The sequence below is a fragment of the Cellvibrio chitinivorans genome (assembly GCF_035117775.1).
Classification (GTDB): domain Bacteria; phylum Pseudomonadota; class Gammaproteobacteria; order Pseudomonadales; family Cellvibrionaceae; genus Cellvibrio; species Cellvibrio chitinivorans.
Map to the genome: position 1 here is coordinate 57,672 of NZ_JAYKKN010000008.1, position 57,671 is coordinate 115,342.

Genomic DNA, 57,671 nt, shown 5'->3' on the forward strand with positions numbered 1-57,671 from the left:
CTGAAACATTGTGATCCCACGCCATGCGCCCAAATGCGTACCAGCTCGACTGTACGAAAGGGTGCCCAGTCCAGTTGCGATCAGTGCCTGGGTTAATCACCGCCGCCATGCCTGTATGCTTGCTGCTATTTTCTTTATCTACACCAAATACTTTGCCTTCGAGAATATTGCCAATCGTTGAACCCTCGCCTTTTGCATAGGTTTCTGTGCGCAGCGATTCTTCAAATAGTGACCCTTGATAAGCAAGGTGCGTAGCGAAGCCAAAATATTCTTGCGTGACTTGAAACTCCATCATCATGTGAGTTTTTTCCATCGCGGAAAAAAGTGATGAATAGGGTTCGCGCGGTTGAAAATCGATGGGGCCGTTTTTCACTTGCAGAATTACGTTATCGGCAAATTTTCCATCGAGCGGTTTGAATTCATCGTAAGAGCCGCGAAAGCGATCACCAATATCCGGGTGATATACAAATGCGCGCCAGAACACTACGCCACCAAAGGGTTTTAATGCAGCGGCAAGCATGTTGGCGCCATCAGCATGATTGCGACCATAATCTTGCGGCCCGGGCTGACCTTCAGAATTTGCCTTTACTAAATAGCCACCAAAATCGGGAATATATTCGTACACTTTTTTGGTGCGCTCTTGCCACCATTTTGCAACGCGAGGATCGAGTGGGTCGGCAATATCCAAATCGCCAAAAGCGCGCGGCGAATTGTAGTTAATCGACAAATACACTTTGATGCCGTAAGGGCGAAATACATCAGCCAGCGCAGCAATTTTTTGCAGAAATTGATCGCTCAACAAACGCGGATCGGCATTTACATTGTTAATCACTGTGCCGTTAATACCGAGTGAGGCATTGATGCGCGCATAGTCGGTATAGCGTGGAGATTTATAATCCGGCAGCGTGCCCCAATCCCACAGCGATAAGCCTGCATAGCCGCGTTCTACCACGCGATTAACATTATCCCAATGATTCACTACGCGGTGCTGCAATTTAGGTGCACTACTAATAGCAATGTTAGCGATGGATTGCTGTGTTTGAATTAAACGTAAAAGATGAAAACTGCCGTAGAGCACACCCACATCGGAATTAGCGGCAATCACCGTCACATCGCGTTTATTAATACGCGTCTGTTCAATTAAATAACCTTCATTACCTACTGACGCCAAGCGTTGCGACAAATTCAATGAGGCAATTAAGGGCGAGTTGGCGGGCGTTCCAATCACTAATGACTGAGCTTGCAGTTTCCCTGTTGCACTTGCAATCGGCTTGGCTAACAAGCCACTCAAGCCGCGCTGCAGCTCATCTGTGGCTGCCACTATCGTAGATGAGCGCCCTTCAGCTACCAGATAGCGAATTTGCTTTTGATATACCTTGCGTGTAGCGGAGTCACTCACCGGTTGGTAGCGCAGCCACATTTCGTAGCCATCTTCAGCCAGCACACTTGCTGTACCTGTACACAACCAGATTGTTGCAAAAATGAATAATTTGGAGAAAAAAGATCTATGCACACTCAACCCCACGTGGATTATTATTAATTTGCTCTCGCCTTATAGTCATTGCAAATATATCACTGGTATACAAGAATACACATTCAATAAATGTAAAGGCTGGCAGACGCAGATTATTCCCATAACAAACAATAACACTCATTTCGGTCAGGTGAATAATGATAAGAATCCTCAAACTATGCCTGCTTATGGCATTCAGTAGCTACGCCTTTGGCGCAGACAAAGCCATACGTGTAAACGATTTCAGCGATCCTAATGCAGCCTATGCCATCAAGATGCTGAAATTGGCCATCGCCCATAGCGACACGCCAGATTACACATTGGAAATTAAACACGAAGATCTCACTCAAGCGCGCGTTAACGAAGAAGTGCGCACTGGTGGTTTGCTGGATTTGTGCTGGGCCTCGTCCGATGCGCAAATTGAATCCCAACTGCGCCCTATTCGCATACCGCTGTTCAAGGGGCTGCTGGGGTATCGCATTTTTATCATCAACAAAAATAATCAACATAAGTTCGACAAGATCAAATCACTCACCGAATTAAAACAATTAACTCTCGGCCAAGGGCGCACTTGGGCTGATGGCCGCATTTTAGAGGCCAATAGTTTTAACGTAATCAAAACCAATAAATATCCCGGTTTGTTTTACATGGTAGAAGGAGAGCGTTTTGATGCCTTTCCGCGCGGCGTACACGAACCATTTTCAGAATTGGAAGCGCGCCCAACATTAAATTTAGCGGTCGAGAAAAACTTAATGGTTTATTACCGCATGCCGTTTTATCTATTTGTATCACCGGGCAATGAAGCACTCGCACAAACCTTGGAAAGTGGATTTGAACGCGCCATCGCCACCGGTGAATTTGACAGAGTGTTTTATGGCGATAAAGCGATTCAGGATGTAATGCAAAAAGCCAACATGAAAAATCGACTTTTATTCAAGTTGGATAACCCATTGCTTTCAAAAGAAACACCAGTGGATCGCTCCGAGCTTTGGTTTGACCCTCAATCCATTCCCGATACAGATGCCACTACAGAAACAATTAATAACAACGCCGATCAACAATAATCAAGTATCCAACCATCAACAGCGAGACTATCAATATGAACAAATTAAACTCGTTAACGCTTTCGCGCCGACAATTATTAGCCGCGACTGGCGCTGGTGCAGCACTTATTGCCAGCGCCAAAATGCAGGCAGCCGAAAAAGCAATGGCAGCTACAGGCTTAAAAGAAGCCTATAAAAATGATTTTCTGATCGGTGCAGCACTTAATGTCAATATCATCGCGCAGCAAGAGCCCAAGTTAACAACGCTTATTGCCAGGGAATTTAATTCCATCACCGCAGAAAACTGTCAAAAATGGGGCGAAATTCGCAATGAAGATGGCAGCTGGAAATGGAGTGATAGCGATGCGTTTGTTAATTACGGTATAAAAAACAAGATGCACATTGTCGGTCATACACTTGGCTGGCACAGCCAAATTCCCGATAGCGTATTTAAAAATAAAGATGGTAGTTACATTTCCAAAGAAGCGCTGGCAAAAAAACAGCAAGAGCACATCACTACCTTAGTTGAGCGCTACAAAGGAAAAATTGCCGCATGGGATGTTGTCAATGAAGCAATGGGCGATGATTACAAAATGCGCCCAAGTCACTGGTACAACATTATGGGCGATGACTTTTTAGTGAACGCCTTTAATCTCGCTCACGAAGTCGATCCCAAAGCACATTTGATGTACAACGACTACAACAACGAGCGCCCGGAAAAACGTGCTGCCACTATTGACATGCTCAAACGTTTACAAAAACTCGGCGCGCCTATTCACGGACTGGGAATGCAAGCGCATGTTGGTTTGGATTCTGACATGCAAAACTTTGAAGACAGCATTCTCGCCTACTCTAAATTAGGCTTACGCATTCATCTCACCGAATTGGATATAGATGTGTTGCCATCGGTATGGAATTTACCCGTAGCAGAAATCTCTACCCGCTTTGAATATAAGCCGGAGCGCGATCCCTACATCAATGGATTACCAAAAGAAATTGAAGAAAAACTCGCCAAAGCCTATGAAACTCTGTTTAAAATTTTAATTAAACACAAAGATAAAGTAGATCGTGTTACCTTCTGGGGAGTTAGTGATGACGCAAGCTGGCTAAATGGTTTCCCGATTCCAGGGCGCACCAATTACCCACTGCTGTTTGATCGCCAACAACAACCGAAATCTGCATACTTCCGGCTGTTAGACCTTAAAAAATAGCTCATCTCCACTTTGGATTGTTGTAACCCTGTTTGTGCGGTAGGCTTGCACCCAAAATACAATCAGGGTTACCAAAGTCCAAATGCAAAAAACACCACCATCAAAACATCTCCCTCCCGTATTTCGCTGGTCATTTTTAGGGCCAAAATTTTGGCCAACATGGCTTCTATTAGTCGCGTTACGTGTGGTTGCGTATCTTCCGATGAGCGTAAATTTCTTTTTGGGGCGCTGTTTGGGTTGGCTCTTTTGGCACTTGGCTCCCAGCCGCGCCCGTATTGCCGATACCAATATTCGCCTCTGCTACCCAGAACTAAATGACGCGGAGCGCAATAAATTAGTCCGCAGTATTATTCAATCCTGTGGCATAAGCTTTTTAGAGAGTGCAGTGGGCTTATGGGGGCCAGAAAAATATCTGCGTCGCGCACATCGCATTAATGGATTGGAGCATCTGCGCGCAGCACAACAAGCAGGGCAAGGTGTATTACTGGTTGTTTGCCATATGACCACGATTGATATCTGCGCTCGTATGATGGCCATACATCAAAAAATTGACATTCTTTATCGCCAGGATCCGAACCCTTTACTCGCTTATATGCTGGTAAAAGCACGCGAAAGTTTTAATGGTGAATCGATAATCACCGTCGAAACTCGCAAGCTGGTGCGTAATCTGCGTGCCGGTCATATAGTGTGGTACGCACCAGATCAGGATTACGGGATTAGGCACAGTATATTTGCGCCTTTTTTTGGCGTTCCCGCCGCAACTGTACCCGGCACCGCACGCTTTGCGGCTCTAGGTAATGCCCAGGTGATTTTCTTTTCGCATTATCGCGAAGCTGACGGTAGTTACTCACTCGAACTTAGCCCACCGTTGGATAATTTCCCTACTGGTGATGACATTGCGGATAGCACACGAGTGAATCAGAAACTTGAGGAAATGATCCGTAGACAACCGGATCAGTATTTGTGGGTGCATAGGCGCTTTAAAACTCGCCCGGAAGGTGAGCCAAACCTATATAAAAAGAAATAACTGCACGCACATGAAGTGCATGCAGTTATTTTTGTTATTACCAATTCATTTTCTGTTTGATAAACGCCGTCAATTTTTCTGCATTAGCTTTATGCTGCGCAATACGCGGGTGGCCGCCATAACCGGTAAACTCAAAGAAAATGGTATCCAGTTTTTGGTCTCCATTTTCTTTGCGCATGCGTTCTACCGCAGCAGTGATATAGCCAGGCCATTTCGGATTCGCTGTTGCATCCATACTGCCTAATGCACAGATAATCTGTGCTTTTGGATATTTAGCGCGAATACTGCGCACAAAATCGATATAGGCTTGCACACGCACAGCATCATCGGGAATGGGTTGCAAACGCTTTTCGCGGTCGATCAACCAGCTATCGTTTTGGAATAAATTGATTACAACAACATCGGGCGTCCACTGAGTAAAATCCCATTTGGAATCGTTGTCGCCTACCGCACTTAACTGATCATAAAATTGCGGCATGATAAATGGGAACCAGCTAATCATAATGCCGATGCCGCTTTGCGAAATCGTATGTAACTCAGCATTTAGATTGCGCGCTGTTATTGCGCCATAGGCCCAGTAATTATTTTTTTCACTGAGCAGATGATCCGCACCGTTATCCGCACCTTCATTGCCCATCCCGGTAGAAATTGAATCGCCATAAATCTCCATGCGGCGTTTTGGGCGCACAGGTGGTGCAAGCAATTTGGCATTTGCATCCAATACCAAGCCTTTAAATGCGGTAGCACCCTCTTCACCTTCAGTGCGCTTGTAAATTTCCAGACTGTGATCACCAGCCTTAAGTGCTGTACTGATCACATAGGTCTGCTCGCCTTGTTTTGCTTCCAGTACATAAGGGTGCTGGGTTTCGCCATCAATAATGATGTTAAAGAAATTTTTCCCTAACTGATCATCGAGTTTAACTGCAAGTGATGTGCCGGTGAAATTAGCCTTGATACTCGAGCCAGTCCAGGACAGCTGCGGGGATTTTTTATCGCTAAAATCGATACGACCAGTGTAGAGATAGGCAGGATTGTCTGCCGCAATAGTTTGTACAGGCTCTGCCAGAACCATGTTTGAAAAACATAAACTGCCGATAAGTAGTGAGTGAATAATTTTCATTGTTGTTCTCTTATAAAATAAATATGGCCGATATTAACGACGGCCACCCAATAACGAACCAAGAATGCCGCGCACAATTTGCCGCCCCAGATTACTGCCAATCGCACGCGCCGCGCTCTTGGCGAATGCATCAACCGCAGAATCCCGTTTGGCACTAGATCGGGACGCTTGTTGTTGCGCACGCGCTTGTTCTTTCTGTTGTTGCTCTTGCACTTTTTGCTGTTGTTTAAAAATACGCTCCTGCTCTATACGCAATAGTTCCTGTACTTTTTGCTGTTCTTCATTCTGTGCTTGCTGTGCAACTCGCGCTTTTAAAATCTCATAGGCGGATTCACGATCAATCGCTTGGTTATAAACGGTGTTGTAAGGCGAGCGAGACATTACCTCGATTCGCTCCTCATCGGTCAACGGGCCAATACGCGATGCAGGCGGAGCAACCATCACACGCTCTACCGGTGTGGGAGAGCCTTTTTCATCAAGCACTGACACTAATGCTTCGCCAATTCCCAGCTCAGTAATTGCAGCCTCGGTTGAAAACGCAGGATTGGGCCGAAAGGTCTGAGCCGCAATTTTTACTGCCTGTTGATCCTTAGGTGTGAACGCACGCAACGCATGTTGTACACGATTGCCTAGCTGCCCAAGAACAGAATCGGGAATATCGGCAGGGCTTTGGGATACAAAATAAATACCGACACCTTTAGAGCGAATCAAGCGTACAACCTGCTCAATTTTATCGATCAATAATTTGGGCGCATCGTTAAATAACAGATGCGCTTCATCAAAAAAGAAAACCATTTTTGGCTTGTCCGCATCGCCCTGTTCAGGCAGGTTTTCAAACAGTTCCGATATCAACCAGAGCAAAAAAATGCCATAGAGTTTGGGCTGATTCACTAGCGTAGTAGCATCAAGAATATTAATAACACCCGTACCTTCAAGGGTTGATTGCATCAGGTGATTCAAATCCAGTGCTGGCTCCCCAAAAAACTCATCCGCACCTTCTTGTTCCAACATCATCAACCGACGCTGAATTGCTGCGATACTCGCCTCACTAATACCGCCGTATTCATCAGCCAATGTTTTACGCTCGTCTTTCATCCAATTGAGCATGGCTTGCAGATCTTTTAAATCCAGAATTAACATGCCTTGGTCATCGGCAATTTTAAAAGCAGCATAGAGCACGCCGGTTTGGGTTTCATTCAGATCAAAAAAATTGGCGAGCAGCAAAGGGCCAAAATCCGAAATTGTTGCGCGAACAGGATGGCCTTTTTTTGCGTACAGATCCCAAAATACACAAGGAAACAGGCGCTGCTGATAATCGGCAATTTTCATCAGCTGTACACGCTCATCGATTTTGGCATGAGGCTTACCCGCTTTAGCCAAACCAGATAAATCGCCTTTTATATCGGCCATAAATACCGGCACACCCGCTTTGGCAAAACCTTCGGCCAGTACTTGCAAGCTCACCGTTTTGCCCGTACCGGTTGCACCGGCGATCAATCCATGACGATTCGCCATGCGCAAATTCAAATGCACCGACTGGGTGCCGTTACTGCCGATAAGAAATTGGTTGGTCATAAAAACTCCTGAAAGATTTTTTGTTATTGTTGTTGGAATTCAGCGAAGACTTCCAACTCAACCTGATCGCCAATAGCAGGCACCAGATAATCAACACCAAAAGCTGAACGACTAATCACGCTAGTCGCTGAAAAACCTAAAGTATAGAAGCCGGTGAGCATATTGTTAGCTGCACCATTGAAGACTACTTTTAAATCAATTGGCGCAGTAACGCCATGCAGCGTTAACTCACCCGTAAATACTGCAGAATCTTTATCGATTTGATTAACGCTAATCGTTTTGAAAAACGCTTGTGGATACTTTTCTGAATCCAACCAACTACTGCCGCGCAATGTTTCTTCCAAATCGGCGTTGTTAGCGTCAATACTTGCAACATCGACTACAGCAGATAATTTTGCTGCCGCGATATTTTCCGGATCAAACTCCAATCTTGCATCGACTTTATTAAAACGACCGACAAAGGTCGACAACCCCATATGGTTAATCTTAAACAAAACACTAACGTGAGATTGATCCAGCTTATACGACCCTTTTTCCAACTCCACTATGCCAGTCTTCACCTTCGGCTTAATTAAACTGCCACAACTCATCAATAACAGGCAGGCAAAAAATACGGCGGTAACTTTAGCAATAGACTTTTGCATGCAGGTTCACTCCTTTATCCCTCTCTAGATTAAAGGGTAGGTTATTTCACTTTATGCTTCGCATAAAATTGACGTAATTGATGCTTTGGGGTTTTTGTGAGTGTATGCATAAATCCAAATGACAAATCATCCAGTTGATGTTGCTCGCGCAACTCGTCAAGCAAGCTTAACCACAAATATGCGGTGACTTCAGCATCCGCCAATGCACGGTGATAAATTCCATCACTAGGTAAATTTTTATATTGCGCCAAAGTTGCAAGCTGATGATTGGGAGCCGCTTGGAAAATTCGACGCGCAGCAAGCAGGCTACAGGCGATACCAGTTGAAAAATGCTTTTTAATGCGGCGAAATTCTGCACGCAAAAATCGTTCATCGAAACTAGCGTTGTGCGCAACCAAATTACGCCCTGCGATAAAATCGTAAAAGTCATTCATTACTTCAGCATTCGCGCGCGACTCTTTTACCATCGCATTGGTTATACCGGTAAGATTTTCAATAAATAGCGGAATGCGAATACCGGGGTTCATCAACTGCTGAAAGCGATCAGTAATCTTTCCATTTTCGATTAGCACTGCACCAATCTCTATCGACCTATCACCCATATCAGGTGAAAGCCCGGTGGTTTCAAAATCGAATACAACCAATTGATCTGCCGGTAACAGATGAAAATCAGAACTCATAATACACAAGACCAAAATCGCGAATCATAAAATGAAAAACAAAAAAGGGATGCACTGCAAAGAGCGCATCCCTTTTTTGAGCTGCAAAAAATCAGCAGCGACATCCATTAATCTGGAAGCGTAATATTCAACTCCAACACCGAGCAGTTGTCGGAGTTATCGAGATTTACCGTCACTTGATCAGATTCAATATGAATATATTTGCGAATGACAGCAATAATTTCCTGTTGCATTTGCGGCAGAAAATCCGGCTGATTCAAATTGCGTTTGGTACGCTCGTGCGCAACGATAATTTGCAAACGCTCCTTGGCAACCGATGCCGACGAGGGCGCGCGCTTCTTGCGCAGGTAGTCAAAAATACTCACGGCTTACACCCCCAGCAAACGCTTAAGGAAACTTTTCTTTTCCGCTTCAAGGAAACGGTGTGGAATTTCTTTGCCGAGCAAACGATCAACGGCATCGTTATAGGCTTGGCCAGCTTGCGTTGCCTCATCCAGAATAACCGGAGTACCCTGGTTAGACGCTTTTAATACTGCTTCTGATTCAGGAATGACACCCAATAATGGAATGGCCAGAATTTCTTCTACGTCATTTACGCTAAGCATTTCACCCGATTCAACACGCACAGGGTTGTAGCGAGTCAATAACAAATGCTCTTTGATTGGCTCCAGATTTTGTTCTGCACGGCGTGATTTGCTTTGCAAGATACCCAAAATACGATCCGAGTCGCGCACCGAAGAAACTTCCGGGTTGGTAACGACTACAGCGATATCGGCAAAATACAATGCCATCAATGCGCCCTGCTCAATACCTGCAGGAGAGTCGCAAACAATGAATTCGAAATCTTTTGACAGCTCATTGATAACCGCTTCAACACCTTCGCGGGTTAAGGCATCTTTATCGCGCGTTTGCGATGCGGGCAACACGTACAACCCCTCAGTGCGTTTGTCTTTAATCAACGCCTGATTCAAGGTGGACTCACCTTTCACCACGTTTACAAAATCGTAAACCACGCGGCGCTCACAGCCCATAATCAAATCGAGATTACGCAGACCTACGTCAAAATCGATTACCACTGTTTTATGGCCGCGCATCGCCAAACCAGTACTGATTGCTGCGCTGGAAGTGGTTTTACCCACTCCGCCCTTACCTGATGTCACTACGATAATCTTAGCCAAGGTAGGCTCCTGTAAATATTCAATGTCTAAAAATCAATGAGTAAAAAATTCAAACTTTATTGCGATGAATTTTTCACAGTGTTAATTGCTAACCAATGCTTCAACGATAACTTTTTCACCGCTAAGAGATACTTGCACCGGCTTTTTAAATAATTCTTTGGAGAGCGAGTCCTGCAAAACAAAATTGCCTGCAATTGAGACCAGCTCTGCTTCCATTTGTTGGCAAAAAATACGCGCACTTTCGTCACCTTTTACACCGGCCAAGGCTCTACCGCGCAGGGTGCCATAAATATGCACATGACCATCAGCGAGTACTTCTGCTCCCTCGCTCACTTGCGCCAGTACAATTAAATCTGCACCTTCGGCGTAAATCTGCTGACCGGAACGCACCGGGCGAGTGATCACTTTGCTCTGCCGCTGAACCAGTCGCTCTTCGATTACGGTTTCGACCACCGTCTCGACTACCCGTTCGATAACCGTCTCCACCTCTTTGGGTGCAGCCTCTTGCTTGGGGATTTTAAGTGCGCGTTCACTGGGCTTGGGCAGTACCGCCAAACCGGTCTTATTAACCGCCGCTAACAATACCTCAGGTACGCCGCTAAAACCTAGTGGTTGTAAATCCAGTTCGCGGCAAATAGCCAACAGATCGGCAGGTTTTTTCAGAGATTCAGGATTTTCCAGACGATCCAGATTGATCAAAACTGGTGAGTTATTGAAGAATTGCGGAGCCTGAATAATCTTCTCTTTCAGTTCAGCTAACAAACTCGTCGGTTCGTAGCGCACAATCGCCAGTACCACCACGGTTACGGCACTGCCTTTTAGCTGGAAATTTACATCGATCATGCGCGGCTCTCTGCTTGCTTGGATCATTACAAAGTGCGCCATTATCGGGGCGCTGCCTTATTAGTCAAGCGAGACGCAGTGCGCAGTTCAGCTCGGGTTAAGCGCTGGGCTCCTATAAAGGAATCATCAGTATCAAACCGCCCTCATCTCTTCATGGAGTCAAGGGCAACCATCGGGTAAACCACGGCCACCCAAGCGAGAACTATCATGACCAGCCAGCTTCTGCATCACTCCGGCAAGTTCGCGTTAATGATCAGCTTATTAGTGCCACTAACCTTGGCGGCAACAGCCCCTATCGCCGTTGCCCAGACCAGCTATAGCACCTCGGCTACCCAAGCCAGTTTTACTGAGGCTCAGCTGGACTCACTGCTTGCGCCCATCGCGCTCTACCCGGATACAGTCTTATCCCACGTACTAATTGCCTCTACTTATCCACTGGAAGTGGTCGAAGCTGACCGCTGGGCGCGCAATAACAGTCGCCTGAAAGGTGATGATGCGGTTAATGCGGCAGACAATCAGGATTGGGATCCCAGCGTCAAAGCATTGGTGGCCTTTCCCGACATTCTGCAGCGCATGAGTGATGATCTGGATTGGACCCAGCAACTGGGCGATGCGTTTCTCGCCAGCGAAGAGCGGGTGATGGATAGTGTGCAAAAGCTGCGCAACCGCGCCTATGACTCAGGCAATCTCGATAATGTCGAGCATGTGCGGGTCGTGCGCGAAGAAAAAACCATTGTGATTGAGCCGTCCGTCGAGCGCGTTGTCTACGTACCTGCCTACGATACCCGCGTGGTCTACGGCAATTGGTGGTGGGCTGACTATCCTCCCGTTTACTGGGCTTACCCAAGCAGCTATGTCTTTATCTCCGGTTTTTACTGGGGGCCACGTGTGTATATCGGCCCGCGCTTTTACTTCAGCGGATGCCACTGGGCGCAACGCCGCGTGGTGGTAGTTGATCGCTACCATAATCACGGCCATCGTTTTTATGACAGCCGCAGCGTAGTACGCCATAACGATGCCAAACACTGGCACCATAACCCTGTGCACAGACGCGGTGTGGCCTATTACGACAATCGCACCCGCGAGCGCTTCAACAGCCCGCGCGAAAGTTATCGAGACGCCCATCAATATCGCGCCAGCCTGCGGGACAACAATGCTCGCCCTGATCAGTACGCGGGTAATAGACCGAACACTAGCCGCATCGCCCCCAACAATGCCCGCGATCAACGCCAAGGGCGCGATGACCCAGCTCTGCAACGCCTGGAGCGCCGTCAAGCTGGGCAAATCACTAACAATAGCGCTAATGTCAGTAATGACAGAGCGCGCCCGCAGCCGCGCGCGGACGAATTGCGCGAGCGGATGAATAGCCGCTATGGCCGTGAACAGGGCAATCTGCAAAGCCGTGCGCAGACCAACAATCCGAATCGCCCCAATAACGATATGCGCCAGACCGAGCGCAGCAATCGTGTTGAGCGCACCGAAACACAGCGCCCGCAAAATTCGAATCGCACTGAAACTCGCGCCACAGAGACTCGGTCCATCGAGCGTTCCAATATGCCACGTACTGAGCAAGTACAGAGAGCTCGCCCAGAATCTAACAACTATCAGAGCGGTTCGCGCATCCAGCAAGCGCAGCAGCAAAGTCGCACTGAACGCCCGACCATACAACGACTTGAGCGTCAGGCGCCTGTGGCGCGCGCGCAACCTACGGATCGCCCGCAAACCATGCAGCGTCCTCAAACCATGCAAAGACCACAAACGACAGAGCGATATAGCAGGGCGGACTCCGGTCGCCAGAGCGATAACCGCACCGAAATCCGTGGTGGCCGCGAGCGCTAATCCTGACTTATAAAATCGATTGTTCTACTTGCCTGCCTCAAATCCATAACGGAACGGAGGCAGGCACTGCCCCCAAGCAAGCAATACCCCCTCCGCCAGCCTGTCCATTAAAGACTCAAACTTTTATACTACTGCAACATTTTTAGACCAGACTCCTCCACTCACGATCATCAAATCCAGAGTTAACCCTTGTTTATTCAGATGTTGTTTATGCAGAAATTCGCACCACTCACCCGATTAACCGCCTCTTTACTGCTTGTTATGAGCCTTTTTGCCTGTACCAGCACCAGTAATAAAGTTGCGCAGCAAAAGCAGGCTTGGCCCAGCAACATGCCATCACGCGCATACTTCCTCAAAATCTATGAGGCGGATAAGGTAAACAAAGAAATTCAAACCCAAGAGGAATACCTCACCTGGATTGTGCGCTTCTATAACGGCTGGGAACTGTATCGTCGCGGCTGGACGAAAATGACTGATGAGCTGATCGCACAGGTGGAAGACCCAAGTCAGGTCAAAGAGATTCGCTACAAAATTGATCGCATCGGCCGCTTGGTATCGGGTGAGTGGGCAAAAAAATCGGATACCCGCACGATTTATTTACGCCATGTGTCTGTCTGGGGTAATGCGCTACTGGAATCGCTCGATCGCCACGAAGCCTTGCCGCTGATCAACCGTGTTAATCAGGATGTGGATGATTTACTCGCACACAAAATTAGTGCTGATGTAATCACTGCCGAGCGTTATTTCCCTGCTGATGAAAATGATCCGTTTTTGTAATTGAATTCTAACGGCCAATAAAAATCCCGGTGTTCTATTCACAAAACACCGGGATTTTTTTATGACGCCAACACCTTAAGGGCGATCTCAGAACCGGGCAGCCCATCCATTGCGATTAAAAAAATCATTCCTAAAAACATTGCCACCACGACTAAATACCAAAGCACTGAAAACCAGATGCCGTAAGGTTTGAGCGGGGTTATATCCTCTGCCAACCCCACACGCCAACCAGCAACAATATCAATCACGCCCAACACAATAAAAAAAGTGATGAAATACAAACCCAGCTTCCAGGCACCGACAAAACACAGCGCCGAAATCAGTAACAACGCCACTAACGCCAAATAGTTGCGACCGGAAAACACCAGCGATTTCACTACCCGCCCACCGTCCAGTGGATATACCGGAATCAAATTAAATAGATTCAACAGCGCACTGGTAGATGCAACCAAACCCGCAAAATGACTATCGGTAATGAGATACACAATATAAAAGGCAACCGTCATGATCAGACCATAGACTGGCCCCATCATGGAGATATACACATCCTGCCAGCGGGTTTTTGGCATATCACCCACCGCCAGACCACCAACAAAAGGAATTAGATACATGCCTTTGGTGGGCAATCCGCATTTTTTCATTGCACGCAAATGGCCATATTCATGGAACACCAGAACACCGATTAACGCGAGTGCGAATTCCAGCGTGAACATCACGCTATAAACCGCGACCGATGCCGCCAAGAGCGCTACTTTTACTACCTGCACTGCTTTTAATAATTTGAATGCAACCAACGCAAGCGAAATCCATGAATTGGATTTTGGCGCGGCAGGCGCTGCTGCAATCGTGCTTGCTTGTGCATTTTCCTGATCCGCAGCCAGAGTCAAAGGTGCTGCACCTTGCAAGACTTGAGCATCATTCAACCAGAATTGGTATTGCACCTGTGCACCCGCCACATCCAATTGATAGGCGATTTTTGCTTCACCCGCTCCTTCCAGCGAAAACACCTGCTCATTGAGCGAACCGGGATTCGCGCCCTGCGCAACCACTATTCCATCGACCACCAAAATTTCTTCGCCTGTTGATGGATTTAATTCAACACTCAATTGCCGATCGGCATAAGCAAACGAAAACAACACCATAGTTTTGTGCATAACAACAACTCTAAAAAATCAAAATACGGGATTTACTGGCCTGCAACTACGCTTGCGCATAAACTATGCAACATTCACCTCTAACAGCATTCGCGCAGCACAAATCACAGGTTTCCCCATGTTACAAATCGGCAAACAAAATCGCTTAACGATTGTTAAACACACCGACTTCGGCATTTTTCTCGATGGTGGCAAGTTTGGCAACATCTTATTACCCAAACGTTATGTCACCGACGAGATGAAAATCGGCGGAATTCTCGATGTATTTATTTATCTGGATTCCGACGACTGCATTATCGCCACCACACTCACCCCCAAAGCCATGGTCGGTGAATGTGCATTTCTCGAAGTAAAAGAAGTCAACAACGTAGGTGCATTTCTCGATTGGGGCCTACCAAAAGATTTATTGGTTCCCTACGGCGAACAACTCAAACCTATGGAAGCCGGCCGCTCTTACGTCGTCTGCATTTATTTGGATGAATACACCGGCCGCATTACTGCCTCATCGCGTTTAAGTCGCCACTTGGAAGAACGCGCCAGCGGTTTACGCGCGCAGCAAGCGGTGGATTTATTGATTTGCGGCCGCAGTGATATGGGCTATAAAGCGGTGATTAATCACACGCATTTAGGCTTGGTGTTTCGCGATGAAGCTTTCCGTACCCTACTTTACGGCGAGAAAGTAAAAGGCTATATCAAAAGCATCCGCCCCGATCGCAAAATCGATTTAAGTTTGCAAGCACAATCGCGCGATCGCAAAGATGATTTAGCGGAAAAAATTCTCGCCGATTTAGAGCGCCGCGGCGGAGCATCTTATCTCACCGATAAAAGCGAGCCAGAAGAAATTTACAAAGCATTTAACGTCAGCAAAGGCAATTACAAGAATGCGCTTAGCCTGCTTTACAAGCAACGTAAAATTTTAATCACTGCAGAAAAAATTACGCTGGTGAAATAAGCAATGGCGACAGAAAAAATAATTCGCTGGGGCATTATCGGCGTTGGCGATGTATGCGAAGTAAAAAGTGGCCCCGGATTTTATAAAGCACCCAACTCGCAGCTAGTTGCGGTAATGCGCCGCAATGGCGAAAAAGCTAAAGACTACGCAGCGCGCCACAATGTCAACCTATGGTATGACAATGCTGATGCACTGCTCGCCAACCCGGATATAGATGCGATTTATATCGCAACACCGCCAGCACAGCACAAAGATTATGCGATTGCAGCACTGAATGCAGGCAAGCATGTTTACATTGAAAAACCGGTCACGCTCAACGCTGCCGAATGCGATGCGATTATCGCCGCTGAAAAAGCCAGCAGCAAAAAAGTCAGCGTCGCACATTATCGCCGTTACGTGCCCTGTTTTATGAAAATGGCAGAGTTGATTCGCGCTGGCGCCATTGGTGATCTACTCATGGTGCAAATAGATATGCTGCGCCCCGTTAAAGATGAAATCATCGCAAAAACTGAAGAAAACTGGCGGGTAAACCCGGCGCTATCGGGCGGTGGTTTATTTCACGATTTGTCACCACACCAACTCGACTTAATGATCCATTGGTTTGGCAAAGTTGTTCACGCCAATGGCTTTGGCTACAACCAACGCCAATTTAATGCTGCGGATGACTGCGTTCATGGCTGGGCAAAATTTGATAGTGGCGTTGTGCTGCAAGGCCGCTGGCACTACGCAGTTGCGCCTGCGCAGGTACGTGACTTATGCGAAGTTATCGGAACTGCTGGCAAGCTGAGCATTAACTTTTTTGGCCAGCAGGTTATTCGCCTGACCAATGCAGAGGGGGAACAGGAGATGATTATTCCCAACCCGCAGCATATTCAGCAGCCGATGATCGAGCAGGTGAATAGTTATTTTCGCGGCGAACGGGACAATCCCTGCAGCGTGAGCGAAGCTAAAAAGGTTATGGAGCTAATCGACTGTTTTAGCAGGCCACTCGATTGAGTGGCCTGCTAAAACGCTTATCTAAATAAATAGGGAAATAATTTTTGTTTTTCTTCCGCAGTTAAACTTTCCACTCGCGCCTTATTAATCTCTGGGATTTCATCCACATCCGCAAAATAGTCCAGCGCTTTTTCCAAACTGGCTTCGCGGATGATATGCAGTATGGGATAAGGCGCGCGATTGGTAAGATTTTCCGCATCATCCGGTTCAGCATCAGCAAAACAATAATCCGGATGAAAAGTAGCGAGTTGATACACGCCCACCCAGCGATTGCGTTTAAGCAATTGATCCGCCCAGTTTAGAAATTGGTTGTAATCGAAGAAATCCCGCAGGTGATGCGGAACAACAACCAAAGTAGTTTCTATTTCACTTGCGGGCTTTTGATCGAGCAATTCCATTTCTTGCTGTAAATCTTGTAGCAATGCCTCATCGTCCTGCGCGCTGCTCACAAAAAACCTAACTCGATTTTCGCGCGTAGGCTTGGAAGAAAACGGGCAGAGATTTAAACCTATCACTACCTCATTTAACCAGCGAGCCACATTGGCAATTACAGCTGCATCCGCGTTCATCTTAAGCCCCAGCAGCCCGCTCTTGTAGCAGCAACCCTAATCCCTCAATAAAATCCAAAACCAAGCTGTCATCGCAGCCTTTGAATTGTGCATGGCCGGGTTTTCTAAACAGCGCCGATAAATCCGATTTAGTTAATTCAATTGTCGCTAACTTGAGTGCATCGCGCACATCTTGCTCGTGCAAGTTAAAGGCGATGCGCAATTTTTTTAGTACATCGTTATTGGAAATTTTGTGGTGTTTCTCGATGACTTCCACTTGAGCATCAGCTTTTTTACCGCGCTGTTCATCGATTAAATTATTCAGAAAAATCGTCAAAATATAATCCGGCATAGCTTCAAAACCGGGCTGGTAATCCGTCTTGAGCAAATTAGCGACATCTTTATCGCTCAAATCAATTTCAGTAACAGCAAACAATGCTTGTATTTTTGGAGTATCTAAAAGTAAAGATTGGGTTAATTTGCGAAAAATATCGTTAGTTCTCATAGCGCTGCTCTTTGATGATGCTATCCAATTGAGGCATTCTACCGTAAATCTGCGACTCTCACGGAAATAGCCCCATGAACCCGTTTATCGAAGTTGATCCATTTGAACCTGAATTAGCCAAAAAACGTAAGCAGGCTAAGCTGCTCTGCCAACAGCTCAATGCGCTACGCGCCGATCAAACCAAAGCGCGCAAACCGATTTATCAGCAGTTATTTGGTCAGGTTTCCAGCGCTTACATCGAACCACATTTTTTTTGCGATTACGGCAGCAACATTTTTTTAGGCGAGCGTTTTTATGCCAATCACAACTGTGTGATTCTGGATTGCGCGGAAGTGCGCATTGGCGACCGGGTCATGTTTGGGCCGAACGTACAAATTTATGCAACCACTCACCCACTCGATCCAGTTGAGCGTGCGACCGGCAAAGAGTTTTGTGCAGCAGTGATTATTGGCGATGATGTCTGGATTGGCGGCGGCGCGATTATTTTGGCAGGTGTCACTATTGGCAATGGCGCAGTGATAGGTGCAGGCAGTCTCGTCACCAAAGATATACCCGCAGGCGTGGTAGCCGTAGGAAACCCCTGCAAAATAATCAAATCCGCTCTTGCCGATACCGATATTCGTACCGATAAATCGAGCGAATAAACCGCTTTTCCCCTGCTCATCAGCCTCGCCAGCGATCTTTTTGCTTGCCCTTAAGGGCTATTTTTTTTAATGTATCGCTCTTTTTTATGCATTTTTATGCACTTTCAAGTGATATACAGCACCATTTATCTATAACAAATCGCTGCATTTACACAGAGGTTAACCAGTTATGCAATCAACGTTATTTGAGCAGGCGCTCGATTTGTTGGTGTTCGGCATGGGCACTGTATTTATATTTTTGGCAATTCTGGTCGTTGCGATCAATTTAATGTCGCGCTTTGTAAGCACTTTTTTTCCCGAAGCGATTGCGGTCGAACCTATGCATCAGCCTAAATCGACTAACGATAAGGCAGATATAGATAGCACCACCCTCGCCGCAATTCAGGCTGCAATTCATCAACATCGCGAAAAACATCCGCGCGCTTAATTCAGGAGTTTAACAATGGCTAATAATAATCCGCTCGGAATTACCGATGTCGTGTTGCGCGATGCGCACCAATCCCTCTTTGCTACGCGCATGCGCCTTGATGACATGCTACCGATTGCAGAAAAGCTCGATAGCGTTGGCTTTTGGTCGCTTGAATCCTGGGGCGGCGCCACCTTTGATGCCTGCATCCGTTATTTGGGGGAAGACCCTTGGGATCGCATTCGTGAACTGAAAAAAGCCATGCCCAAAACGCCACAGCAAATGCTGTTGCGCGGCCAAAATTTGTTGGGCTATCGCCATTATGCAGATGATGTAGTTGAAGCCTTTGTTGAGCGCGCGGCCAATAGCGGCGTGGATGTATTCCGCGTGTTTGATGCCATGAACGATATGCGCAATATCGAAATCGCGATGACCGCAGTAAAACGCAACGGCAAGCACGCGCAGGGCACCCTCTCTTATACCACCAGCCCTGTGCACACACTGGATGGCTGGATTTCACTTGCCAAACAAATTGAAGATATGGGCGCGGACTCCATTTGTATTAAAGATATGGCCGGCCTGCTCAAACCCTACGACGGCTTCAAACTCGTTAAACGCTTAAAAGAAGAATGTGAAATCCCGATTCACATGCAATGTCATGCCACTACCGGCTTGGCACACGCGACCATTTTAAAATGCGTGGAAGCAGGCATTGATAATGTGGACACTGCGATTTCTTCCATGTCTATGACCTACGGCCACAGCCCAACCGAAACGCTGGTCGCCACACTGGAAGGCACTAATCGCGATACTGGATTGAATCTGATTTTGCTCGAAGAAATCGCCGCTTACTTCCGCGCTGTGCGCAAAAAATATGCGAAATTTGAAGGCTCATTGTTGGGAGTTGATGGTCGCATTTTGATTGCGCAGGTTCCCGGCGGCATGCTGACTAATATGGAAAGCCAATTGCGCGAGCAAGGCGCGAGCGATCGCTTTGATGAAGTGCTACAGGAAATTCCGCGCGTGCGCGAAGACTTAGGCTTTATTCCGTTGGTAACGCCAACATCGCAAATTGTCGGCACCCAATCCGTACTTAACGTATTAAGCGGTGAGCGCTACAAAAATATCTCCAAAGAAACTGCGGGCGTGTTGCGCGGCGAATATGGCGCAACTCCAGCACCGATCAACGCTGAGCTGCAAGCAAAAGTTTTGCAAAACGGTGAGCAGGCGATCACCTGCCGCCCTGCCGATAATATCGCTCCGGAATTGGAACAATTGCGCGCGGATTTGGAAAAAGAAGCCGCACTGCGCAATATCACTCTGCGCATTAACGAACAAGAATTGGATGACGTACTCACCTACGCACTCTTCCCGCAAATTGGCTTGCGCTTTTTGGAGAACCGCAACAATCCAACCGCGTTTGAACCAGCACCTACAGGTAAAGAAAGCACAGTAGTTACCAGCGCTGCCGGCGAAGAAATTTATAGCGTTGAAGTCGATGGTAAAAAATTCACCGTCACCGTCAGTAATGGCGGCGATATTACCGGCATCAAACCCTTACAAGCGGCGACCAGCACTGCGGCCGCAACCAAACCCGTTTCTACTGCACAAGCGCGCAATTTGCCTGCGCCACTTGCGGGCAACATCATCAAAGTATTTGTGAATGTGGGCGATGAAGTAAAAGAAGGCGATGTGATTATGCTGCTTGAAGCCATGAAAATGGAAACGCAAATCAGCGCGCCCTGCACCGGCACCATCAGCAGCATCGACGTTAAAACTGGCGATGCAGTTGCGGTTGGTAAAACGCTGCTTGCAATCGCGCCTGCAGGAGAATAACTGATGGATACATTGCTCAACCTCTGGCATTCCACCGGTATTTATCACATTCAATCCGGTCAGATGATTATGCTCGGCATCTGCCTGGGCTTACTTTTTCTTGCTATTCGCAAAGGCTTTGAGCCACTGCTGCTGGTTCCCATCGGTTTTGGTGGATTGCTTGCCAACTTGCCTGCCGCTGGCTTGGCTTTTTCCGCCATAGAACAAGCGCTGCAAAATGGCACACCGGAAATCGGGGCAATGCTGGCGCAATTAGCCGGATTAAATGCAACCGATCCTGATGCATTAATTTACAAAACCCTTGCCGAAGGCAATCCGCAAACTTATCAAGCGGCGATTCATATGGCGCAGGTAGCCGGTTATAACGACGGCATGCTCTACACTTTTTATAAAGTGGCCATCGCCAGCGGGATTGCTCCCTTGCTTATTTTTATCGGCGTGGGCGCCATGACTGACTTTGGCCCACTGCTCGCAAATCCCAAAACATTGCTACTCGGTGCGGCAGCGCAATTCGGTATTTTCGCAACTGTGTTAGGTGCAATCGGATTGAGTTATTTCGGGATGGATTTTTCCATCGCAGATGCTGCCGCAATCGGAATTATCGGCGGCGCCGATGGCCCAACGGCAATTTATGTTGCGAGCAAATTAGCACCCGATTTACTCGGCGCAATTGCCGTTGCCGCCTACAGCTATATGGCGCTGGTGCCACTCATCCAACCACCAATTATGCGTTTACTCACCACGCAAGCGGAACGCGGAATTGTGATGCAGCAATTGCGCACAGTTAGCAAGCGCGAAAAAATTATTTTCCCGATTGTGATGCTCGCGCTGGTAGGCTTAATTCTGCCTGATGCGACACCTTTGCTCGGTGCATTTTGCCTAGGCAATTTAATGCGCGAATGCGGCGTGGTGGATCGTTTATCCGATACGGCACAAAATGCGTTGATCAATATCACCACTATTTTCCTAGGTTTATCTGTCGGCTCCAAACTTGCGGCGGACAAATTTCTCGATCCAAAAACCCTCGGCATTCTCGCACTGGGCATAGTCGCCTTTGGTATTGGTACTGCAGCGGGCGTACTTATGGCCAAACTGATGAATGTATTCAGCAAACACAAAGTGAATCCATTAATCGGTTCTGCCGGTGTATCCGCTGTACCTATGGCTGCACGCGTGTCCAACAAACTGGGCTTGCAAGCCAATCCGCAAAACTATTTGTTGATGCATGCAATGGGTCCCAACGTTGCCGGTGTGATCGGCTCAGCCATTGCAGCAGGTGTGATGATTACGATTGTGTCCAACCTTCCAGCGAGCTAAATGCTCGCTGGTTAATTCATCTGAACGAAGAAGGAGTTGTCGATCATGAATATTCAGCCCGAATTTAAGCTCACAGATTTCCTTGTTCCCGCCAAAGCAAAACTTGATTTACACCAACACCCAACCAGCATAGCCCCACTCTACCAGTCAAAACGCGATTACAAAAAACAGCTGGATACCAGCATCAAAAGCCTGCAAAAACTGCAGGAAACACTCTACGCCCATAACCGCTATTCACTACTTATTATTTTTCAGGCGATGGATGCAGCGGGAAAAGACGGTGCAATTCGCCACGTGATGTCAGGCATTAATCCGCAGGGGTGTCAGGTTCATAGTTTTAAACATCCCAGCGCGACCGAACTGGAACACGACTTTCTCTGGCGCAGCTACTGTGCACTACCCGAGCGCGGCCAAATCGGCATTTTTAATCGCTCTTACTACGAAGAAGTATTAATTGTAAAAGTGCAGCCAGAGTTATTAACTGCACAAAATCTCCCCTACAAACGCCTCCACTCCAATAGTTTCTGGCGCGAACGCTACCGTTCAATTGTTGATTCAGAAGCGCACTTAACGCGCAACGGCACCCGCATCATTAAATTCTTTTTGCATATATCCAAAGAAGAGCAGTGCCAACGCTTTATTGATCGCATCAACGAGCCGGATAAACACTGGAAGTTTTCCAATGCCGAAATAGCACAGCGCCAACATTGGAGTGCCTATATGGACGCCTATAGCCAATGTTTGAATAACACCAGCACTACCGATGCGCCTTGGTATGTGATTCCCGCAGACGACAAGAAAAATGCACGCCTGATTATTTCTACCATCATTAATCAAACCCTGAATGATCTGGATTTAACCTATCCGGAAGTCACTGACGTGCGCAGAAGAGAATTGGAAGGAATTCGCGAACAACTGGAGCGGGGCGATATTTAATTCGCCCACAACTCCAAATTTGTTAGCAATTTTAATGAGAAATCGCGGCGAAAACTTTTGATCGCAGTAAAGCTTTCCGCCTCAACATAGATTGCAAACGCAGCAACAGGTTTAGCATTCTGGTTTTTGACATAACCGACATACCAACCCTCAAACGCGCCATCGAAATTGCTTGAATCGATTGGACCTGCCCCAGTTTTGGCATAAAGCGATAAATTATCTTTTGTTTCCTGCAGTGCAATTTGCTCAAATGCAGCAAAATTAACCGCACTCACCCCGCAACGATCTTTCAATAAACAAACAACAAAATTCACCTGCTCTTTCGGTGAAACTTTCAGCTGACCATCCAACCAAAAAGTATCACTAGGTGGCGCAAAATTTTGGTTGCCATAGTTAAATTGAGACAACCACTTTTTATATTGCTCTGGCGATATACGCGGCACCAGTTCTTGGTAATACCAAGCCGCTGAATGCTTAAATGCAGATGCCAGCGTTTGATCTTGCTTCCAGGTTGCAGGCCAAAAATCTTTTGCAGGGCGTTTTTGCGAATCCCACACAATTTTTTCATCAACAGATTTTGCCGCACCGGTTTCCAGTGCAATCAACGTATGGGGGATTTTAAAACTGGAGAAAGGCGTATGCCGCTCATCCAATCCTGTTTTATTAATCACATGGCATGCGTGAGTTTTTAAATTCACCGCCAAAAACGTGACTTTATTAGTGCCCATTTCAGCAGTATAGGGAACAGTATCGATTTCACTGCTGGTTTTACATATATCAGCAAATGCCAACATTGGCAAAAACACAAGAAACCCAATAAGTAATTGCGCATTCATTCAAAACCCCCTAGCCATTTATTTTTAAATTCAAATGATAAAACCCATTAGAAATTTTTATAGCGCATCATTCGTATAATTTTTTTTGCAAATTTCATCGCCCCATTTAATTGGAAGCCCTAAACGCTCCTCAGGCAAGTACACATCAAATTTTTGATCACCCACAAGATAGGAGTTTTTCCTTTCTTTAAGATGCATAGGGAATACAGCAACGAAGGAACCGACTTCCTTTATGTTTCCTCCAATCCTACGTGAGCCAGTAAAGTTGGATAAGTCCAGATTAATACCTGATGGATACATAAAGCACACGCGCCGATCCCAAGAAGATGGGCCACACTCAGTCAGCATCACGATCTCTCCCCCCTTAAATCGGCAAGCTTTCGATGAAGTTTCAACCACCTCAAGTAACTTATTTTTTCTAGCTTCACTTGGAGCACTCACATATGAAGACAAATAATTGTGAATACGGCTACTCCTACAATAGGTTTCTCCGTTGTAATAGGTTCTGCCTTTCAGGTCACAGAGCATTCCGTAGTTAAACCATGCATTGGCAACCATTTTTTTGTCAGTTCCGTTATCGATAAGCTTTTTCATGGCCTCCAATGCAATTTCATTTTTATCCATTTTCATTGCAATTAGCCCTAAATTTGAAAGAGCTCGTTCATTATTTGGTTGCAACTGCAAAGCCTTCTGAGTCAGCGAATACGCCTCATCCAGATTTTTTTTGCTATAGGATTTTTCAGCGCCAGCGTTGTAGTTCAACACCAATTTTTTCATCTCTTCCGCAGAAGGCAGGGATAAAAGTTTTTCTAATGCGAGAATCTCACCAATGGGAATATTTTTATTAGGCTCTTCTGCGTCGGTAGCTGTGTATTTACGCATCCAGTCAATTGGGTAGCCGCCAGTCTTTTCAGATGTAGCTACGATTGGATCAGCGCCTTTTTCAATCAACAACTTAATCACTTCTGGAGAGGCATAACGCGCAGCATAGTGAAGAGCGCGCATACCGGATTTTGAAAGTGTGTAATTACAATTATCATTCGGAATGTTCGTGGAAAGGTTAGGATCAGCTTTTTTACTTAGTAAAATAGAAACACTTTCTAATTGATTTTCCTGCACAGCATACATCAAAGGTGTTTTTCCAAATTCGTTTTGCTGATTAGGGTCAAGTCCTTGATCCAACAGATACTGCAATGCTTCGGGATAGGTTACCGCTGCAGCCAAAAGTGAATCACTAGCGACTCCATAACTTTCAACCCTATCAATCAGCCTTACATCGGTTGAGATAGATTTAATGATTGAAATATCCCCTTTCTCTAACAAGACCTTCAGAATCTTTTCCCTTTCTTCGTGGCGGGGAGAAAATGCAGGAGAAATAACACGCGCAACAATACCTTTTACAACCGAATTAGCCATTTGCTCTGCACGCTCATCACTCAAACCATATAACTTTTCATAAAGACTTTTAATATTTGGAATTGCACTTTCCATATAGCTATTGAAATTTGTGTAGCTATTAAATTGATGTACCCCCTGTAAAGACCATTTATCTAAATAAGTAAATGAGTTTTTAATAGCACTTCCATTTTGGTCAATTACCCAGGGACGATAGCTAGCCGAACCAACTAATTGCTTTAATAAGCCTATTCTCCTACTGCCTGATCTCAAAGAGCCACAATTACCATACGACCCTATAATTGGCATTAATGAAAGCTCCAACTCTTTGAGGATATCTCTCAACTGAGCCGCGTTCATCACTGCAGAATATTGAGCCTCTGTCGGTGCCAAACTTATTTCGCATGACTTTTTCCAAGTTGCATCTGACTGCAATTGATTGACTTCAATTGAATCGCGAATGCTAATTAAATAGTAGCTCCCCTCTTTCGCCTTGATAAACAATGTATTGCCCGCAGCGGTTTCAGCAGGCATCTGCTCGAGCAGACTGCTATCAAATTCATGAACATATCTCTTGCTCTGATCTATGGGGGCTTCCGAAACTATTACTTGCTCTCCTTCGCACCCACCACCACATCCATTTTGGAGCGCCATTTTGATATACACAGGTTTATTATCAATCAATACATGATCAGGGTTGCTTGAGCTATAAGCACCGGCGATTAACACCTCATCATCTTTTGCGTGATAGTTCGAACTAACGTTATTTTCAAAAAATGCCAACTTGGCATTCTCAAGAACCTCCTGACAAACAGGAGAGTTATTTTCAATCAATTCCGGTTTAAACCAAGCTTTCTCTGGAAATACAAGCTGCAACTCTTCTGCAGTAGCGTTAACGCATACAATAAAAGCAATTAACGTTGCCCTAACCATTGCGCGCATAAAAGTTATTCCATATGACGTCATGTCTATTTCCTTCTGGAAGATTTATCGGCGCCAGACAACTTTATTTGGCGCAAACTCTTAAAAAGTTAAACATAAAAAAACGCCAATCGTTTTAGATTGGCGCCGCTATGAATCTCAACAACTCCACATCAATCCAAAATAATATGCGGCAAGAAACGCGATGTATCTTTGGTGATTAGTGATTCGTCTTCACGGATACAAATTCCCGCAGCACTATCGCCTACTACCCAGCTGCCGAGCATGGCGTAGGTGCCGGCGTTGCGATATTCGTCGCGAAATTTTGGCAATGCGTGGAAAGCTTGGCGGATGTAGCGACCATCACTGTAGGGGCCTGCGGCGGAGATTTTTTCACCGCTTGCGGTTACCAAATCCACATTAGCGCCTTCGCGGGAAAATAAAGGTTTGCGCACCCAACCGGCACTCATTGGCTCACTTGATGGTGTTTCAAAAAAGGCGGGCAATAGATTGGGGTGATTGGGGTAACGTTGCCATAGCAAAGGAAGGATGCCTTTGTTTGATAGCAGCATTTTCCAAGCAGGTTCGACCATTTGCGTGTTGGCGGCAGTGATGGCGCGAGCGAAATCTTCCTGCACCATAAATTCCCACGGATAGAGTTTGAATAGCCCCTTGATGGGCTGATCATCCAAATCTACAAACTGTTCGTTATCGCCGTTCGAGTCAGCAATCACGCCTATATCTTCCAGCGCGATATAGCGCACATCCATTTCTGCTTGCGCGGCCATGTCCATTAAATAATTTACCGTGCCGCGATCTTCGGCATTGTCGCGCACGCTGGTGAAATAAAACGGCTGCGGCAAATTTAAGTGCGCAAAAGCTTGTTCGATTTTGTCGTGTAGCGAATTAAATTGATCGGCATGTTCCGACAATACGCCGTTTTTGATTTGATCTTCCAACCAGACCCATTGGAAGAATCCGGTTTCAAAGAGCGATGTGGGTGTGTCGTAATTTAATTCGAGTAATTTTGCGGGACCGGTGCCGTTGTAGACTAAATCCATACGGCCATATAAATGTGGCTCGCCTTTGTTCCAGGAGTTCCACACGTAACTCCAGTAATCGCGCGGAATATTCAGCAGCGTGAGCATTTCTTCGCTGCGGGTGATGTCGCCTACCATGTCCATCACCATCTGGTGCAGCTCTTCCGTGGGCGCTTCCAGATCATTTTCAATTTGTTGCAAACTGAATTGGTAATAGGCGGTTTCATCCCAGTAGGGTTCGCCGTCAAAGGTGTGAAAATTAAATCCAACTTCCTCGGCGTAAGCGCGCCAATTGGCGCGCTCGGCAACACTGATGCGTTTCATGCATTAACCACCAAAACTATTGCGTGTAGCGGCTTGTTGGCCAAACCCACCGCGACGAACAACCTGCCCCATTTGCGGCTGCACTTGCGAAGGTTTCAAAGTAATAGGACCTATTCCGCCAGCGACAGGTTTATTAGTTGCCGTGCGGAAAGTGGCGCGATCATCGCGCGATTTATACAGCGGTTGCGTCGGCACTTTGGTTCCACCAGCAGCGCCTGCTGCAGCTGGCTGCTGTAAATTAGCGCCGCCGCGATTCATCATTTGCCCAGCGAGAAAGCCCATCATCATCGGCATAAATACACTGCCGCCCGATGTGGTTTGCTGCGGTGCAGTTTCACATTGGCCAGCGCCGAAATCGGCTTCACATTCTTGCTTGTTTAAATATTTTGGCGCGACCTGCGGATGCATCGCCTGAGCAGCGGCAAAATCAGCTTCACACTGCGCGGCGGTATTTAATGCAGCAGCGCTACATTCGCTTGGGTCGCTAAATACCATTGCCTGCTCACGGTTTTCACCACAGCCGGCGAGAATCAGCGTCGCCACAGGAACCATTAATACCAATGCGGCTTTTTTACTGCGTTTCATAATTTATTCCTGCAAAAAAATTAATAACTTATAAAAATTAATAACTCATAGATGCGGCGTTAATCAGGCCTACCGCAATCGCACAAGCACCCGCAAATGCACCTGTTGCCACTTCACCCTTGGTGATGCGCTCGGGCAGCTGCTTGATAGAAATGCGCAGCACGACAAATGTCAGCACCTGAACAATTAACGCTACCGCGCCCCATACTGCGCAATCCAACAGCGATTGCGAATGCGTAATCGCGCTGGACAGCGGCAGCGCAAAACCAATCAGCGCACCGCCAAATGCCAAAGACGCAGCCGAATTGTTCGCGCGAATAAGCGCAAGCTCATCTTGCGGAGTTATCCAGGTATAGATACGCACAAAAATCAGCACCAGCACAATTGCGACTGCAAAATAAGCGAGAAAAGAAGGAATTCCGTTGAGCGACGAAAGAGTTGTTGCGAGCATTTTTATTTCCTATCAAAAAAATTAACGAGGCATTGATTCAAGTAAAAACTGGCGCGATTCTGACATAAATCCACTAGCGCCTCTATCGCGATTACAAAGCTTGGCATTGCAGAAAAATTTTTATAGTTGCTGCGACTTTTGATCAGTTATCAGGCATATAAATAAAGGTATTCAAGGTCAGACGACCTGTGCGGGGACTGGGATCAAAATTGAAATCCGGCGCTATATTGCCCGAATGCAAACTGGTGCTGCGATAGATTACCAGCCGATTAAAACGCGCCTCATAACTCGCGATCTGCTCAAAAAAAGCGTTGGAGCCATTCATATAGCTGCGCGAAAAATCCGGCTCCTGCACCGTGACCGATTCGCGATACTGCGCCTTGCGCCCGGCATCGACATATTCAAAACCGGTTTCCCTATGCCGATAGAGTGAGGTGCCGCCATGATGTGGCTGACACAGGTAGTGAACCGAAGCCAAGTCGCCCATATTGGCCGAATCGCAATGCGGTGCACATTGAAGCGGGCTTAGCTGATCTGGCGCTGTGGTCACCATCGAATAAACCGAACGCATTTTGCGCAGCGGCTGGGGAGTTAACTGAAAGGTCTTATATATCAGCGCGCCCAAATGCTTACTGAGCGTATCCATATACAACGCCGGCCCAGCGCCGCGCATACCCGGATAAAACCCCCGCTCCTCATTTAGCTGTGCGGCCTGACAGCAGTAATCCACCAGCGACTCTGCGTTGGCGATGAAATTATCGACCACCAGTACCGGCTGGCGCTCATTTCCAACCAGATCGACGCGATAGGTAAACTCTGGGTGCAAAGGGGGGATTGAAGGGTGAGACATATGCGGTTTCCGATAGATTTTATTAGTAGTAGCGGAATTGGGGGGAGCTAAACAGCATCAGGCCGCATCATAGCCCATCCAATCGCGGGTGCCACATCAAATAGCCTCTCCAAACAGCTATCTCAAACAGCCACCTCAAACAGGAACATCAAACCGCATCGCCCCAGACGATAAAGTCCAATTGCTTATAAGAAAAAGCAAACAATAGAGCGAAATCCCCATCTATATATTCCCCATTCGTCTATATGAAAATATTTTTATTTCGTTACCTTGAGATTGCACATATTTCAACCTAGACTGCACACATACCAATTTTGTGAACCGGTTAACATTTATGTTGAGACATGCCTCCGCTGTTTTTGCCCTGATTGCCTCTGCGCAAGCGGGTGCTATCAGTATCGATTTAGGCCCCGCCAGTGATTACAACCTCTTTATTAAGGGGAATTTCACTCAGCCGGGCGCCGACTCGCAAGGCAAGATCGCGATTGGCGGCAACGCCAATATCGGCCAGTACGATGTAGGTGTGAACTACGAGCCGGGCACCCATCGCGATGGCATCCAGTTTTGGACGCAACCCGGTCAATACGAGGATGTACTCGTAGTCGGCGGCGACCTCACCACAACCCAATGGGCATGGGGCAACATCAAAGGCAACTTGATACTAGGCGGTGAGTTGACTGCCGGTTCGAGCGCCAACGCCGTAAAAGGCACCACAACTAAAGGCACCCCCATTGATTTTGAAAGTGCTTTCGAACAATTCACCGCGCTTTCACAGGAACTGGCCACCCACGAAAATACCGGTGGATTGGAATTCAAATACAACAACTGGTTGATTCTGGATGGTACTGCCGACAGCAATGTTTACTTCGCCAATATTACCGGTGAGATGCTTGCCAGCGCGACCGATATGACCGCGGCAGGATTGGATCAGGACGACACCCTGATCATTAATGTCAGTGGCAAAAACATCAATTTTGATTCGCTCAATTACGGGCAACGTGAAAATTTCAGTGCACTGGATATGTCGCCCAGCAATATTCTGTACAACTTCTTTGAGGCAGAAACCATCACCTTTAGCGGCGGTATAAAGGGCAACTTTCTCGCTCCCAATGCTGACTTTACCTTCCTGCAAGGTGATTTGAGCGGTCAGGTAATTGCCGAGTCCTGGACTGGCGGCTGGGGCGCACAAGCAAATATGTGGGATGGCTTTTTTGTTCCCCCGGTTGATGACACACCGCCAAGCCCACCTGTTGTCAGCGTGCTTGAACCCTCTCCGCTGCTATTACTTTTGGGCGGGCTCTTGGCACTGATGTTAATTCGCATCAAACGCACCTGATTCTGCAGAATCTCTTCAAGACTGGCCGCGCCAGACTACTCCCTCCTATCTTTACCACTCAGTTATCTGGCTCCCGGCTCGCCCGGGAGTGCTGACCTAAACGCAGTTACCAACCATTAATCTGACAGCAGGTTTTTATCTACTGTTTGGCGTTATCATAGCCCTCCCCAGACTTGGACTAGCGTGAAGTTCAGGCGCATTATTTTAATCGCCGTGCTACTGCGCAACCTGATTGCGTGCAGATAATTATGTTTAAGGAATCAGCATTGTGAGCTTTAAAGACCTAACCCAATCGGTAATTGACACCTACACACACGGGACAACTGTGTTGCAGGAACCAAGCACCTATTATCAATTCCTGTTGATTTTGGGAATGTTTTTGTTCTCTTATTTCATTAGCGCCCGTATTCGAAAATACGTTCCACTATTTGCCAAACAAGCTGATGAAAAAGCCACGCCGCTACGCAAATTCGCCAACAAACTAGGCAGTCTGATTTTCCCTGTACTGAGCATAGTGGCAATCAGTATTGCCATACCTATTAGCCAGGAACTGTTTGGCAAATCCTGGCTGGTTCGCACCGCACTGGTTATCTCCCTGCTGTTGTTTTACAACACAGTTATTCGCGATTACATCAAAAGTGAGTTTGTTGCGTTCAGTTTTCGCTGGGTATGTTTGCCGCTATTAATTTTGCATTGGCTGGATTTACTTGACCCCATCATCGCCATTCTTGGGTCCATGCAGGTGACTCTGGGCAATATCAACATCTCTGCCTATGGCGTTATCCGTGTGATTTTGTTTGGCTCGCTTTTATTTTGGCTGGGGCGCATATCCACCAACACCGGTCGGGAATTAATTCGCCGTCAGGAAAAACTGGATTTCCGCACCAAAGAAATCTCAGCAAAACTCTTGGAAGTGGCAATTTTTATTTTATTTTTTCTGCTTCTGCTACAGGTGATGGGAATCAACCTAACCGCACTGGCAGTATTTGGCGGCGCCTTGGGCGTTGGGCTTGGTTTGGGCTTGCAAGCCATCGCATCCAACTTTATTTCCGGCATTATCATTTTGCTCGACCGCTCTATTTCAGTTGATGATTACATCGAACTTGAAGATGGCAGAACCGGCGTGGTACGCGAGCTTTCACTCAGATCGACCACCCTGGAAACCTTTGATGGCAAAGACATCATGGTGCCCAATGAAAAATTCATCACCGAAAGTTTTACCAACTGGACCCACAAAGATAAAAAACAGCGCTATCGCGTGGATTTTTCGGTTGCCTATGACACTGATATTCGCAAGCTGGTTGAAATCATCAAGCAAACCGTTGCATCGCACGAACAAGTGATTAGCGGTGATAATGTCCCCGTTGAAGAGCTGCCCGATTGCGAGATCGGCAGCTTTGGCGACTCAGGTGTAAACATGTTTGTTGAGTTCTGGATGTATGGAATTGACGATGGCAAAAATCGCGTTGGCGGCGACTTGATGCTGATGATCTATGAAGCCATGCGCGAACACGGCTTCACAATTCCATTTCCGCAGCGCGAAGTACGAATTCTTAATGAAAAGACGCAGGTTAATTAACGCATTGCCGCAAGATAACAGAGAATGTTTTTACCCGGTTTTTCGCTACACTGCATATCACTATCCACCGCTTGCATAAGCAAGCCCACAAGAGAGGGATTCATATGAAAGTCGATAATATTTTGCAAACCATTGGCAACACCCCACATGTTCGCATTAACCATTTATTCCGCAGCGACATAGAAGTCTGGATGAAAGTCGAGCGTTTTAACCCCGGCTCCAGCATTAAAGACCGTATCGCACTGGCAATGATTGAAGATGCCGAAGCCAAAGGCATTATCAACAAAGATACCGTTATTATCGAACCGACTTCCGGCAATACCGGCATCGGCCTCGCACTTGTCTGTGCGGTAAAGGGCTACCGTTTGATTTTGACTATGCCCGAATCCATGTCGGTCGAGCGTCGCAAAAACATGAAAGCCTTGGGTGCTGAATTAGTGCTCACACCAAAAGAGTTGGGTATGGGCGGTTGCATCGCCAAAGCCAACGAATTACTTGCTGAAAACCCTAACAGTTGGATGCCGCAACAATTCAACAACCCCGCCAACGTAGAAGTGCATCGCAACACCACTGCGCGCGAAATTCTCGCCGACTTCCCCGATGGCCTTGATTACCTCATCACCGGCGTAGGCACTGGTGGTCACATCAGCGGCTGCAGTGAAGTGCTGAAGCAAGCCTTTCCTAACTTTAAAACCTTTGCAGTAGAACCGGAAAAATCTCCGGTCATCAGCGGTGGCGAAAAAGGTCTGCATCGCTTACAGGGAATTGGTGCCGGTTTTATTCCGCAGGTCTTAAATAAAGAAACGCTCGACGGCACCATTCTGGTCAGCGAAGCCGATGCATTTGAAATGGCTCGTCAATGCGCACTTAAAGAAGGGATTTTTATCGGCATATCATCCGGTGCCACCCTCGCCGCTCTCGCGCAAAAACAAAATGAAATGGCTGCCGGCAGCCGCGTGATTATTTTTAGCTACGATACCGGCGAGCGTTATTTATCGATTGAAGATTTGTTTTAATCTACACACTGCAATCGCATAAAAAAGGGCGCAAATATTTGCGCCCTTTTCGTAAAACACATCAATAAAACTACTTCTACTATAGCGTCAAGACTGCAATTTCTTTCAGAGCCATTTCAATATTACTTTTAATGGCGCCTTCGGTTGCCATGCGCAAACGTGTTACACCCGCAAAGGCTTCACCCGCGCTGGTAGTATGCTCAGAGCTGATGACTTTTCGCCATACGGCATCGGCTGCACCTGCTTTGCTCAACTTCCAAGCAAGATCCGTTTTTACCGTAAAGCTAAAGCCCATTGAAGGCTGATTAACTGTCATGATTGAAGCAGACAATTCATAATCTGCATCGCCGACTTTGATCAGCTGTTTAAAGGCTTTGGTCTTTAAAATAGTTTCTTCGATTGCTGTTTTTAAATCCGCATCTGCAACATTGGATTTACCCATCGCAGAAGTTTCCTGCCCGCCCGCAACGTTTACGCTAACCGTGTAGGGCTGAGTTTTTTCCGGTACATAATTGACGGGCGCCATAGCAGCCGGCTTCGTTGGCGAGGCACAACCAGTAACCAATACCGCAGCACACAATAAAGTAATTAAACGATACATGGATTTTTCTCTCACTTATCAGTCTGTTTTTTATAAATGTTGGTGATGACCTCATCCACCATTTCTTCAGGGGACAAACGCGTCAGAGAGGTGTGCATTGAGTAACCTTTGGCGATGGGAAACTTATCCTTGGGGTCTTGAATTACAACAGTAAGTTCAATCATGTACATAGTGATATCCCACATCCATTTATCCGTGTAAGTCACTACCGCATCCACTTGAGCAGGTGTATCAGAAACCGCACCTGTGGTCGCCTGCTTGCCAACAGCTGTCAATTTTTTAGCAATCAGATCATTTACACCACGATCATCTGCATCAAGCTTTACAACATAAAAGCTGTTGATTTTACTGAGGTCTTGATCGGGGTATATCTGTGCGTCCATCTTATTTACCGCACAGCCAGACAGGAAAGAAACAAAGAGAAACGCAAACACTATACGTAAAGACATTTAAAGCTCCGTGCAATTATGTTATTAGATGAATGCCTAAAAGAAATTTCGGCGCCAAAATGCTAACATACGCGCCATAACAGAGCTACACCCCCTCACCAACAACCTCTTTGATTCCTCCTGAGCAGTTCTCCCCTACCCTCAATAAAATGGCACCTGGATGTGTAGCCGTGATAGCTAAGCCTTAGCACCATTATTGTCATGCCACATGTGCTAGAGTCCTGCTGCCCTCCTCTACAGAGATCAACAAGGAATCAACCATGAGCAATATCCATTTTATTGGTGGTGAAAAAGGCGGGGTCGGAAAATCCATGACCTCGCGACTACTGGCGCAATATTTAATCGATAAGGGCACTGCTTTTATTGGATTGGACTCCGACCAATCCCACGGGACTTTTTCGCGCTTTTACAGTGAGTTCGCATCGCCACTGATCATCGACGACTATGACAGCCTCGATCAGCTCATTTTGCTGGCACAAGAAAATCCCGATAGCGATTTAATTATCGATTTAGCCGCACAAACCTCAACGCGCTTGGGCAAATGGATTGATGAAAGTGATGCGCTTGCACTGCTGCAAGAGATTGGCTGCAAAGTCTATTTATGGCATGTGATGGATGATGGTGCTGACTCAGTACAGCTATTGAATAAATTATTGAATCGCTACCCGCAGGATTTTATTCAATTTGTGGTGGTCAGCAATTTGGGTAGAGGTGAATGTTTTGATCACTTTGAACAATCCAGCACCTACCAAAAAGCCAAAGACCGCGATGCAATTTTCCTGCGCCTCGAAAAACTGCAACCGCAATTAGCCGCGCGCATCGACTTTAGCAACACCAGTTTTTGGGCAGCTGCTAACAATGTTGAGGTGATGAATATTGTGGAGCGATCACGCGTGCGAGTGTGGTTAAAAAACAATTACTTGCAGTTCGATAAGTTAAAGCAGCAATAATAAAAAATGGGGCAAAAAAGCCCCATTTTTTATGCAGAAGTAAAACTAAAATTACTCTACCGCTACAACTACCACCGATTTTGCTGGCAAGCTCAAGGCTAATTTTCCGTTGCTCGCTTTCGCAGAATAGGCCGCAGGCTTAATCGCTTCTGGTTGCGCGAAAGTGTTGTGCGCATCCATTGCTGCTGCGGTTAATACTTGCCCGCTAACACCATTTACTTTTACACCGGCAAGATTCACATCCACAGTTTCCGCTTTATTCGGATTAGCATTCACTAAAGCCAAATAAATTTTTCCGTCTTTAGCGCGCGCCGCAGTTGCACTTACCGCAGGCACCGACAGATCACCCAGTTTGTATTCAGGTACATCTTTCAGCTCCAGCGGGAGCGAGGTTGCATCCTGAAATGGCACATACATTTTGTAGGCGTGATAGGTCGGTGTGAGCACCATTTTTTCTTTGTCGGTCAAAATCATCGCCTGCAACACGTTAACCATTTGCGCGATGTTGGTCATGTGAACGCGGTCGGCGTGCTTGTGGAAAATATTGAAGTTAAGCGCCGCAACGATTGCATCGCGCAGGCTGTTTTGCTGATACAAAAAGCCGGGGTTCTCGCCTTTTTCTACGTCGTACCATGTGCCCCACTCATCCACATAGAAACCGAGTTTTTTCTCTGGGTCATTTTTATCCATCACCTTTTTGTTAGCGGCAATAAAGCCATCGATACGCAAAGTTTGGTTGATAGTAGAAATCCATTCGGATTCAGGGAAGCCAGTCGCAGCACCTTTTACTTTCCACTCGCCAGTTGGCAGTGTGTAGTAATGGAAGCTGATGCCATCCAAACGCAGGCTCCAGTTTTGTTTTACATTGGCACTGATATGATCGGCCCATTTGGTGTCGGTATCATTGCCGCCACTTGCAATCATTTTCGGGCGATTGTTCTCCGGCGCCTTAATAAAGGTTGCATATTGGTTGTAGAGGTTGGTGTAGAACTCCGGCGTCATATTGCCACCGCAGCCCCATGCCTCATTGCCAATCGCAAAATAATCAACACGGAAAGGTTTATCGCGGCCATTTTTGCGGCGCAATTCAGCCAGAGTCGACTTGCCCTCGGCCGTCATATATTCCACCCACTCCGCCATTTCCTGCGCTGAGCCTGTGCCTAAATTGCCATTCACATAAGTCTCGGCCCCGAGCATTTCTGCCAAGTCAAAAAATTCGTGGGTACCTACAGCATTATCTTCTTCTACACCGCCCCAGTTGGTATTTACTTTTACTGGGCGCTTATTGCGCGGGCCAATGCCATCGCGCCAGTGATATTCATCAGCAAAACAACCGCCCGGCCAACGCACCAGCGGCACCTGTAACTCTTTCAGGGCGCCAACAACATCGTTGCGCCAACCTTTGGTGTTAGGAATTTTGGATTTGGGGCCAACCCAAATACCTTCATAAATGCCGCGACCTAAATGTTCGGCAAATTGGCCGTACACATTTTTGTTGATGATCGGGCCGGTTTTGGTAGCGTCCAGACTGATTTGAGTATCGGCCAATGCCGTAAAGCTGATACCCAAGCCGAGCGCGGCGATGAGCGGTTTGATGGCTCGCATAAAAATCTCCTAGTTGTTGTTATGGAGTTGTTATCAATGATTTATGGGTGTTCTTTTTGCTATAGCGGCCAGAGGATAGCCTTGGCTAGATATTATTGTCATACAAGTTAACCTAATTTTACCCGTGGTAGTCCTCGCAATGTCAGTTGTTGGCAACAGATGCTTTGGCGGGAATATCAACCAGCTGCGTCAGCTCAAATACTGTGTTTTAATACAGTATCGTTTGAGAGCCACGCCCATGCGCAAAATTATTCACTGTGATGCCGATTGCTTTTTTGCCGCGATTGAAATGCGCGACGATCCATCATTGGTCAATCGCCCGATTGCCGTGGGCGGCAGTAGTGATAGGCGCGGCGTTATATCAACTTGCAATTATGATGCGCGCCGCTTTGGTGTGCGTTCGGCCATGCCATCCAGCACCGCAAAACGCCTCTGCCCGGATTTACTGATCTTGCCTCACCGCATGGAAGCTTATCGCGAAGCATCGCAGCAAATGCGCAGTATTTTTTATGAATACACAGAGCTAGTTGAACCCTTATCGCTGGACGAAGCTTTTTTGGATGTCAGCGACTCCGGGTTTCACCAAGGCAGCGCTACACGCATCGCACAGGAAATCCGCGCACGTATTTATAAAGAGATAGGCATTACTGTCTCCGCCGGTATCGCGCCCAATAAATTTCTCGCCAAAATCGCCAGCGATTGGAATAAACCCAATGGGCAATTTGTTATCGCACCAACTCAAGTTCAAGATTTTGTTGCGCAGCTACCGGTTAAAAAAATCTACGGCGTAGGCAAGGCGATGGCAACCAAATTGGCTGAGCTGAACATTTTTACCTGCAGTGATTTGCACAAATTTTCAGTATTTGAACTCACCCAACGTTTCGGGCAAATGGGCACGCGACTGTATCACTTAAGCCGCGGCATTGATGAACGCCAAGTTACCGTTGACCGCCGCCGCAAATCATTAAGCGTGGAAAATACCTTCTCGCAAGACTTGCCCGACCTATCCCACTGTTTGCATGAATTGCCATCGCTCAGCCAACAACTGGCGATTCGTTTACGGCGAGTGGACGACGATTACAAAGTGGTAAAACTGTTTGTCAAAATCAAATTTTCCGATTTCAGTATCACCACCATTGAACGCAGCGCGAACGCGGTATCAATCGCAGAATTGCAGAGTTTGTGTGCAGAAGCTTACGAGCGAAAACACTTGCCTGCGCGTTTGCTGGGCGTAGGTGTCAGATTTATTGATTTGCGTGAAGGCAATAATTTTTTACAGCTGGAGTTATTCAATCAGGGGCGGGAATTAGCAACTCATGTACAGAACCCTTTTAGAGGTTATGTACATGAGCACAACTAAACACTACGCGTTTATTTCACGCGAGTTTCAATAGAGTAGACACCGGAAATGTCGCGATTAAATGCGGTGAAATCATCTTTATAGAACTCGCGCAAATCTTCCAAAGTTCCATTGTTGATATTTTCTTCGCGATTGGCTGGCACCCAATAATGCGGAACATTTTTACCATCCGGCCCTGGCACACCTTCAGGTGCATTGCGCCACGTGAGCAAGAAGGAAATCAAGCGCGCATCGGAATCTGCTTTTAAGCCTGCAATCAATTTTCGATACCACTGGTTATCATACTTACCTGCTTCAATATCCGGCGCGCGAATACCAATCTCAGAGATCACGGGAATTTTGTTGCGCTCATCTGCCATACGCGCAACCAAGGCGGCATTGGCAACCACATTTTTGAACCAGGCTTCGTTGTTTTCGGCTGCACCATAGGTGTCAAAACCTAATACATCTACGTAGGCATCGCCAGGGTAGCGCTCCAAATAATTCGCTTCGGCTGCATCTTCAAAATTATTGGGCGAATAGGCATATAAAAAATTGTGCACGCCTTTGGTATCGCGCAAATATTGCACAGTGTATTGATACAACTGTTGATATTGCTCTGGGGTCGATTGCTCGGCGCCCCACCAAAACCAGCTGCCCGTATTTTCGTGAAGAATACGGAAAATAACCGGAATTAATTTGCCATTATCATCTTTGAGATTGTTCGCCCAATCAGCAAGCTCATCGAGGTAGCCGTTATAAACTGCATTGCCTTCACCACCGGGTAAAGCTGCAACTACCGCCGGGGTTTTATCCCAGGAAGTACCTGTTGGCCACTCCCCTTTTTGTTTATCAGTGAGGGGATTATCAAAATGCGAACTTACAGTAATGATGCCACCGCGCGCATAGGCTTTTTTGATTTGCTCAACTACATCGCCTTCCGATTTTGGGGCGATAATTGACAGTGTGTCCCAACCGTATACCGCAGCAAAATCGCCAACGGCATTAAAGGTGTCAGACTGGGTGCCATCGGTAGTAGTAATAGTTAACCCTTGAGTCGTTTCATGTTGATGACCAAACATAATCGACTCTTTGCGCTGTTGCTGCATAAATGCAAACAGTGAGCGGGTTTCAAAGGTTGCTTGTTTATCAACGATGGTAATGTCTTCCACCGTGCTTTTTTGTTCACTAGCGGCTTCTTGTGCAACCGATTCTGTAGCCGCTGTGGATGACGCGGGAGTATTAGGTTTTGAACAGGCGGTTGTCGTCAATAAAAACGCGCAGAGCATGGATAGTAGTAACTGACTGCGTTTAGGCACAGGTAAAACTGTCATAGAAGTGATCATTATTCCCCTCTTCAAACAAATCATTATTTATTGTGGTATCGCACCCGAATTCCCAAGTCGAACGACAAACGTAATTCATCTGCCGCTATTTCCCGCGGAAAAAAACAGCCGGATATATGAGCTTGGCAAAAACTGGCGCCCTCTAACTGGGTGGTACGGAAATCAATCCCGCGCAAATCTGCGCCGCGAAAATAAGCGTCGCGCAAATCCAGACCTGTTGCGTCCAACTCGCGTAAATCCAATCCGCGAAAATCACCGCCGCGCAACCCATCCGGTTTTACCTCGCCACGCGCTTTGCGCTGATTAAATTCAGCAATTTTTTCTGCGCGTAACAACTCGTAATAAGGATTGTTATGGACGATAGGCTTGGTCATGTCAGGCTCCGCTTGGTAATGGCTAAAAATACAACAACTGCTTTGACTATAGCCTACCAATAAGGATCTGCTTAACCGATTCCCCCCAGAGAAACAGTATAATGTAAACGGTTACACAAGAGTTTAAGAAATGTAATTATCGCGTCAAAAGCCCTACATCGGCAGTTGGTATTTTGTGCCACAGCAGTTACACTTACCGACAAGCTGCAACATAGCAGCGCGCCCATTTTTACGGTTATTGTTGGTTATCAATCTAGCCCTTGGGCAGGCAATCCTCGGTCAAACTTATCCCCGCAGGTCTAACCCTGTTGGAATAATAATCTTCAACCAGTCTCCTTATTAACAGGATTTGGCTGCTCATTTTTTGAGCTAAGCTGTAGACATGCGTTGAGCGTAAATTTTTTCTTGCCATCGCACAGCCTCACGCGGATTTGCTGTTGCCTCGGCATTATTGAGGAATTGTGAGAATGAGCTTTATCCACGACGACTTTTTGCTCGATACCGAGCAGGCCAAAGTACTCTTCCACGAGTACGCCAAACACATGCCCATCATTGATTACCACTGCCACCTTCCCCCCGAGCAAGTAGGCCAGAATAAGCAATTCAAAAACCTCTACGAAGTTTGGCTTGCGGGCGATCACTACAAATGGCGTGCGATGCGCTCCAACGGTGTGGATGAGCGTTACTGTACTGGCGATGCCAGCGACTGGGAAAAATTTGAAAAGTGGTGTGAGACTGTTCCCTACACCCTGCGCAATCCTCTTTATCACTGGACTCACCTTGAACTGCGCAAGCCTTTCGGCATTACTGACCGCCTGCTCGATAGCAGCAATGCCAAGCGCACTTGGGATCAATGTAACGAGCTGCTCGCCACTCCTGAATTCAGCGCACGCGGTTTAATGACTCAAGCTAATGTGAAGATGGTATGTACTACTGATGACCCAATTCACGACCTCGCACATCACAAAACGGTTGCTGCTGATTCATCATTCAAGTCGGCGATGCTGCCAACCTGGCGCCCTGACCGCGCGATGATGGTGGAAAACACCGAAGCCTATAACAAGTATTTGGATCGCTTGGCGATCGCTGCCGACGTCAACATCAATACCTTTGAAGATTTGATGAAAGCGCTGGATATTCGCCACGATTATTTCCACGCAAATGGCTGCCGCCTGTCTGACCACGGCTTGGAAACTGTTTACGCTGCTGATTACACCGATGAAGAAATCCGCGCGATCTTCCTGAAAATCCGCGGCCATAAAGATCTGGATGCAGTGGAAATCGAAAAATTCCAATCAGCAATGATGGTCGAATTTGCTCTGCAAGATCACGCTAAAGGCTGGGTACAACAATTCCACATTGGCGCCATCCGCAATAACAACCCACGTTTGTATCGCACCCTTGGCCCTGACACTGGTTTTGACTCTATCGGCGACCACAACTACGCCAAACCTTTGGCCAAGTTCCTCGGCCGCTTGGACGATCAAAACAAACTCGCTAAAACCATTATTTACAACCTGAACCCACGCGACAACGAAGTGATCGGCACCATGATCGGTAACTTCCAGGACGGTTCATCTGCCGGCAAAATCCAATTCGGTAGCGGTTGGTGGTTCCTCGATCAAATGGAAGGCATGACTCGCCAAATCGAAGCACTGAGCCAGTTGGGCTTGCTGAGCCGCTTTGTGGGTATGCTGACTGATAGCCGCAGCTTCCTGAGCTATTCTCGTCACGAATATTTCCGTCGCATTCTGTGCGGAATTTTCGGCCGCGACATGGCCAAAGGTTTAGTGCCTAATGACACTAAAATGGTCGGCAAGATGATTCAGGATATTTGCTACAACAACGCGAAAAACTATTTTCCGTTTGTAGTTCCAGAATAAGAGCTCCCGAGTAAAAGTTCTGAAACTAGCAACTGAATAAGCACCCAAATAGGTCTCCAGCCTATTTAGCGTTACAATAAAGCCCGGTTCGCCGGGCTTTATTGTTTCCGGCATTCAGGTTTTTCACGCACGAGTTTTACACTCGAGGTCAACCTTGCTCGCCAACGCACTCCATACCTTTCTGTTTGCCTTTCAAATCACCGCACCGATTTTTGTGATGCTGTTTCTCGGCCTATGGCTCAAAAGCCGCAATATGATCAACGATGGTTTTATTAAAACCTCATCGCAATTGGTCTACAGCCTCGGCTTGCCGGTGATGTTATTTATCACCTGTGCGACGGCAGATACAGCTCACGCAACAGATTGGAATTTATTGATCGCTTTTGCCGTCATGACAGGGCTGGTATTTCTCGGCAGCTTGCTAACAGCACATTGGCACTGCCGCGAAAAACGCGATGAAGGTGTTTTAATTCAGGGCGCTTTTCGCGGCAATCTGGTTATTCTGGGCTTGGCATTTTGCGCAAATGCTTATGGTGAAAAAGGCTTGGCACTTGCATCGCTACCTGTGGCGATGACCGTGATTGTCTATAACGTATTATCGGTTTATGTATTGAATCGCAGCTTGAATGATGGCGATACATCGTTAAAGCCAACCTTGATAGGTATCGCCAAAAACCCGCTGATTATTGCTATCGCGCTCGGGTTTTTGGTCAACTTCTGCAAACTCAGTTTGCCTCAGGTAGTGCTGGATAGCGGTAAATACCTGAGCCAAATGGTGTTGCCATTAGCGCTGATTTGCATAGGCGGTTCACTTGGAGCAACCAAGCTAACCCAGTTGGATTCAATTACTTTTAGCGCATGCGTTTGGAAATTAATTCTCTCGCCAGTGATTGCCTGCGTGCTTGCGATTGCACTGGGAGTACAGGGAGAAGCACTGGCGATTTTATTTTTATTGGCCTCATCGCCCAGCGCAACAATTAGTTTTGTGATGGTGCAAGCGATGAATGGCAATGCGCCCCTAGCCGCGCGAATTGTTGCGCACACTACTATCTGGTCGTTATTTACGGTAACAATCGGATTGTGGTTGCTGGAGTTGCTGCAACTAACTTAATTAACCAAACTTCGCTTCTTCCAGACCCATCACATCAGTTTGAAAAATAAATAAATTGCCCGCTTGTGGTTGCTGTTGCAAGGTTTCATCACTTAAACCAACACGCGCACTGGTCACCGCAAGCAAATTGAGATTTTCTCCACCAAACGCAACGCAGGTTGGCTGTAACACAGGCATTGGCAGAATGAAATCAACACTGCCATCGGGCGCATAGCGCACTACACGGCTGCCGCCCCACTGGGCATTCCACACATAGCCTTGCGCATCCACGCAAGCACCGTCCGGCTCAATGCCCTGCTCTAGCTGTGCAAATACTTGGCGATTGGAAAGTACTCCGCTTGCTGCATCAAAATCGTAAACATTAATAGCAAATGCGGGTGAGTCGGCGTGATACAACTTGCGCGAATCCGGGCTCCAGCAAAGTGCATTGGAGATGTGCAAACTCGTTAAATGTTTAGTGAGTTCGCCATCGGCCTGCAATGAATAAAGCGATGCGCATTGCCACGGAGAATTTTTTTGCTCGCAAATGGTGCCCATCCAAAAACGCCCTTGGCGATCACAGCGGCCATCGTTAGAGCGATTGCCAATAAAATGCGCTTCCGGCTTTGCGATCCATTCAAGCGCACCAGTTTCAACATCAAACCAAGCGAAACCGGATGCAAATGCCGCAAGCAAACGCGAATCATTTTTTGCAAACGCAAAACAGCCGAGCTTTTCCGGCAGATCCCAGTGCGATAATTTTTTGCTCGCCAACTGATAGCGATAAAGTTTAGCGGAGTGAATATCCGTCCACCAAAAACAACCATCCTGCTGATTCCACTGCACACCTTCGCCGAGTAAATTCGCGCAGGGAACAATATCAATTAGGCTAAACGCAACCATAGCAACAACATCTTTAGTTAATAATTTTCATAAGCAGCAGATACAAAAACGCCCCTAAAAAGGGGCGCTTTTACCACTCTTGGTGCGAGGAGCTTACCACCAGGTGGCGTAGATTGCGATCAGGATGAGCACCACACCAACAGAGGCAATATTAAAACCTGATGTGGTTTTGAAACTGACATCGTTCAGATCAATTGCATTTTCCTGCACTTTTGCGCCGGCCAGATAAGTAACAATGGCAGCCAGCACGCAACACAGAATAAATACCAGGCCTACACGATCCATAAATGGCATTTCTGGCAAGTACACTTTAAATGTCCAGGACAAAATAACCGATGCAATGGCTGCGGTTAATGCAGACGCGGCAGTCGCTTTTTTCCAGAAGAAGCCAAACAGGAAAATCACCACAATGCCCGGCGTAAAGAAGCCGGTGAACTCTTGAATAAATTGGAATGCCTGTTCAGATTTACCCACCAAAGGTTTGGCAAGCAATACTGCAACCACCATCGCTACAAATGCAGTAGCGCGACCAATAAATACCAACTTTTGCTCAGAGGCAGCCGGATTAACTGAGCGCTTATAAATATCCATGGTGAAAATAGTTGAAATACTATTGCTCATGGAGCTGAGTGACGATGCAATCGCCGCAACCAATGCAGCAAAGGCGATACCCAATAAACCGTGCGGCAATAATTTCATCATTTCAGGATAAGCTTGGTCAGGCTTACTCAGATCCGGTGCGAGCACGACAGCGCAAATACCAGGTAATACCACAATGATCGGTACAAACAATTTTACGTAAGCGGCGAAGGCCATACCTTTTTGCGCTTCCTGAATACTTTTTGCTGCCAGCGCGCGTTGAATAATGTATTGGTTAAAGCCCCAATAACTGATGTTCATAATCCACAGGCCACCAATCAATACCGAAATGCCCGGCAGATTCATATAGCTTGGATTATCAGGCGATAAAATCATGTCGAATTTTTCCGGTGCTTTTTCTAACAAAGTTGAGAAGCCCGCAACGACACCGGTATCGCCAGAGATTTGGTTGAGCGCCAAGTAGCTAACAAACAAACCACCCAGAACCAAAAAGACCACTTGGATAATATCGGTCATGGCCACCGCTTTCAGACCGCCATATACCGAATACGCCATAGAGAAAAGCGCGAGGAAGATCATGCCATAGAGCATATCGACGCCGAGGAATTGTGAAATCGCCAGCGAGCCCAAATAGAGCACCGAGGTCAGGTTCACAAAGGTGTAGAGTGCCAGCCAGAAAATCGCCATTACCGTGCGCACACGGCCGTCGTAACGGTTTTCCAAAAATTGCGGCATGGTGTAGATGCCTTTGGCGAGGAAAATCGGCAGGAAATATTTGGCGATGATAATCAGCGTAATCGCCGCCATTAATTCGTAAGCCGCGATGCCCATGCCGATCACATAACCGGAGCCGGACATACCAATAATTTGCTCAGCAGAAATATTGGCGGCGATTAAGGATGCACCAATCGCCCACCAAGGCAGGGATTTACTGGCGAGGAAATAATCGTTGGCGTTTTTGTCGTGACCTTTTTCATCACGCGACACCCAGTAAGCGACAAATAGCAAAATCAGGGCGTAAGCAATCAATACCCCTATATCGAGTCCGTTTAAAATCATGTTTGACCTCTGTGTAGTAGTGCGTTCGGTGAGCGCACTTTGTTATTAAAAAATTTTCTTTTTATCGAAAAATAAGACCGTTGTATTTTCGGCTCGCTCTTTAAACAAGAAGCATTCATCGGGCCGACCAATGAATGCTTCCGGGTTGATATTTGTAAAACCGGGCGGGTTAAGTGCTGCTTAAATTCTCCCGCCGTCGATCACAAATTCTTGCGAGGTGATCATCGCTGAATCATCCGCCGCTAAAAACAATGCAAGATTGGCAACATCGTGTGCGCCCAAACGTTTTTTGAGGCACACACGCTTCATCAACTCCTGTTCTTCCTCTTCGCTCAGCCACTTTTCCAATTGCTTGGGCGTCGCTACCCAACCGGGCAAGATGGAATTCACGCGGATGTTATCGAGACCGTAATCCGTCGCCAATGCTTTTGAAATCCCCAAAATACCTGCTTTGGCAGTGATATAGCTGGCCAGCTTTGGCGGCCCGAACTGAACGTTGATCGAGCTGATATTAATGATCGAACCACCACCTAACGCGGCCATCATCGGCTGCACGGCTTGGGCAGCAAAAAATGCCGGATGGAGATTAATCGCCAAACTTCGGTGCCAATCAGCCTCGGTGATGCTCCGGGTATCCACGCGCTGGTCGTTCGCTGCATTGTTAATCAGCACGCTGATATCACCTTGCGCCTGTTGTGCATCGGCAATGCTGCGCTGCAATGCGCGGATATCGCTGACATCACAGACTTCAAACCAGGGACGCGCATAGCCTTTGGCCACTAATTCATCGCAAAGCGCCACTGCACCTGGCTCATCGATATCGACAAATGCCACCTTTGCGCCCTGTGCGGCAAAGGCTTCAACCAAGGCTGCGCCTATGCCAGTAGAACCGCCAGTGATAAACACACTGCGATCCTGCAAGCTCGGGTAGCGGGTGTAGCCTTGGTGGGCTGAGTAGTTATACATGTTGATCTTCTCTCTCGGTTCAGGCGCACTTTTCAAGAAAGTCGCACATAAGCATAGGCGGTTGTGTAAGACCTGCTTCTGCTATGTAGGTTTAACCAGAGATACATTAATCAACTGCATCACTTCTTGCAGCAATGTTTTAACTGCTTTACTTGCCGCTTCCTGATCGCCAGCACAAATCGCATCGTAAATGCGCTTGTGATCATCGTAATCTGCCGTCAACACCCCTTTTAATTGGTTAGTGCTGGCGATACTGACGCGCAGGGCGACCTGAATAAATTCGCGCAACTGGAAAAAGAAGCGGTTATTACCCGCCGCCAAAATTGCGCAGTGAAATTCGATATCGGCCGAGAGCGGATCATCGTGCCCTTCATCGGCGCGCTTCATGCGGGCGAGCGCATCGCCAATGGCTTTCATTTTTATGCTGTCTTGATGGTTTTCCGCCGCCAGTACCGCCGCTTCTGGCTCAATCGCCATACGCAGCTGGGTAAATTCGCGCAGCAGCTCCAGTGAGGGGCGTGCATTGAGCGTCCAACTGAGCACATCGGCATCGAACATATTCCAGTGGGTACTCGGCATTACCCGAATTCCCTGCCGCGGACGCGAGGCAATCAGCCCTTTCGCCGTGAGCATTTTGACCGCTTCACGGGTCACACTGCGGCTGATATTGAACTGTTGCGATAACTCCGCTTCAGTAGGGAAGGATTTATCAATCGCGTACTGACCTTGAACAATTGCCGCACCCAACTGATGGGTTAACTGGTGAGTAAGGTTGCGCCCTGTATCCAGCATATTAATTTAGCCTATTTATATTATATATTATTGGGGTGCCCGACAAGGCTTAATTGTCGTCGCTGTCATCTGCCCTTATCGAAAGAGCAACGGACACCCCATGTGATCTGAAAATAAAAAAACCCGCGCCTGCACGCAGACGCGGGTTATTTAACAAGAGGACGCCAGTTTAGTCACGCAAAAAATATGCTGTAAGCCAAGCTGGCTCAACCTTTGCCGACAATTGCTCTCGCTGTTTATTCCTTGCTGTTGAGATTCTCGGTGATCTCTTCCACATTGGAGTGACGCACGTCTTCACCCTTCACCAGATAAATCACGTACTGCGCCAGATTGCGCGCATGGTCGCCAATGCGCTCCAGTGCGCGCAGCGACCACATGATGCTCAACACGCGCGTAATGCTGCGCGGATCTTCGATCATAAACGTCACCAGCTCGCGCATGGCTGAGCCGTATTCCATATCGACTTGTTTATCGGTTTGCACCACGTTCAGTGCCAAATCCATGTCCAGGCGCGCGAACGCATCCAGCGCATCTTGCAACATACGCGAAACGTGCCCACCAATATGACGCACTTCAATGTAACCGCGTGGCGATTGACCATCTTTATTCATTGAAATGGCCTGACGCGCGATTTTTGTTGCCTCGTCGCCGATACGCTCCAAGTCGGTAATCGCTTTGGTAACGGCGATCACCAAACGCAAATCACTCGCGGCCGGTTGACGGCGAGCGAGAATGCGCGTGCACTCTTCATCTATCGCCATTTCCATTGAGTTAACTTTAAAATCCGCGCGCACAACTTGCTCGGCGCGCTCAACATCGGCATCAATCAACGCTTGAATTGCATCGTTAACCTGACGCTGTGCCATGCCGCCCATTTCGGACAAATGGGTGCGAATGGCTTCCAGCTCGATATTAAATTGTTGTGAGATGTGATGAGTGTGACTCGTAATATCCATAACCATGATGCGCCTCCGCATTAACCGTAACGGCCGGTGATGTAATCTTCTGTTTGTTTGTGAGTGGGATTGGTAAAGAGCGTGTCAGTCAACCCATGCTCAATCAGATCACCCATGTACATAAACGCGGTGTAATCAGAAACGCGCGCTGCCTGTTGCATGCTGTGCGTTACAATCACAATCGTGTATTGGTGCTTTAACTCGTTGATCAACTCTTCAATTTTCAATGTTGAGATTGGATCGAGCGCCGATGCTGGCTCATCCAACAAAATTACTTCCGGCTCAATCGCAATTGCGCGCGCGATGACCAAACGCTGTTGCTGACCACCAGATAAACCAAATGCATTTTCATGCAGACGATCTTTTACTTCATCCCAGAGTGCAGCGCCTTTTAAGGATTTTTCTACCACTTCATCCAGAATGCGCTTGGACTTAACACCCTGTAAGCGTAGACCATAGGCCACGTTTTCATAAATCGATTTAGGAAACGGATTAGGCTTTTGAAACACCATTCCCACTTGGCGGCGCAGCTCTGCCACATCGACACTTTTGTCATAAATGTTTTGACCATCGAGCAGGATTTGCCCTTCTACGCGGCAGGAATCCACCAAATCATTCATACGATTAAAGCAGCGCAGCAAAGTCGATTTACCGCAGCCAGACGGGCCGATAAATGCCGTTACTTTTTTCTCCGGTATTTTCAAACTCACACCGTTTAACGCACGCTTTTGATCGTAGTACAAATTGAGATTGTTTACTTCAAGCTTGATCGGTTCCACCAATGCTGTCGGACTCATATGTTGTGCCTGTTTTTAAAAACCAAAAATAAAATTCACTAAATTATTTCAATTTCATGACAAATTTATTGCAGCAGATTAATCCGATGCACTGCGATATTTCTCGCGCAAATTATTACGAATTTGGATCGCTGCAATGTTCAACACAATGATCAGCAATACCAGCGTCAACGAAGTTGCATAGACCAATGGACGCGCCGCTTCTACGTTGGGACTTTGGAAGCCCACATCGTAAACGTGGAAGCCCAAGTGCATGATTTTTTGATCCAAGTGCAGGTAAGGATAATTACCATCAACCGGTAATGCCGGCGCCAGTTTTACTACGCCTACCAGCATCAGCGGTGCCACTTCACCGGCAGCGCGGGCAATCGCCAGAATCAAACCGGTCATCATTGCTGGGGTTGCGAGCGGCACTACCACTTTCCACAGGGTTTCTGCTTTAGTCGCACCCAGTGCAAGACTGCCTTGGCGAATGGTGCTTGGAATACGCGACAAACCTTCTTCGGTCGACACAATCACAATCGGCAGCGTCAGCAGCGCCAAGGTGAGCGATGCCCAGAACAACCCCGGCGTACCAAAGGTTGGTGACGGTAGGGATTCAGGGTAAAACAACTGGTCGATATTGCCGCCGAGGATGTACACAAAAAAGCCCAGACCAAATACGCCGTACACAATCGAAGGAACACCGGCAAGGTTGTAAACCGAGATGCGGATCAACTTGAGCACAGTGCCTTGCTTGGCGTATTCACGCAGGTAAATCGCTGCCAGCACACCCAATGGTGTCACCATGATCGACATCACAATCACCATAGTGATGGTTCCGAAAATCGCGGGGAAGATACCGCCTTCAGTGTTTGCTTCACGCGGTTCGTCGGCCAGAAACTCCCACAAACGATCTGCATACTGCGCCAGCTTGCCCATTACGCCCAGTTCGTTCGGGCGCGTCACGCGCACTATATGGTCGAAACCAATCACGGTTTGCTTGCCATCGGCCGTGCGCACCTGCAACTTGTCGCGTGTAGCCTGGGCGAGAATTTCATCGCGTTTGGTTTTGATCAGTGAATACTCGGCTTCCAGCGCAGCGCGGCGCTCGGCCATATCGGCATCAGCCAAGGCCATAGCCTCACCTTTCACGCCATCCAACTCCATACGGCGACGCTCAAGGCGCAGTTCATCCATACCGTTGTTGATGCGACCAATATCGACTTTCTCAATACGCGAAACCTGTTCGTGCAACTCCAGCGCGCGCTCCAAACGCTTATCCAGCTCCTGCCAGAAGTTTTGGTCGCCCAGCTTGCTTACTTGTGCGCCATTATCCTGAATCGCAACGGGATAACCGTAGAAGTTGCCCCACTCACGACGCTCGATCGACACAGCATCAGCTGGGTACTCCCATTTGCCCATTCCCATATCGAGAAACCAGACAAAATCGCGTCCGCTGATATCGCGGTTGCCCAGTTTGATCAGGTGACGGGTAATCACTTCCAGATCGTCAGGTACTTCATAACCACCGTCGCGTGCAACCGCAGCAGTGATGACTTCATCGCGCACGAACTCACCCATGATGATGTGTTGCTGCCCGCTGCGATCAGTTACCGAGGTTTGCAAAATATCTGCTGGCCAGAAGTGGCCGAAGCCTCGGATGGCAATCAACCCCAGCAGTCCAACTACCATGATCATGCTCAGCGCAACCGCGCCACCATTGAGCCAGACCCAAGGTGAGCCGCTTTGAAACCAGGAGGTCTGTCTAGATGTCAGTTTTTTCATCGAATCTCACCCAATTACAGATTGCTGTAACGCTTGCGAAGACGTTGGCGAATTACTTCAGCCAAAGTATTCACTACAAACGTCAGCGCCAGAAGCACAAGGGCTGCAAGGAACAGGACACGGAAGTGGGTACTCGCCACCGCCGTTTCCGGCAGTTCCACCGCAATGTTGGCGGAGAAAGTGCGCATCCCTTCAAAGATATTGAAGTTAACAATCGGGCTGTTACCGGTCGCCATCAGCACAATCATGGTTTCGCCCACGGCGCGGCCGAAGCCCATCATCATCGCGGAGAAAATACCGGGGCTGGCGGTCGGCAATACCACGCCCACTACGGTTTGCCAGCGAGTGGCGCCCAGCGCCAGCGAGCCTTGAGTCAAGTGGCGCGGCACACTGAATACGGCATCTTCAGCGATGGAAAAGATAGTCGGGATCACCGCAAAGCCCATCACAATTCCCACAACTAAAGCATTGCGCTGGCTGTAGTCGATGCCATTTTCGGTAAACCACTGGCGCATGCTGCCGCCAAATACCAGAACTTCGGTCATTGGGCTAAGCGCCACACACAGCCATACGGTAAGGATGATCGGCACAATCAAAATCGCCGCTTCCCAACCTTCGGGCACACTGGTGCGCAGGGATTCGGGGCAGCGGCTCCAGATATAACCGGTGACAATCATGATCACCGGTAAGGCAATCAAAATCGCAAAGATAGCCGGCAGATGGTTTTCCACAAACGGCGCCAACCAGAGACCAGCAAGGAAACCGAGGATTACCGTCGGCAAGGCCTCCATAATTTCGATGGTGGGTTTTACCAAGCCGCGCAGTTTGGGCGTCATAAAGTAAGCGGTGTAGATAGCACCGGCCACGCCCAGCGGGATAGCAAACAGCATGGCGAAAAATGCGGCTTTCAGGGTGCCGACCGAGAGCGGCACAAAGCTCATCTTGGCTTCAAAATTATCGCTACCTGAAGACGCCTGCCAGATGTACTCGGGCGACTCACGCCCTTCGTACCAAACCTTTTGCCAGAGTGAACTGAACGACACTTCTGGGTGCTTGTTCCACACATCGGCTACCGCCAGATTGTTGCTGTCATCGAGCAAAAGCGCGCGGTTATGGATGGGCGAAACGGCCATCTGCACTATGGATTTATCACTTAACTCGTCGAGGAACAGGGTGCGCTCGGAGGTGCCGTAATAGATGCCGACATTGCCTTTGTCGTCGCTGACCCAAAAGCCGCGGCGAGCGTGCTCGGGAGTTACACGGACAACTGCGCCCTCAAGCGAATCAAATGCGCGCACAAATTTCACTTCATACACGTTGTCGCTGTTGCGCACCAAAAACCATTGGCTGACCTCACCCTGATCCGTGCCTATCACCAATGAAGCTGTACCTACCAAAAACTCCATCGCAGTAATTTTACCGCCCGGCACAGCAACCGGTGCCTGACGCACTGGCGCGCTAGGGTTGATGATGTTGTACAGCCACAGCTGGGCTTTGTCGTCGGCAACGATGAAATGCTGCGCACTTTCATCGACTTGAATAGCAATCGGCGTTACACCTTCGGGCAACGCAGGCAGAGTGAAAATCTCTTGGCTGAGCGTTTCTTCGCCGGTGATCATATTGGTATTGCTGCTAAACACGCCCAATAACAGGCGCTTATCGGCAGTCAGTGCCCCCAACAAAATACCGCTGGACGAATCCTGCACCGCCAACTGGGTAATGGCCGCACCCTGCTCGTCCAACTGCAAAGTGTTTTCGCCCAGCGGGAAAACCAGACTTGGAGTGATTTTGCGTTTGTCGTTGGGATAGCTAAGTGCGTAATTCACCTTGGCCAAAGCTACCTGACCATTGCTGTAACCGTAGGCAATCAGACCTTGGTCGGGCGTACTGGTCGCCAAACGGGTAAAGGTCGCACCTTCGCTCACCGGAATTTGGGCATTCAGAATTTGACTGCCATCGTTCACTGAAAAGAAATTCACTGCACCGCTACGCTTGAAACTGGCTCCGATTTCTTCGTAGCGCTCCAAGGTTAGGTATTCTGTGGCATCGGCTTCAGTCTGCTGCAACTGCGTCGGCGTGTATTGATGGGTAATCTCAACCGATGCCCCGCGAAACAGAGGCGCGATCTCGGAAAACAGGTAGAAAAAAATCAATCCCAAAGAAAAAACTACCGCCAAACCGGCAGTCATTACCCCGTAGCGCGATAGCTTATCTTTAAATTGACGAATGCGACGCAGGCGGCTGCGCTGCTCGGTTGTTGGCATCAAGCTCTGAGTTGGCTTGGCCACTGCGGCTGATTCGGACATGGTCTACTCACCTGAGTTATCTGGCGTGGAAATGCTAACAACCAAAAATGACACTTTTGTTACAAACACCAGATCTTTGTCATATTTCTGTCATCTTTTTTAGTGATGACTTGCATAAAAAAACGCCGAACTAAGTCGGCGTTTTTTCGATCACACATGGTGCTTATTGAAACTCAGCCAGAGCCTTGGTCACCATGGTTGCTGGCAGCGGGATGTAACCATCGCGCACTACAGTTTCTTGACCTTGCTTGGACAGAACCAGCTTGATGAATTCCAATTGGATTGCATCCAGCGGGCGGTTCGGGTGCTTGTTGATGTACATATAAAGCACACGTGACAGCGGATAAGAACCGTCAAGCGCGTGAGACGCTTCAGCAGTTACAAAAGGTTGGCCTTCTTTCTTGGCCAAAGGTACCGCTTTAACACCTGAAGTGATGTAACCAATACCTGAATAACCAATACCGTTGATAGACTCGGAAACACCTTGCACTACAGATGCAGAACCTGGTTGCTCAAGTACGCTGGCTTTGTAATCGCCTTTACACAGAGCTTCATCTTTAAAGTAACCGTAGGTACCCGATACGGCGTTACGGCTGTAAATGGTGAAATCGCGGTTTTCCCAAGCGCCAGTCAAACCTACTTCACCCCAGCGAACGATGTCTTTAGCACCGCCACATTTGCGGGTAGCAGAGAAAATGGCATCGACTTGAGGAATGGTTAAACCTTTGATCGGGTTATCTTTATTCACGTAAACAGCCAATACGTCGATAGCCACTGGCACTGCGGTTGGTTTGTAGCCGTGCTTGGCTTCAAACGCCTGAATCTCTTCAGTTTTCATCATGCGGCTCATTGGGCCGAAGTTCGCAGTACCTTCAGTCAACGCTGGTGGTGCAGTAGAAGAACCGGCACCCTGGATTTGGATGTTCACGTTTGGATAGACTTTTTTGAAGTCTTCCGCCCAGAGGGTCATCAGGTTGTTGAGGGTATCGGAACCGATAGAGTTCACGTTACCTGATACACCAGTTACCGCCTTGTACTCTGGCAATTTTGGGTCAACCGCTGCTTGCAGCGCGGCTGCACACACCATAGAGCCGGCCAATACCAACCCTTTGATAATCTTCATAGCGTTCATAGAGCGCTCCGTTTAGTCATTCGTGAATAATCAATTTTGCGTGTTGATGAAGAGACTTTCCCTCTCCATTGGCGGCCACTTTATCCAGCAAATATGACAGTAATATGACCAAACAGAGTTTTTTGTCACAAAAATGTCTTTGAATCGTCACAATATTTTCCGCAGCCTTTTCTCATGCACAAATGAAAACACCAGCCGAAGCTGGTGTTTTTTAACTGGCTCGTTGAGCTCTCAGGCTTACCGTTATTTGACGACTCTAAGCCCAGGGCGCTTGGCCTTTGGTGCTGCTCCCGAGGGGGATACAGGCTCAGGACGGGTAGGTGCAGGAGATGGCGGCACTGGTGGCTGTGGATTTGTCTCTGGTTCGAACATCATGCCTTGGCCGTTTTCACGCGCATAAATCCCTAAAATCGCCCCGCAAGGCACATATAAATTATTAACGACACCACTAAAACGCGCGTTAAACGATACCGCGGTGTTATCCATAAAAAAGTCTTTAATGGCAGATGGGGAAATATTCAGGATGATCTGGCCATCTTTATTCACATGCTGTTGCGGCACTTGCGTGCCCTGCACATGGGCATCAACCAAAATATGAGGAGTGCAATTGTTGTCCAATATCCATTCGTAGATGGCACGCAAAAAATAAGGGCGACTGGAGGTCATGGACATAGAGAGTTCCTTAGCTGTTCAAATGAATACCGGCGACAACTTACAGGTATTTTGTGTGAGGCTCAATTTAATCGAGCCAAAAGCAAAACGGGCGACCTAAGTCGCCCGTTTTTGTTATCAGTGAATATCTCGCCAGAATTCGCGATTCAGGAAGTAGACAAAGATAAATAGGATCACCAGGAATCCGAGTACATACAAACCAATCGACTGACGCTTAACCGCGATAGGCTCAGCAACATACTCAAGGAAGTTCACTAGATCATATACCGCCTCATCAAACTCAGCCTGAGACATAGAACCTTTGATTTTGCCTTCTTTCAAAGCACCGCAATGCTCATCCACTACCACTTCACCCACATCGTTGCGCAAAGCGCCGCCGTGATGATTCAGTTTTGGACCAGCACCGCACTCCAGCAAACCTTGCGGGCCAATCAACACGTGCGGCATACCCACGTTCGGGAACACACGGTTGTTAACACCCCAAGGACGCGTTTCATCTTTATAGAAGTTGCGCAGGTAGGTGTACAGCCACTCAGGTGAACGAGCACGTGCAACCAAGGTCAGATCCGGTGGAGCAACACCAAACCAGACTTTGCCTTGCTGCGGCTTCATGGCGATTTCCATCAATTGACCAATACGCTGATCACCGAAAATCAGGTTTTGCTCCATCACGCTGTGGGGAATATCCAAGTCATCGGCAACACGCTCAAAGCGTGAGTATTTTGCCGAGTGACAACCCATACAGTAGTTTGCAAAGTACTTGGCACCGCGCTGCAGAGACTCTTTGTTCTCCAGATCGGGTTCCATCACATCACAAGGAATAGTCCCGCAGTGGAAGGCACCTTCAGCTGCTACCACTTTGATTGGAACAACTGCCAGAATCAGGAACAGCACAAAACCAGCGGCAACCACCAAACCCGGCAGACCTTTAGCTTGAGTGCGAGTTGGCTCAACCAAATCTTTATCGCGCGCAGCCAACATCGGCAATACCGCGAAGATAACAGCCAGAACAAAACACAAGAACATCAACAGAGCTGGAATATGGCCAGCCTTGAAGTCACCGATGTAGGAGATACCCATCCAAGCAAAGATCACCGCAAATACACCGCACGCAACCCAAGACAGTTTGGATTTGGTCTTATCTGAACTGGTAGTAGTCCAAACCGGCATAGTCAGGAAGTAAGCGAAGTAGAAAGCAGTAGCGATTTGCGACAACAGAGTTCTACCTTCAGTTGGCGATTTAACTCCCAAGTAACCCAACACTACGAACATAGCTGCGAACGCAATCAACATGATGCGTGGGATATGACCGCGATAACGCATGGATTTTACTTTGCTGCGATCCAACCAAGGCAGAACAAACAACAAGGCAATAGCAGCGCCCATAGCCACAAAACCAAGCAGTTTCGCCGTCAATACCATCGGGCCTACTTCGATTTGCAGAGTTACTGCACGCAATACTGCGTAGAAAGGAGTGAAATACCAAACTGGCGCAATATGGGTCGGGGTTTTCAGGTTGTTCGCTTCTTCAAAGTTGGCGTATTCAAGGAAGAAACCGCCCATCTCTGGCATAAAGAACATGATGAAGCAGAAAGCAAACAGGAATACGGTAATACCAACCAAGTCATGAACTGTGTAGAACGGATGGAAAGGAACGCCATCGCGTGGAATACCGTTTTCATCTTTGTTCTTTTTGATCTCAACGCCGTCAGGGTTGTTAGAACCCACTTCGTGCAGTGCCAGAATGTGCATCACCACCAGCGCTAACAATACGATTGGCAGTGCAACTACGTGCAGCGCAAAGAAACGGTTCAGGGTAATACCAGAGATCAGGTAGTCACCGCGAATCCATTGCACCAAGTCTTCACCGATACCGGGAATAGCGCCGAACAGGGATACAATTACCTGCGCGCCCCAGTAAGACATCTGACCCCAAGGCAGTACGTACCCCATAAAGGCTTCTGCCATCAGCACCAGATAGATAGTCATACCGAAGATCCACACCAACTCGCGTGGCGCCTTGTACGAACCGTACATCATGCCGCGGAACATATGCAGATAAACCACAACGAAGAATGCTGATGCGCCGGTGGAGTGCATATAACGCAGCAGCCAACCAAAATCCACATCGCGCATGATGTATTCAACAGACGCGAACGCGCCTTCAGCAGAAGGGTTGAAACTCATAGTCAACCAAATACCAGTCACCAATTGGTTAACTAATACCAGCAGAGAGAGAACCCCAAAGAAATACCAGAAGTTGAAGTTTTTGGGCGCGTAATACTTGCCCATATGGGTATCCCAAGCACGCTGTACTGGGAGGCGCTTATCGACCCACTGCCACAAACCTGTTAACCAATTCATCTTATGCCCCCTGATCTTCGCCAATCACAACAACAGCATCGCTTTCATAACGATGAGGAGGAACCTCCAGATTCAGCGGAGCAGGAACCGCTTTATATACACGTCCCGCTAAATCGTATTTGGAACCGTGACAAGGGCAAAAGAAACCACCCTGCCATTTTTCGCCGCCCAAATCAGCAGCACCTACATCAGGGCGATACATGGGAGCACATCCCAAATGCGTACAAACCCCCAACATAATCGCAAATTCTTTATTGATAGCACGCTCAGGGTTTTTAGCGTATTCAGGTTGTTGCGGCTCATTAGAATCTGCATCGAGCAGAATACCTTCGGCTTCAACTTTCTTCAGGCTATCCAAGGCAGCCTGAGTACGACGCACGATAAACACCGGCTTACCACGCCACTCAACAGTGACCATAGCGCCCGGTTCAATTTTGCTAATATTGTACTTTACCGGTGCACCAGCAGCTTTCGCCTTGGCACTTGGGTTCCAGGAACCCACAAACGGAACTGCGGCACCCACAACACCAACCGCACCCACAGCACACGTGGCTCCGATTAATACGCGACGGCGCGTTTGATTTACTGCGTCATTACTCATGACGATTTTCTCCCCTAAACACGGCTAGCAATTTGCCTAAAA

At 47.6% G+C, this 57,671-nt stretch carries 53 protein-coding genes (1 of these 53 only partly in view); 19 read left to right on the forward strand and 34 right to left on the reverse strand.

From position 1 onward, the window contains the following. Positions 1–1,513, reverse strand: the 5' portion of a protein-coding gene (locus SPL68_RS16905) for an alpha-glucuronidase family glycosyl hydrolase (RefSeq protein ID WP_323816346.1). 710 nt of this gene lie to the left of the window's left edge; the window shows 1,513 of its 2,223 coding nt (coding positions 1–1,513); its start codon is at positions 1,511–1,513; its stop codon lies off the left edge, out of view. Positions 1,514–1,671: 158 nt separating this feature from the next. Between SPL68_RS16905 and SPL68_RS16910 the strand changes: the two genes are divergently transcribed. The 3 genes from SPL68_RS16910 to lpxL all read left to right on the forward strand — a co-directional run bounded on the left by SPL68_RS16910 (position 1,672) and on the right by lpxL (position 4,794). Continuing rightward, positions 1,672–2,577 (forward strand): diguanylate cyclase, encoded by a 906-nt coding sequence (locus SPL68_RS16910; RefSeq protein WP_323816347.1) that lies wholly within the window; start codon positions 1,672–1,674, stop codon positions 2,575–2,577. Between the two features lie 35 nt (positions 2,578–2,612). Continuing rightward, positions 2,613–3,767, forward strand: a complete 1,155-nt coding sequence (locus SPL68_RS16915; RefSeq protein ID WP_323816348.1) for an endo-1,4-beta-xylanase — start codon at positions 2,613–2,615, stop codon at positions 3,765–3,767. Between the two features lie 82 nt (positions 3,768–3,849). Further along, positions 3,850–4,794, forward strand: coding sequence for an LpxL/LpxP family Kdo(2)-lipid IV(A) lauroyl/palmitoleoyl acyltransferase (gene lpxL, locus SPL68_RS16920; RefSeq protein ID WP_323816349.1), 945 nt, complete (start codon positions 3,850–3,852; stop codon positions 4,792–4,794). Between the two features lie 37 nt (positions 4,795–4,831). Here the strand turns inward: lpxL and SPL68_RS16925 are convergent, their stop codons facing one another. The 7 genes from SPL68_RS16925 to minC all read right to left on the reverse strand — a co-directional run bounded on the left by SPL68_RS16925 (position 4,832) and on the right by minC (position 10,834). Next, positions 4,832–5,914 carry an SGNH/GDSL hydrolase family protein gene (locus SPL68_RS16925; protein ID WP_323816350.1) on the reverse strand — a complete coding sequence of 361 codons (1,083 nt, stop codon included), beginning with the start codon at positions 5,912–5,914 and terminating at the stop codon, positions 4,832–4,834. Positions 5,915–5,947: 33 nt separating this feature from the next. Next, positions 5,948–7,489, reverse strand: a complete 1,542-nt coding sequence (locus SPL68_RS16930) for a helicase HerA-like domain-containing protein (protein ID WP_323816351.1) — start codon at positions 7,487–7,489, stop codon at positions 5,948–5,950. 23 nt (positions 7,490–7,512) lie between these two features. Continuing rightward, positions 7,513–8,133, reverse strand: coding sequence for a YceI family protein (locus SPL68_RS16935; RefSeq protein ID WP_323816352.1), 621 nt, complete (start codon positions 8,131–8,133; stop codon positions 7,513–7,515). 41 nt (positions 8,134–8,174) lie between these two features. Beyond that, positions 8,175–8,813 (reverse strand): 3'-5' exonuclease, encoded by a 639-nt coding sequence (locus tag SPL68_RS16940; protein WP_323816353.1) that lies wholly within the window; start codon positions 8,811–8,813, stop codon positions 8,175–8,177. Between the two features lie 107 nt (positions 8,814–8,920). After that, positions 8,921–9,178: a cell division topological specificity factor MinE gene (minE, locus tag SPL68_RS16945; RefSeq protein WP_078043606.1), complete on the reverse strand. Its 258-nt coding sequence runs from the start codon at positions 9,176–9,178 to the stop codon at positions 8,921–8,923. Positions 9,179–9,181: 3 nt separating this feature from the next. Next, the gene (gene minD / locus SPL68_RS16950) at positions 9,182–9,991 is read right to left on the reverse strand and encodes a septum site-determining protein MinD (RefSeq protein ID WP_323816354.1); all 810 of its coding nucleotides are present in this window, start codon (positions 9,989–9,991) and stop codon (positions 9,182–9,184) included. 81 nt (positions 9,992–10,072) lie between these two features. After that, positions 10,073–10,834 carry a septum site-determining protein MinC gene (gene minC / locus SPL68_RS16955; protein WP_323816355.1) on the reverse strand — a complete coding sequence of 254 codons (762 nt, stop codon included), beginning with the start codon at positions 10,832–10,834 and terminating at the stop codon, positions 10,073–10,075. A gap of 207 nt (positions 10,835–11,041) precedes the next feature. Between minC and SPL68_RS16960 the strand changes: the two genes are divergently transcribed. After that, positions 11,042–12,673 carry a DUF3300 domain-containing protein gene (locus SPL68_RS16960; protein WP_323816356.1) on the forward strand — a complete coding sequence of 544 codons (1,632 nt, stop codon included), beginning with the start codon at positions 11,042–11,044 and terminating at the stop codon, positions 12,671–12,673. Positions 12,674–12,883: 210 nt separating this feature from the next. Further along, positions 12,884–13,450 (forward strand): hypothetical protein, encoded by a 567-nt coding sequence (locus tag SPL68_RS16965; RefSeq protein WP_323816357.1) that lies wholly within the window; start codon positions 12,884–12,886, stop codon positions 13,448–13,450. Positions 13,451–13,509: 59 nt separating this feature from the next. On the opposite strand, the gene SPL68_RS16970 is transcribed toward SPL68_RS16965, so the two are convergent. Beyond that, positions 13,510–14,604: a site-2 protease family protein gene (locus SPL68_RS16970; protein WP_323816358.1), complete on the reverse strand. Its 1,095-nt coding sequence runs from the start codon at positions 14,602–14,604 to the stop codon at positions 13,510–13,512. Between the two features lie 118 nt (positions 14,605–14,722). Here SPL68_RS16970 and SPL68_RS16975 point away from each other — a divergent pair, with 118 nt between their 5' ends. Both SPL68_RS16975 and SPL68_RS16980 read left to right on the forward strand, forming a co-directional pair. Beyond that, complete coding sequence (locus tag SPL68_RS16975; protein ID WP_323816359.1) at positions 14,723–15,556, forward strand: CvfB family protein; 834 nt, start codon at positions 14,723–14,725, stop codon at positions 15,554–15,556. 3 nt (positions 15,557–15,559) lie between these two features. Beyond that, on the forward strand, positions 15,560–16,552 hold the full coding sequence (locus SPL68_RS16980) for a Gfo/Idh/MocA family protein (protein ID WP_323816360.1): 993 nt from the start codon (positions 15,560–15,562) through the stop codon (positions 16,550–16,552). A 17-nt stretch (positions 16,553–16,569) separates the two neighbouring features. Here SPL68_RS16980 and SPL68_RS16985 read toward each other — a convergent pair whose 3' ends face one another. Both SPL68_RS16985 and SPL68_RS16990 read right to left on the reverse strand, forming a co-directional pair. Next, a complete protein-coding gene (locus SPL68_RS16985; RefSeq protein WP_323816361.1) occupies positions 16,570–17,121 on the reverse strand; it encodes a DUF1415 domain-containing protein in 552 nt (183 codons plus the stop codon). 1 nt (position 17,122) lies between these two features. Continuing rightward, complete coding sequence (locus SPL68_RS16990) at positions 17,123–17,605, reverse strand: YehS family protein (protein WP_323816362.1); 483 nt, start codon at positions 17,603–17,605, stop codon at positions 17,123–17,125. 74 nt (positions 17,606–17,679) lie between these two features. Between SPL68_RS16990 and SPL68_RS16995 the strand changes: the two genes are divergently transcribed. From SPL68_RS16995 to SPL68_RS17015, 5 genes are all read left to right on the forward strand, one after another. Continuing rightward, positions 17,680–18,249 carry a sugar O-acetyltransferase gene (locus SPL68_RS16995; RefSeq protein ID WP_323816363.1) on the forward strand — a complete coding sequence of 190 codons (570 nt, stop codon included), beginning with the start codon at positions 17,680–17,682 and terminating at the stop codon, positions 18,247–18,249. A gap of 169 nt (positions 18,250–18,418) precedes the next feature. Next, positions 18,419–18,676: an OadG family protein gene (locus SPL68_RS17000; RefSeq protein ID WP_323816364.1), complete on the forward strand. Its 258-nt coding sequence runs from the start codon at positions 18,419–18,421 to the stop codon at positions 18,674–18,676. Positions 18,677–18,691: 15 nt separating this feature from the next. Beyond that, on the forward strand, positions 18,692–20,491 hold the full coding sequence (gene oadA, locus SPL68_RS17005) for a sodium-extruding oxaloacetate decarboxylase subunit alpha (RefSeq protein ID WP_323816365.1): 1,800 nt from the start codon (positions 18,692–18,694) through the stop codon (positions 20,489–20,491). Positions 20,492–20,494: 3 nt separating this feature from the next. Further along, positions 20,495–21,808: a sodium ion-translocating decarboxylase subunit beta gene (locus SPL68_RS17010; protein ID WP_323816366.1), complete on the forward strand. Its 1,314-nt coding sequence runs from the start codon at positions 20,495–20,497 to the stop codon at positions 21,806–21,808. 45 nt (positions 21,809–21,853) lie between these two features. Next, positions 21,854–22,744, forward strand: a complete 891-nt coding sequence (locus SPL68_RS17015) for an ADP-polyphosphate phosphotransferase (RefSeq protein ID WP_323816367.1) — start codon at positions 21,854–21,856, stop codon at positions 22,742–22,744. Here the strand turns inward: SPL68_RS17015 and SPL68_RS17020 are convergent. The 6 genes from SPL68_RS17020 to SPL68_RS17045 all read right to left on the reverse strand — a co-directional run bounded on the left by SPL68_RS17020 (position 22,741) and on the right by SPL68_RS17045 (position 29,146). Further along, positions 22,741–23,580 (reverse strand): penicillin-binding transpeptidase domain-containing protein, encoded by an 840-nt coding sequence (locus SPL68_RS17020; RefSeq protein WP_323816368.1) that lies wholly within the window; start codon positions 23,578–23,580, stop codon positions 22,741–22,743. The genes SPL68_RS17015 and SPL68_RS17020 overlap by 4 nt on opposite strands. Before the next feature lie 57 nt (positions 23,581–23,637). Next, positions 23,638–25,941, reverse strand: a complete 2,304-nt coding sequence (locus SPL68_RS17025; protein WP_323816369.1) for an ankyrin repeat domain-containing protein — start codon at positions 25,939–25,941, stop codon at positions 23,638–23,640. Positions 25,942–26,069: 128 nt separating this feature from the next. Next, positions 26,070–27,260, reverse strand: a complete 1,191-nt coding sequence (locus SPL68_RS17030) for a glutathionylspermidine synthase family protein (protein ID WP_323816370.1) — start codon at positions 27,258–27,260, stop codon at positions 26,070–26,072. Positions 27,261–27,263: 3 nt separating this feature from the next. After that, positions 27,264–27,845 carry a DUF1190 domain-containing protein gene (locus tag SPL68_RS17035; RefSeq protein WP_323816371.1) on the reverse strand — a complete coding sequence of 194 codons (582 nt, stop codon included), beginning with the start codon at positions 27,843–27,845 and terminating at the stop codon, positions 27,264–27,266. 37 nt (positions 27,846–27,882) lie between these two features. Further along, a complete protein-coding gene (locus SPL68_RS17040) occupies positions 27,883–28,296 on the reverse strand; it encodes a DUF350 domain-containing protein (RefSeq protein ID WP_323816372.1) in 414 nt (137 codons plus the stop codon). 142 nt (positions 28,297–28,438) lie between these two features. Next, a complete protein-coding gene (locus tag SPL68_RS17045; protein ID WP_323816373.1) occupies positions 28,439–29,146 on the reverse strand; it encodes a DUF6445 family protein in 708 nt (235 codons plus the stop codon). Between the two features lie 334 nt (positions 29,147–29,480). Here SPL68_RS17045 and SPL68_RS17050 point away from each other — a divergent pair, with 334 nt between their 5' ends. The 3 genes from SPL68_RS17050 to cysK all read left to right on the forward strand — a co-directional run bounded on the left by SPL68_RS17050 (position 29,481) and on the right by cysK (position 33,077). Further along, a complete protein-coding gene (locus tag SPL68_RS17050) occupies positions 29,481–30,482 on the forward strand; it encodes a choice-of-anchor A family protein (protein ID WP_323816374.1) in 1,002 nt (333 codons plus the stop codon). A 268-nt stretch (positions 30,483–30,750) separates the two neighbouring features. Then, positions 30,751–32,061: a mechanosensitive ion channel family protein gene (locus SPL68_RS17055; protein WP_323816375.1), complete on the forward strand. Its 1,311-nt coding sequence runs from the start codon at positions 30,751–30,753 to the stop codon at positions 32,059–32,061. Between the two features lie 104 nt (positions 32,062–32,165). Beyond that, entirely contained in the window at positions 32,166–33,077 is a 912-nt protein-coding gene (cysK, locus tag SPL68_RS17060) for a cysteine synthase A (RefSeq protein ID WP_323816376.1), read from the forward strand. A gap of 79 nt (positions 33,078–33,156) precedes the next feature. Here cysK and SPL68_RS17065 read toward each other — a convergent pair whose 3' ends face one another. Beyond that, positions 33,157–33,678: a hypothetical protein gene (locus SPL68_RS17065; RefSeq protein WP_323816377.1), complete on the reverse strand. Its 522-nt coding sequence runs from the start codon at positions 33,676–33,678 to the stop codon at positions 33,157–33,159. A gap of 11 nt (positions 33,679–33,689) precedes the next feature. Continuing rightward, on the reverse strand, positions 33,690–34,127 hold the full coding sequence (locus tag SPL68_RS17070; RefSeq protein ID WP_323816378.1) for a hypothetical protein: 438 nt from the start codon (positions 34,125–34,127) through the stop codon (positions 33,690–33,692). A gap of 260 nt (positions 34,128–34,387) precedes the next feature. Here SPL68_RS17070 and SPL68_RS17075 point away from each other — a divergent pair, with 260 nt between their 5' ends. Next, positions 34,388–35,077, forward strand: a complete 690-nt coding sequence (locus tag SPL68_RS17075; RefSeq protein ID WP_323816379.1) for a P-loop NTPase family protein — start codon at positions 34,388–34,390, stop codon at positions 35,075–35,077. A 51-nt stretch (positions 35,078–35,128) separates the two neighbouring features. Here SPL68_RS17075 and SPL68_RS17080 read toward each other — a convergent pair whose 3' ends face one another. Continuing rightward, a complete protein-coding gene (locus SPL68_RS17080) occupies positions 35,129–36,682 on the reverse strand; it encodes an alpha-N-arabinofuranosidase (RefSeq protein ID WP_323816380.1) in 1,554 nt (517 codons plus the stop codon). Between the two features lie 238 nt (positions 36,683–36,920). Here SPL68_RS17080 and dinB point away from each other — a divergent pair, with 238 nt between their 5' ends. Then, a complete protein-coding gene (dinB, locus tag SPL68_RS17085) occupies positions 36,921–38,042 on the forward strand; it encodes a DNA polymerase IV (RefSeq protein ID WP_323816381.1) in 1,122 nt (373 codons plus the stop codon). 11 nt (positions 38,043–38,053) lie between these two features. Here dinB and SPL68_RS17090 read toward each other — a convergent pair whose 3' ends face one another. Both SPL68_RS17090 and SPL68_RS17095 read right to left on the reverse strand, forming a co-directional pair. Then, the gene (locus SPL68_RS17090) at positions 38,054–39,367 is read right to left on the reverse strand and encodes a glycosyl hydrolase (protein WP_323816382.1); all 1,314 of its coding nucleotides are present in this window, start codon (positions 39,365–39,367) and stop codon (positions 38,054–38,056) included. A 23-nt stretch (positions 39,368–39,390) separates the two neighbouring features. Next, on the reverse strand, positions 39,391–39,741 hold the full coding sequence (locus SPL68_RS17095; RefSeq protein WP_323816383.1) for a pentapeptide repeat-containing protein: 351 nt from the start codon (positions 39,739–39,741) through the stop codon (positions 39,391–39,393). A 467-nt stretch (positions 39,742–40,208) separates the two neighbouring features. On the opposite strand from SPL68_RS17095, the gene uxaC reads away from it, so the two are divergent. Both uxaC and SPL68_RS17105 read left to right on the forward strand, forming a co-directional pair. After that, a complete protein-coding gene (gene uxaC / locus SPL68_RS17100) occupies positions 40,209–41,624 on the forward strand; it encodes a glucuronate isomerase (RefSeq protein ID WP_323816384.1) in 1,416 nt (471 codons plus the stop codon). A 154-nt stretch (positions 41,625–41,778) separates the two neighbouring features. Then, on the forward strand, positions 41,779–42,735 hold the full coding sequence (locus SPL68_RS17105) for an AEC family transporter (RefSeq protein ID WP_323816385.1): 957 nt from the start codon (positions 41,779–41,781) through the stop codon (positions 42,733–42,735). Here SPL68_RS17105 and SPL68_RS17110 read toward each other — a convergent pair whose 3' ends face one another. The 12 genes from SPL68_RS17110 to petA form a co-directional block, all read right to left on the reverse strand. Next, positions 42,736–43,617, reverse strand: coding sequence for an SMP-30/gluconolactonase/LRE family protein (locus SPL68_RS17110; protein ID WP_323816386.1), 882 nt, complete (start codon positions 43,615–43,617; stop codon positions 42,736–42,738). 93 nt (positions 43,618–43,710) lie between these two features. Beyond that, positions 43,711–45,276: a sodium/sugar symporter gene (locus tag SPL68_RS17115; protein WP_323816387.1), complete on the reverse strand. Its 1,566-nt coding sequence runs from the start codon at positions 45,274–45,276 to the stop codon at positions 43,711–43,713. A 180-nt stretch (positions 45,277–45,456) separates the two neighbouring features. Beyond that, positions 45,457–46,242 (reverse strand): SDR family NAD(P)-dependent oxidoreductase, encoded by a 786-nt coding sequence (locus tag SPL68_RS17120; protein WP_323816388.1) that lies wholly within the window; start codon positions 46,240–46,242, stop codon positions 45,457–45,459. Between the two features lie 81 nt (positions 46,243–46,323). Beyond that, entirely contained in the window at positions 46,324–47,034 is a 711-nt protein-coding gene (locus SPL68_RS17125) for a FadR/GntR family transcriptional regulator (RefSeq protein WP_323816389.1), read from the reverse strand. Between the two features lie 236 nt (positions 47,035–47,270). Continuing rightward, positions 47,271–47,990 carry a phosphate signaling complex protein PhoU gene (gene phoU / locus SPL68_RS17130; protein WP_323816404.1) on the reverse strand — a complete coding sequence of 240 codons (720 nt, stop codon included), beginning with the start codon at positions 47,988–47,990 and terminating at the stop codon, positions 47,271–47,273. Positions 47,991–48,010: 20 nt separating this feature from the next. After that, complete coding sequence (gene pstB, locus SPL68_RS17135) at positions 48,011–48,787, reverse strand: phosphate ABC transporter ATP-binding protein PstB (protein ID WP_323816390.1); 777 nt, start codon at positions 48,785–48,787, stop codon at positions 48,011–48,013. Positions 48,788–48,865: 78 nt separating this feature from the next. Further along, positions 48,866–50,554, reverse strand: a complete 1,689-nt coding sequence (pstA, locus tag SPL68_RS17140) for a phosphate ABC transporter permease PstA (RefSeq protein ID WP_323816391.1) — start codon at positions 50,552–50,554, stop codon at positions 48,866–48,868. A 14-nt stretch (positions 50,555–50,568) separates the two neighbouring features. After that, positions 50,569–52,860, reverse strand: a complete 2,292-nt coding sequence (locus SPL68_RS17145; RefSeq protein ID WP_323816392.1) for an ABC transporter permease subunit — start codon at positions 52,858–52,860, stop codon at positions 50,569–50,571. Positions 52,861–53,023: 163 nt separating this feature from the next. Beyond that, the gene (locus SPL68_RS17150) at positions 53,024–53,992 is read right to left on the reverse strand and encodes a PstS family phosphate ABC transporter substrate-binding protein (RefSeq protein WP_323816393.1); all 969 of its coding nucleotides are present in this window, start codon (positions 53,990–53,992) and stop codon (positions 53,024–53,026) included. A gap of 243 nt (positions 53,993–54,235) precedes the next feature. Next, positions 54,236–54,664 (reverse strand): ClpXP protease specificity-enhancing factor, encoded by a 429-nt coding sequence (locus SPL68_RS17155; protein ID WP_323816394.1) that lies wholly within the window; start codon positions 54,662–54,664, stop codon positions 54,236–54,238. A gap of 117 nt (positions 54,665–54,781) precedes the next feature. Continuing rightward, positions 54,782–57,028, reverse strand: a complete 2,247-nt coding sequence (locus SPL68_RS17160) for a ubiquinol-cytochrome c reductase (RefSeq protein WP_323816395.1) — start codon at positions 57,026–57,028, stop codon at positions 54,782–54,784. Position 57,029: 1 nt separating this feature from the next. Continuing rightward, positions 57,030–57,629: a ubiquinol-cytochrome c reductase iron-sulfur subunit gene (petA, locus tag SPL68_RS17165; RefSeq protein ID WP_323816396.1), complete on the reverse strand. Its 600-nt coding sequence runs from the start codon at positions 57,627–57,629 to the stop codon at positions 57,030–57,032. Between the last annotated feature and the right edge of the window lie 42 nt (positions 57,630–57,671).

Bases quoted from the DNA above. Each gene is read 5' to 3' on its own strand.
- SPL68_RS16910 (WP_323816347.1), top strand. From the start codon at position 1,672: ATGATAAGAATCCTCAAACTATGCCTGCTTATGGCATTCAGTAGCTAC.
- SPL68_RS16915 (WP_323816348.1), top strand. From the start codon at position 2,613: ATGAACAAATTAAACTCGTTAACGCTTTCGCGCCGACAATTATTAGCC.
- lpxL (WP_323816349.1), top strand. From the start codon at position 3,850: ATGCAAAAAACACCACCATCAAAACATCTCCCTCCCGTATTTCGCTGG.
- SPL68_RS16925 (WP_323816350.1), bottom strand. From the start codon at position 5,914: ATGAAAATTATTCACTCACTACTTATCGGCAGTTTATGTTTTTCAAAC.
- SPL68_RS16930 (WP_323816351.1), bottom strand. From the start codon at position 7,489: ATGACCAACCAATTTCTTATCGGCAGTAACGGCACCCAGTCGGTGCAT.
- SPL68_RS16935 (WP_323816352.1), bottom strand. From the start codon at position 8,133: ATGCAAAAGTCTATTGCTAAAGTTACCGCCGTATTTTTTGCCTGCCTG.
- SPL68_RS16940 (WP_323816353.1), bottom strand. From the start codon at position 8,813: ATGAGTTCTGATTTTCATCTGTTACCGGCAGATCAATTGGTTGTATTC.
- minC (WP_323816355.1), bottom strand. From the start codon at position 10,834: ATGATCGATGTAAATTTCCAGCTAAAAGGCAGTGCCGTAACCGTGGTG.
- SPL68_RS16960 (WP_323816356.1), top strand. From the start codon at position 11,042: ATGACCAGCCAGCTTCTGCATCACTCCGGCAAGTTCGCGTTAATGATC.
- SPL68_RS16965 (WP_323816357.1), top strand. From the start codon at position 12,884: ATGCAGAAATTCGCACCACTCACCCGATTAACCGCCTCTTTACTGCTT.
- SPL68_RS16970 (WP_323816358.1), bottom strand. From the start codon at position 14,604: ATGCACAAAACTATGGTGTTGTTTTCGTTTGCTTATGCCGATCGGCAA.
- SPL68_RS16975 (WP_323816359.1), top strand. From the start codon at position 14,723: ATGTTACAAATCGGCAAACAAAATCGCTTAACGATTGTTAAACACACC.
- SPL68_RS16980 (WP_323816360.1), top strand. From the start codon at position 15,560: ATGGCGACAGAAAAAATAATTCGCTGGGGCATTATCGGCGTTGGCGAT.
- SPL68_RS16985 (WP_323816361.1), bottom strand. From the start codon at position 17,121: ATGAACGCGGATGCAGCTGTAATTGCCAATGTGGCTCGCTGGTTAAAT.
- SPL68_RS16990 (WP_323816362.1), bottom strand. From the start codon at position 17,605: ATGAGAACTAACGATATTTTTCGCAAATTAACCCAATCTTTACTTTTA.
- SPL68_RS16995 (WP_323816363.1), top strand. From the start codon at position 17,680: ATGAACCCGTTTATCGAAGTTGATCCATTTGAACCTGAATTAGCCAAA.
- SPL68_RS17000 (WP_323816364.1), top strand. From the start codon at position 18,419: ATGCAATCAACGTTATTTGAGCAGGCGCTCGATTTGTTGGTGTTCGGC.
- oadA (WP_323816365.1), top strand. From the start codon at position 18,692: ATGGCTAATAATAATCCGCTCGGAATTACCGATGTCGTGTTGCGCGAT.
- SPL68_RS17010 (WP_323816366.1), top strand. From the start codon at position 20,495: ATGGATACATTGCTCAACCTCTGGCATTCCACCGGTATTTATCACATT.
- SPL68_RS17015 (WP_323816367.1), top strand. From the start codon at position 21,854: ATGAATATTCAGCCCGAATTTAAGCTCACAGATTTCCTTGTTCCCGCC.
- SPL68_RS17020 (WP_323816368.1), bottom strand. From the start codon at position 23,580: ATGAATGCGCAATTACTTATTGGGTTTCTTGTGTTTTTGCCAATGTTG.
- SPL68_RS17025 (WP_323816369.1), bottom strand. From the start codon at position 25,941: ATGACGTCATATGGAATAACTTTTATGCGCGCAATGGTTAGGGCAACG.
- SPL68_RS17030 (WP_323816370.1), bottom strand. From the start codon at position 27,260: ATGAAACGCATCAGTGTTGCCGAGCGCGCCAATTGGCGCGCTTACGCC.
- SPL68_RS17035 (WP_323816371.1), bottom strand. From the start codon at position 27,845: ATGAAACGCAGTAAAAAAGCCGCATTGGTATTAATGGTTCCTGTGGCG.
- SPL68_RS17040 (WP_323816372.1), bottom strand. From the start codon at position 28,296: ATGCTCGCAACAACTCTTTCGTCGCTCAACGGAATTCCTTCTTTTCTC.
- SPL68_RS17045 (WP_323816373.1), bottom strand. From the start codon at position 29,146: ATGTCTCACCCTTCAATCCCCCCTTTGCACCCAGAGTTTACCTATCGC.
- SPL68_RS17050 (WP_323816374.1), top strand. From the start codon at position 29,481: ATGTTGAGACATGCCTCCGCTGTTTTTGCCCTGATTGCCTCTGCGCAA.
- cysK (WP_323816376.1), top strand. From the start codon at position 32,166: ATGAAAGTCGATAATATTTTGCAAACCATTGGCAACACCCCACATGTT.
- SPL68_RS17065 (WP_323816377.1), bottom strand. From the start codon at position 33,678: ATGTATCGTTTAATTACTTTATTGTGTGCTGCGGTATTGGTTACTGGT.
- SPL68_RS17070 (WP_323816378.1), bottom strand. From the start codon at position 34,127: ATGTCTTTACGTATAGTGTTTGCGTTTCTCTTTGTTTCTTTCCTGTCT.
- SPL68_RS17075 (WP_323816379.1), top strand. From the start codon at position 34,388: ATGAGCAATATCCATTTTATTGGTGGTGAAAAAGGCGGGGTCGGAAAA.
- SPL68_RS17080 (WP_323816380.1), bottom strand. From the start codon at position 36,682: ATGCGAGCCATCAAACCGCTCATCGCCGCGCTCGGCTTGGGTATCAGC.
- dinB (WP_323816381.1), top strand. From the start codon at position 36,921: ATGCGCAAAATTATTCACTGTGATGCCGATTGCTTTTTTGCCGCGATT.
- SPL68_RS17090 (WP_323816382.1), bottom strand. From the start codon at position 39,367: ATGATCACTTCTATGACAGTTTTACCTGTGCCTAAACGCAGTCAGTTA.
- SPL68_RS17095 (WP_323816383.1), bottom strand. From the start codon at position 39,741: ATGACCAAGCCTATCGTCCATAACAATCCTTATTACGAGTTGTTACGC.
- uxaC (WP_323816384.1), top strand. From the start codon at position 40,209: ATGAGCTTTATCCACGACGACTTTTTGCTCGATACCGAGCAGGCCAAA.
- SPL68_RS17110 (WP_323816386.1), bottom strand. From the start codon at position 43,617: ATGGTTGCGTTTAGCCTAATTGATATTGTTCCCTGCGCGAATTTACTC.
- SPL68_RS17115 (WP_323816387.1), bottom strand. From the start codon at position 45,276: ATGATTTTAAACGGACTCGATATAGGGGTATTGATTGCTTACGCCCTG.
- SPL68_RS17120 (WP_323816388.1), bottom strand. From the start codon at position 46,242: ATGTATAACTACTCAGCCCACCAAGGCTACACCCGCTACCCGAGCTTG.
- SPL68_RS17125 (WP_323816389.1), bottom strand. From the start codon at position 47,034: ATGCTGGATACAGGGCGCAACCTTACTCACCAGTTAACCCATCAGTTG.
- phoU (WP_323816404.1), bottom strand. From the start codon at position 47,990: ATGGATATTACGAGTCACACTCATCACATCTCACAACAATTTAATATC.
- pstB (WP_323816390.1), bottom strand. From the start codon at position 48,787: ATGAGTCCGACAGCATTGGTGGAACCGATCAAGCTTGAAGTAAACAAT.
- pstA (WP_323816391.1), bottom strand. From the start codon at position 50,554: ATGAAAAAACTGACATCTAGACAGACCTCCTGGTTTCAAAGCGGCTCA.
- SPL68_RS17145 (WP_323816392.1), bottom strand. From the start codon at position 52,860: ATGTCCGAATCAGCCGCAGTGGCCAAGCCAACTCAGAGCTTGATGCCA.
- SPL68_RS17150 (WP_323816393.1), bottom strand. From the start codon at position 53,992: ATGAACGCTATGAAGATTATCAAAGGGTTGGTATTGGCCGGCTCTATG.
- SPL68_RS17155 (WP_323816394.1), bottom strand. From the start codon at position 54,664: ATGTCCATGACCTCCAGTCGCCCTTATTTTTTGCGTGCCATCTACGAA.
- SPL68_RS17160 (WP_323816395.1), bottom strand. From the start codon at position 57,028: ATGAATTGGTTAACAGGTTTGTGGCAGTGGGTCGATAAGCGCCTCCCA.
- petA (WP_323816396.1), bottom strand. From the start codon at position 57,629: ATGAGTAATGACGCAGTAAATCAAACGCGCCGTCGCGTATTAATCGGA.